The organism is Desulfovibrio inopinatus DSM 10711 (assembly GCF_000429305.1).
In the GTDB taxonomy this organism is placed as follows: Bacteria; Desulfobacterota; Desulfovibrionia; order Desulfovibrionales; family Desulfovibrionaceae; genus Alteridesulfovibrio; species Alteridesulfovibrio inopinatus.
This window is the reverse complement of record NZ_AUBP01000029.1, coordinates 57,672-101,149: the sequence shown is the minus strand read 5'-3', so window position 1 is coordinate 101,149 and position 43,478 is coordinate 57,672. Positions and strand designations below refer to the sequence as shown.

41 protein-coding genes (1 of these 41 only partly in view) are annotated in these 43,478 nt (G+C 49.6%); 29 read left to right on the top strand and 12 right to left on the bottom strand.

Features of this window, described 5'->3' with window-relative positions:
• The 6 genes from G451_RS0117690 to G451_RS30140 all read left to right on the top strand — a co-directional run.
• A partial coding sequence (locus G451_RS0117690) for a transposase (protein ID WP_027185300.1) occupies positions 1-322 on the top strand: 322 nt, incomplete at its 5' end.
• 34 nt (positions 323-356) lie between these two features.
• Positions 357-530, top strand: a complete 174-nt coding sequence (locus tag G451_RS34225; protein ID WP_156921699.1) for a hypothetical protein — start codon at positions 357-359, stop codon at positions 528-530.
• 126 nt (positions 531-656) lie between these two features.
• A complete protein-coding gene (locus G451_RS30155; protein ID WP_051261638.1) occupies positions 657-1,931 on the top strand; it encodes a KamA family radical SAM protein in 1,275 nt (424 codons plus the stop codon).
• Complete coding sequence (locus tag G451_RS30150) at positions 1,928-2,959, top strand: D-alanine--D-alanine ligase family protein (protein ID WP_051261637.1); 1,032 nt, start codon at positions 1,928-1,930, stop codon at positions 2,957-2,959. Before G451_RS30155 ends, G451_RS30150 begins: the two co-directional genes overlap by 4 nt.
• 15 nt (positions 2,960-2,974) lie before the next feature.
• A complete protein-coding gene (locus G451_RS30145) occupies positions 2,975-4,015 on the top strand; it encodes a D-alanine--D-alanine ligase family protein (RefSeq protein WP_051261636.1) in 1,041 nt (346 codons plus the stop codon).
• Between the two features lie 85 nt (positions 4,016-4,100).
• Positions 4,101-4,619 carry a GNAT family N-acetyltransferase gene (locus G451_RS30140; RefSeq protein WP_051261635.1) on the top strand — a complete coding sequence of 173 codons (519 nt, stop codon included), beginning with the start codon at positions 4,101-4,103 and terminating at the stop codon, positions 4,617-4,619.
• A 159-nt stretch (positions 4,620-4,778) separates the two neighbouring features.
• Here G451_RS30140 and G451_RS30135 read toward each other — a convergent pair whose 3' ends face one another.
• The 6 genes from G451_RS30135 to modB form a co-directional block, all read right to left on the bottom strand.
• Positions 4,779-5,588: a cytidylate kinase-like family protein gene (locus tag G451_RS30135; RefSeq protein WP_051261634.1), complete on the bottom strand. Its 810-nt coding sequence runs from the start codon at positions 5,586-5,588 to the stop codon at positions 4,779-4,781.
• Positions 5,589-5,812: 224 nt separating this feature from the next.
• Positions 5,813-7,264: a sigma-54-dependent transcriptional regulator gene (locus G451_RS0117655; protein ID WP_027185299.1), complete on the bottom strand. Its 1,452-nt coding sequence runs from the start codon at positions 7,262-7,264 to the stop codon at positions 5,813-5,815.
• Positions 7,265-7,535: 271 nt separating this feature from the next.
• Positions 7,536-8,555, bottom strand: coding sequence for an HD-GYP domain-containing protein (locus tag G451_RS0117650; protein ID WP_027185298.1), 1,020 nt, complete (start codon positions 8,553-8,555; stop codon positions 7,536-7,538).
• Between the two features lie 397 nt (positions 8,556-8,952).
• The gene (locus tag G451_RS30130) at positions 8,953-9,759 is read right to left on the bottom strand and encodes an ATP-binding cassette domain-containing protein (RefSeq protein WP_084448633.1); all 807 of its coding nucleotides are present in this window, start codon (positions 9,757-9,759) and stop codon (positions 8,953-8,955) included.
• 13 nt (positions 9,760-9,772) lie between these two features.
• Complete coding sequence (modA, locus tag G451_RS0117640; RefSeq protein ID WP_027185297.1) at positions 9,773-10,543, bottom strand: molybdate ABC transporter substrate-binding protein; 771 nt, start codon at positions 10,541-10,543, stop codon at positions 9,773-9,775.
• Between the two features lie 125 nt (positions 10,544-10,668).
• Positions 10,669-11,328 (bottom strand): molybdate ABC transporter permease subunit, encoded by a 660-nt coding sequence (gene modB / locus G451_RS0117630; RefSeq protein ID WP_027185296.1) that lies wholly within the window; start codon positions 11,326-11,328, stop codon positions 10,669-10,671.
• A gap of 303 nt (positions 11,329-11,631) precedes the next feature.
• Between modB and G451_RS30125 the strand changes: the two genes are divergently transcribed.
• The 5 genes from G451_RS30125 to G451_RS0117600 all read left to right on the top strand — a co-directional run bounded on the left by G451_RS30125 (position 11,632) and on the right by G451_RS0117600 (position 18,373).
• Positions 11,632-12,798 (top strand): TOBE domain-containing protein, encoded by a 1,167-nt coding sequence (locus G451_RS30125; protein WP_169727898.1) that lies wholly within the window; start codon positions 11,632-11,634, stop codon positions 12,796-12,798.
• A gap of 132 nt (positions 12,799-12,930) precedes the next feature.
• Positions 12,931-13,998 (top strand): signal peptide peptidase SppA, encoded by a 1,068-nt coding sequence (gene sppA, locus G451_RS0117620; RefSeq protein WP_027185295.1) that lies wholly within the window; start codon positions 12,931-12,933, stop codon positions 13,996-13,998.
• Positions 13,999-14,636: 638 nt separating this feature from the next.
• Entirely contained in the window at positions 14,637-14,960 is a 324-nt protein-coding gene (locus G451_RS30120) for a hypothetical protein (protein WP_051261632.1), read from the top strand.
• A 206-nt stretch (positions 14,961-15,166) separates the two neighbouring features.
• Positions 15,167-16,966, top strand: a complete 1,800-nt coding sequence (lepA, locus tag G451_RS0117605; RefSeq protein ID WP_027185293.1) for a translation elongation factor 4 — start codon at positions 15,167-15,169, stop codon at positions 16,964-16,966.
• A gap of 297 nt (positions 16,967-17,263) precedes the next feature.
• A complete protein-coding gene (locus tag G451_RS0117600; RefSeq protein WP_156921698.1) occupies positions 17,264-18,373 on the top strand; it encodes a tetratricopeptide repeat protein in 1,110 nt (369 codons plus the stop codon).
• Between the two features lie 22 nt (positions 18,374-18,395).
• Here the strand turns inward: G451_RS0117600 and G451_RS30115 are convergent, their stop codons facing one another.
• A complete protein-coding gene (locus tag G451_RS30115) occupies positions 18,396-20,723 on the bottom strand; it encodes an EAL domain-containing response regulator (RefSeq protein ID WP_051261631.1) in 2,328 nt (775 codons plus the stop codon).
• 261 nt (positions 20,724-20,984) lie between these two features.
• Here G451_RS30115 and G451_RS0117585 point away from each other — a divergent pair, with 261 nt between their 5' ends.
• Together G451_RS0117585 and mnmM are read left to right on the top strand one after the other, a co-directional pair.
• The gene (locus G451_RS0117585; RefSeq protein WP_027185291.1) at positions 20,985-21,326 is read left to right on the top strand and encodes a hypothetical protein; all 342 of its coding nucleotides are present in this window, start codon (positions 20,985-20,987) and stop codon (positions 21,324-21,326) included.
• Positions 21,327-21,499: 173 nt separating this feature from the next.
• Complete coding sequence (mnmM, locus tag G451_RS0117580) at positions 21,500-22,093, top strand: tRNA 5-(aminomethyl)-2-thiouridylate-methyltransferase MnmM (protein ID WP_027185290.1); 594 nt, start codon at positions 21,500-21,502, stop codon at positions 22,091-22,093.
• Between the two features lie 98 nt (positions 22,094-22,191).
• On the opposite strand, the gene G451_RS0117575 is transcribed toward mnmM, so the two are convergent.
• On the bottom strand, positions 22,192-22,305 hold the full coding sequence (locus G451_RS0117575; RefSeq protein ID WP_027185289.1) for a desulfoferrodoxin FeS4 iron-binding domain-containing protein: 114 nt from the start codon (positions 22,303-22,305) through the stop codon (positions 22,192-22,194).
• A gap of 492 nt (positions 22,306-22,797) precedes the next feature.
• Here G451_RS0117575 and G451_RS30110 point away from each other — a divergent pair, with 492 nt between their 5' ends.
• From G451_RS30110 to G451_RS34220, 8 genes are all read left to right on the top strand, one after another.
• On the top strand, positions 22,798-23,445 hold the full coding sequence (locus tag G451_RS30110) for a hypothetical protein (protein ID WP_051261630.1): 648 nt from the start codon (positions 22,798-22,800) through the stop codon (positions 23,443-23,445).
• Entirely contained in the window at positions 23,445-24,008 is a 564-nt protein-coding gene (locus G451_RS0117565; RefSeq protein ID WP_027185288.1) for a DUF2764 family protein, read from the top strand. Before G451_RS30110 ends, G451_RS0117565 begins: the two co-directional genes overlap by 1 nt.
• On the top strand, positions 24,005-25,738 hold the full coding sequence (locus G451_RS0117560) for a V-type ATP synthase subunit A (RefSeq protein ID WP_027185287.1): 1,734 nt from the start codon (positions 24,005-24,007) through the stop codon (positions 25,736-25,738). The genes G451_RS0117565 and G451_RS0117560 overlap by 4 nt, the downstream gene beginning before the upstream one ends.
• A complete protein-coding gene (locus G451_RS0117555; RefSeq protein WP_027185286.1) occupies positions 25,731-27,047 on the top strand; it encodes a V-type ATP synthase subunit B in 1,317 nt (438 codons plus the stop codon). Before G451_RS0117560 ends, G451_RS0117555 begins: the two co-directional genes overlap by 8 nt.
• 86 nt (positions 27,048-27,133) lie before the next feature.
• Positions 27,134-27,739 carry a V-type ATP synthase subunit D gene (locus G451_RS0117550; protein ID WP_027185285.1) on the top strand — a complete coding sequence of 202 codons (606 nt, stop codon included), beginning with the start codon at positions 27,134-27,136 and terminating at the stop codon, positions 27,737-27,739.
• On the top strand, positions 27,736-29,532 hold the full coding sequence (locus tag G451_RS0117545) for a V-type ATP synthase subunit I (RefSeq protein ID WP_027185284.1): 1,797 nt from the start codon (positions 27,736-27,738) through the stop codon (positions 29,530-29,532). Before G451_RS0117550 ends, G451_RS0117545 begins: the two co-directional genes overlap by 4 nt.
• 19 nt (positions 29,533-29,551) lie before the next feature.
• On the top strand, positions 29,552-30,028 hold the full coding sequence (locus tag G451_RS0117540) for an ATP synthase subunit K (protein ID WP_027185283.1): 477 nt from the start codon (positions 29,552-29,554) through the stop codon (positions 30,026-30,028).
• Positions 30,029-30,286: 258 nt separating this feature from the next.
• Positions 30,287-30,577, top strand: a complete 291-nt coding sequence (locus G451_RS34220; RefSeq protein WP_156921697.1) for a hypothetical protein — start codon at positions 30,287-30,289, stop codon at positions 30,575-30,577.
• Here G451_RS34220 and G451_RS0117530 read toward each other — a convergent pair.
• The 4 genes from G451_RS0117530 to G451_RS33035 all read right to left on the bottom strand — a co-directional run bounded on the left by G451_RS0117530 (position 30,549) and on the right by G451_RS33035 (position 35,138).
• The gene (locus G451_RS0117530; RefSeq protein ID WP_211236361.1) at positions 30,549-31,583 is read right to left on the bottom strand and encodes a phosphoribosyltransferase; all 1,035 of its coding nucleotides are present in this window, start codon (positions 31,581-31,583) and stop codon (positions 30,549-30,551) included. The two genes, G451_RS34220 and G451_RS0117530, sit on opposite strands and share 29 nt — an antisense overlap.
• A gap of 588 nt (positions 31,584-32,171) precedes the next feature.
• A complete protein-coding gene (locus G451_RS30105; protein WP_051261629.1) occupies positions 32,172-33,131 on the bottom strand; it encodes a vitamin K epoxide reductase family protein in 960 nt (319 codons plus the stop codon).
• 69 nt (positions 33,132-33,200) lie between these two features.
• The gene (locus G451_RS0117515) at positions 33,201-33,986 is read right to left on the bottom strand and encodes an EcsC family protein (protein ID WP_027185280.1); all 786 of its coding nucleotides are present in this window, start codon (positions 33,984-33,986) and stop codon (positions 33,201-33,203) included.
• Positions 33,987-34,223: 237 nt separating this feature from the next.
• A complete protein-coding gene (locus G451_RS33035; protein ID WP_051261627.1) occupies positions 34,224-35,138 on the bottom strand; it encodes a transposase in 915 nt (304 codons plus the stop codon).
• Positions 35,139-35,296: 158 nt separating this feature from the next.
• Here G451_RS33035 and thiM point away from each other — a divergent pair, with 158 nt between their 5' ends.
• The 8 genes from thiM to G451_RS0117470 all read left to right on the top strand — a co-directional run.
• Positions 35,297-36,094: a hydroxyethylthiazole kinase gene (gene thiM, locus G451_RS0117505; RefSeq protein ID WP_027185279.1), complete on the top strand. Its 798-nt coding sequence runs from the start codon at positions 35,297-35,299 to the stop codon at positions 36,092-36,094.
• A gap of 42 nt (positions 36,095-36,136) precedes the next feature.
• The gene (thiE, locus tag G451_RS0117500) at positions 36,137-36,778 is read left to right on the top strand and encodes a thiamine phosphate synthase (RefSeq protein WP_027185278.1); all 642 of its coding nucleotides are present in this window, start codon (positions 36,137-36,139) and stop codon (positions 36,776-36,778) included.
• A 271-nt stretch (positions 36,779-37,049) separates the two neighbouring features.
• Positions 37,050-38,321 (top strand): aminotransferase class I/II-fold pyridoxal phosphate-dependent enzyme, encoded by a 1,272-nt coding sequence (locus G451_RS0117495; protein WP_027185277.1) that lies wholly within the window; start codon positions 37,050-37,052, stop codon positions 38,319-38,321.
• Between the two features lie 316 nt (positions 38,322-38,637).
• Complete coding sequence (locus G451_RS0117490; protein ID WP_245587836.1) at positions 38,638-39,777, top strand: ABC transporter permease; 1,140 nt, start codon at positions 38,638-38,640, stop codon at positions 39,775-39,777.
• Positions 39,770-40,519: an ABC transporter ATP-binding protein gene (locus tag G451_RS0117485; protein ID WP_245587835.1), complete on the top strand. Its 750-nt coding sequence runs from the start codon at positions 39,770-39,772 to the stop codon at positions 40,517-40,519. The genes G451_RS0117490 and G451_RS0117485 overlap by 8 nt, the downstream gene beginning before the upstream one ends.
• A 24-nt stretch (positions 40,520-40,543) precedes the next feature.
• Positions 40,544-42,361, top strand: a complete 1,818-nt coding sequence (locus G451_RS30095; protein WP_051261626.1) for a TolC family protein — start codon at positions 40,544-40,546, stop codon at positions 42,359-42,361.
• A gap of 1 nt (position 42,362) precedes the next feature.
• On the top strand, positions 42,363-43,334 hold the full coding sequence (locus G451_RS0117475) for an efflux RND transporter periplasmic adaptor subunit (protein ID WP_027185274.1): 972 nt from the start codon (positions 42,363-42,365) through the stop codon (positions 43,332-43,334).
• A gap of 4 nt (positions 43,335-43,338) precedes the next feature.
• Positions 43,339-43,478 carry the 5' end (the start) of a hypothetical protein gene (locus G451_RS0117470; RefSeq protein ID WP_034642638.1) on the top strand. The gene runs 991 nt beyond the window's last position, so the window shows 140 of its 1,131 coding nt (coding positions 1-140); its start codon is at positions 43,339-43,341; the stop codon falls past the right edge of the window.

Here is a 43,478-nt window from a genome sequence, read left to right as displayed (position 1 = left end):
CCTAAAACAGGTTGGAGATACACAAATCCTCATCCCGAAGCCGCCGAAGAAGAAAGACTCGCGACATCAGCGCCAGAAGGCCCGGCAACGCTTCCGCCGTCGAGCAGGCATCGAGCCGGTGATCGGCCATCTCAAGCACGACCACCGCATGGCGCGGAGCTACCTCAAGGGCGCGGTCGGGGACACCATCAATCTGTTCATGGCATGTGCGGCGTTCAATCTCAGAAAGCTGATGCGGAAGCTGGGAAGTCTTTTTGCGCTCCTGGCGTTTCTGCTCCTCGGAGGAGGCGCGAACCAGAGACCGGCGGCAAGCATCACATAGGCGCTAAAACGGTTTTTTCAGGCTCGACTATGTATTGTCCGGACCTGATTTTAGTTCGATCTATGAAACACGAATTTCAGTCGTCGGTGATGTCAAAGAGCAGGAAGACGGAACGCTTCTCGTGAAAGTCGAGTCGTATGAAGTGTTGAAAGACGAAGCCGCTCCGGAAAATGAACTTCAGGAAGAAGGAGGCAACGCGTCTTCGTAAGTCTGTTTCCGTAATGGGAAGATAATACGAGGAAGAGGCCCGATTCCCGAGTACGGGTCACGACGTTTAGCCCGGCGGTTCGGCTTTAGCTGAACCGCCATTTGTATGCATAGGAGCATAAGAGACATGGAACATCTTCTCGATTCCGCCCCGGAAGAGGCAGAACCTCCTCTCGAACATGTGGCTGTGTGTGTTCCCTCCCCAGTAATGCGCCGACATGGTCGGGGAATGCGGGGTGTTTTCCCGTTTAGTGCAAACAGTCGAGAATTTCGGGACGTCTGGTATCCAAACGTGACCGATGCGCAATGGAATGATTGGCGCTGGCAGCTTAAATCCCGATTGCACAGCTTGCAGGATTTTCGTCGAATCTTTGATTTGAGCCAGGATGAAATCGTCGCATTGGGGGGATTGGGAACGGCACTGCCGGCAGCCGTTACGCCGTATTATGCATCTTTGCTGTCGACGACGGATTCGAGTGATCCGTTGAGACGAACCATGATTCCGACACCGGCTGAATGCCATGTCATGGAGTATGAAGCGAACGACCCGTTGCATGAAGATGATGACAGCCCCGTTCCGGGATTGGTGCATCGGTATCCCGACAGGGTGCTGTTTTTGGCAACGGGCATGTGCGCGGCATATTGTCGATATTGTACTCGGTCACGCGCTGTGGGCGGTGAAAAAATGAGTGCACGGCCCAGAAAACGGTTTGATGCGGCCCTTGCCTACATTGAGCGTACGCCACAAATTCGCGATGTCGTCGTATCCGGAGGGGACCCGTTCACGTTAAGCGATGCCGCGTTGGAGTATGTGCTTTCCCGGCTTTTCGCCATACCGCATGTCGAAATGGTTCGCCTTGGCACCAAGGCCCCCATGGTCATGCCGCAACGCATTACCATGTCTTTAGTTCGAATTCTCAAGCGGTTTCATCCGTTGTTTGTGAGTATTCATGCAACCCACCCGCGTGAACTCACTCCGGAATCGTCCGAAGCATTGTCTCGGTTGGCCGATGCTGGCGTGGTTATGGGGAGCCAAACCGTGTTGTTATCCGGCGTCAACGACAATACCGCAACGGCAACGGCGTTGTTTCGTGGATTGCTCCGTAATCGCGTGCGACCATATTATCTTTACCAGTGCGATCAGGTCCGCGGGTCCTCGCACTTTAGAACGCCGCTTGAAACCGGCCTTGATATCATTCGTGGGGTGCGTGGTCATACGTCGGGATACGCTGTTCCACATTATGTTGTGGATTTGCCTGGTGGCGGTGGAAAAACAGCCGTATGCCCGGATGCCGTTGTACGGCGTGAAGGACAGGTCATCACATTTCGCAATTACGAAGGGCGTGAGTTCGATATCGTCAACCCCATGATTGCCGACACGGCGAGCAAGGACGCATCATGAAAATCGGTCTGACCTATGATTTGGTGGACGACTATATTGCACGCGGAATGAGCGAAGTGGAAGCGGCCGAATTCGACAGTCCGGAGACGGTGGATGCCATTAGCGAAGCGTTGGAAAACGTCGGTCATCACGTAGTCCGTATTGGGTCTTTAGAGCCGTTGACGAGGCGTTTAGCTCTTGGTGAATCGTTCGACTTGGTTTTCAACATTGCCGAAGGGCTGGAAGGGTATGGTCGCGAAGCGCAAGTCCCGGCTGTGTTGGAAGGGGTCGGGATTGCCTGCACGTTTTCGGACCCGCTGACACTGTGCTTGTGTCTGCATAAAGGGATGACCAAACGTATTGTGCGCGATTGCGGTATCCCGACAGCCGATTTCATCGTGATCGAGCGCATGGAAGACCTTGATGGGGTCAATCTGCCGTTTCCGGTTTTTGCTAAACCCGTTGCTGAAGGGACAAGCAAGGGGGTGACTTCAATGTCGCGGATAACGGATATGCACCAGCTCAAAACAGTGTGCATGGATCTTCTGGAAACATTTTCTCAACCTGTTCTTGTCGAAACGTACTTGCCAGGTCGAGAATATACGGTCGGCATTGTCGGAACCGGAGAGGCCGCACGTGTCATCGGCGTCCTTGATGTTGCCATTAAAGCCGAAGCCGATGGGATCGATTATACATTTGAGACGAAGAAATATTGCGAAGAGCTTGTCACCTATCGTCTTGGCACGGACGAGCCTGCACGCCAGGCCGCGGATACTGCTCTGGCCGCATGGAAAGTATTGGGAGGTCGTGACGCCGGACGTATTGATATTCGGTTCGATGCTGCCGGTATTCCGAATTTTATTGAAGCCAACCCATTACCCGGATTGCATCCGATACATTCGGATTTGCCTATTATGGCAACCTTGGCTGGTGTTGGATATACGGACCTCATTGAGCAGATTGTCAACTCGGCAATCTTCCGTATTGGCTCGAGTCGTATCGCAATGTTGGTTTCTATTGCTGACAGACGCTATAGTAGCGCCTTTTGACACGGAGAGATTCCCATGCGCGTTTGTATTTTGCACGATAAGCCCGAATCGTCTCTTTCGGTTGATGACGCTGATACGATCGTTCAGGCCCAGGCTGTTGCCAATGCTTTACGTGAAGCTGGGCATACGGTGTTTTTCTGTCATTTTGAGCTTGATTTGACGGCCGTTGCCAAGACGATCCGAGCATTATCAGCAGATCTCGTGTTCAATTTTGTTGAAGGCGCGGGAGGCAAAGCGCATTTGTCACATCTTGCTCCTCTCGTCCTTGAGGAAGAAGGCGTGGCATTTACAGGGGCAGGCTCCAGAGCCATGTACTTATCCACTGACAAGCTGACGGCGAAAGAATTGCTCGCTCATTCCGATTTGCCCACCCCGGCATGGGTGACGGTGGAGTCACTTCGTCGTGCCAATAGTGCCAGTATGATCGATCGATTCGATGCGGAAAGACGATTTATCCTCAAGTCCGTCTTCGAGCATGCATCCAAAGGGTTGGATGATGGATGCGTCCTCCAAGCGGCATCGTCGATGCTGCTTGAAACCGCGCTTGAAGAGAAACGGGCCAGCCAAGGTGGGCGAAATTTTGCAGAGGAATACATTCATGGTCGTGAATTCAACGTCTCGGTCATCGATACACCTGACGGCCCTCGTGCGCTTCCCGTGGCGGAAATTGTTTTTCGGGGATTTTCCGGTCCGGTGGCGATTGTCGGATATGAGGCCAAGTGGGATGAAGCATCGTTTGCCTATCACAACACGCCACGACGATATGATTTCAATGAAGACGATGCGGTTTTGATTGAGAACTTGAAACGCCTCAGCTTGGCCTGCGGCCGTCTGTTCGGCTTGCGGGGGTACTACCGTATTGACTATCGAGTCGACGCAGGACGGCATCCGTTTATCATCGACGTCAACGCGAATCCTTGTTTATCTCCAGATGCTGGATTGGCCGCGGCGGCAGCTCGTTCGCACATCGACTATACCGAACTGGTGCGTATCATTGCATTGTCTGGATGTTGCTCTGTCGGGAATGCGTGGGCATTGAATCGCCGGGCGGCGTAATATGAGTACAATGACATTTTGTCGAGGCATACAAGACCAGACGTATGTTCGTCATTGTGATTGCAACCATGCAGGAGACCAGAACATGCGTCGTGTTGACCTCTATGCAACGGGTCTGACTTTTCGGCGGAAACCGTTATCGGGTGACGCGGACACGATTTTCCATATTGTCTCGTCTTCAGGGTATTTCAGTTCGGAAGAGGCTGTGATGGCCGTTGAATTATTAGAAGAGTATGAAGCAAAAGGTGAGAAAAGCGGATACTCGTTTGTGTTTGCCGATGACATGGACGGAAAGACTGTGGGATATGGGTGTTATGGACCTATTTCCTGTACACAGAATCGGTTTAACCTGTACTGGATTGCCGTTTCAGAGACGTATCGTGGCCAAGGGGTGGGGAAATCATTGTTGCAAGCCATAGAGCAGGCCGCTTGGGCGGAGGGATGCCAACGACTATATGTAGAGACGTCCATGCGTCTGCAATATACACCGACTCGCCGGTTTTATGAGAAAAATGGCTATCTGCGCGATGCCGTGCAGTGGGATTATTATAGACCAGGCGAGGATAAAATTATTTATTTCAAGGATGTCTCCAAACCAGGATGAGGCAATGGCTTCTGTCGAAAATCATGCATTTTTTCAATGTAATACGAATATATATGTGTGGCGATGAGACCTTGGCCCTTGCGAGACGATACGCACCAAATTAAACGCCCCGGAGTCGACGACACCGGGGCGTTTGATTCTTAAAGAAATGCCGTGATGTTAGAACGGAACCGAACCGGGGGTTGTCAGGCCAAGATGCATACGTCTTAGCCCTTGGATATCGGCAACGGCTGTTTCAGCTTTGCTATAGGCCGTGCTTTCCTGAATAAGCGAGGCACCAACTTTGACAAAGGCTTCTCCATCACGAACGGTGGCTTCAACATCGGAAAAGACTTCATACAATTTTGCTTCAACACGTGCTGCCAAGGCCATGTCGGCCAGCATCTTTCGCATGATCTCGCGGTGTCCGTTGGTTGAAATGCGGACAGCGTCGACAATGATTTCAACAGCCTTATCTACGGAGATGTTGTGGAGGTTGAGATAGATATCATAGAGGCTGGGGTCACGGTTATCGTGTCCGAAAAGCATTTTTGTCCATTTGGACCGCTCTTGGTCCTGGCGGAGTAAGAGCGCTTTGGCTTCATCGTAGCCAATATTTTTGCGCCGCATTTGTTCACGAATGCGTTCTTCAAGGTCGGCAACGATGCGTACTTTCATGACGTTGGGGACATCATGCAAAAAAAGGTGACCCGCCATGCCGTGATACACAATATTATCGGAATGCATGCATTCAAAAAAAGCGGCTCGAAACAGCGCGAGGTGACGTTCTTTGGATGAGCCAAATGAATCAAGAAACCTGGGGGCGCGGCCAACAGCCAATTGCAGACGCTTTTGATCGACATCGAAGCTTTGAGCGGCTTGCTGGACGATTTCCGGCCCAATACAGCTATAGCCCAGAGTGTTGGCAACACGTTCAGCGATACGTTTTCCGTGGCTGGATGAATCGCGAGAAATAGTAATAATCGGCATATCAGGCTCCTTGCAACATTGTCTTCAGTTGGAACCATTTAAGCAGATTGCGTGCCAAATGGGTTATGTTTGTTTTTTCTTGTTATTTCGGTCTGTTAAATGCCGAGAAAAAGGCTCGCGAAATCATAGGAATGTTTTGTTTTGAAACATTTTTATGAAGTTCTGTGTTTTTGGTAAGTTGGATATGTTTCAAAATAGAACGAGCGTTTTATTTTGAAACATCGCTAGCCGTTTTCTTCAAGGCGTTTGAGCTTACGCCATAATGAACTGCGGCTGATACCAAGAATCTCAGCCGCTTCGTTGCGGTTGCCGCTGGTCGCTTGCATTACTTTACGGATATATTCATCTTCAAGTTCAGCAAGCGTAATCAATTTATCCGGCAGCGCTGGGGATGCAACAGGTTGTGGGGCAATTTGAAAGCGTTTCGGGAGATGGTTCGGGACAATAATTTTGTCTTCACAGAGGATAACGGCACGCTCAACGGCGTTCTCCAGTTCGCGTACATTCCCGGGGAACGGGTGCTGCATGAATATTTCGAGAACATCTCCAGAAAATCGTTCGATATTTTTTTTGAACTCTCGGCGATATTTCTCAAGAAAATAGCTACATAATAACGGAATATCTTCCCGGCGTTCTCGAAGGGGAGGAATGCGCAAAACAAAGGCATTGAGGCGGTAATAAAGGTCTTCACGAAATTCACCACGCTCTGCTTTATGTTGTAGGCTTTGATGAGTGGCGGCGAGGACACGGACGTCCACAGGGATTTCCTCTGTTCCACCTATTCGGATGACCGTTTTTTCTTGCAGGACCCGCAAGAGCTGCACCTGCATGGCGAGGGGGGTATCTCCGATCTCATCAAGCATGATGGAGCCGCCGTCGGCAGCTTCGAACAACCCTTTTTTGATACGGGAAGCACCTGTAAACGCATCTTTTTCATGGCCGAAAAGTTCGTTGCTGAGTAATTCTTGGCTGAAGGACGCGCAATTGACGGCAAGAAATTTTTTATTGGCACGAGGACTCAAGCGATGGATGGCTTTGGCCACAAGCTCTTTGCCCGTTCCCGTTTCTCCGCGAATCAGTACGGTGCAGTCCAGCGTCGCGACTTTGGCGATATTGCGCTTAAGGTCCTGCATGACCGGAGTTTCGCCTATAAGCCGAGGGTCGGTCACACTGCTGTGACGTTCGGGTTCCGTCGAAAAGGCCGACGAAGTAAATAATTTGCCGGCGGCAGCCATTTCAATTTGTTCGGATTCCATGAGATCATCAAATCCCGGCATGCTTGTGGTCGGAGGTTGGGCGAGAATCACCAGCCCCGATTGTTGTTGAAAATGCCGCAGGAAGGACCAAAAATCCGTCATGTCATTTTTTTCATAGAATCCAGAAGCCAAAGCTTCACTGGCTTGGCGTTCTTTGTCATTCCCTTGTCCGGTTAACAGAACGGTTTTGAGGTCGGGTTTAATCTCACGAAGTTTGGCGATGGTCACCAAGCCGTCCATTTCCGGCATTTTGAGATCGATAACCGCGAGGTCAATATGATGAGAGCGAGCGAGCAGAAGCGCATCAGGGCCACTTGATGCGACAAGTGGTTCCATTCCGCGTAGTCGAATTCGCTCGGAAAGAGAGTCAAGAAAATCGGCCTCGTCATCAACAACAAGGACCACGGGTTGTTTTTGCATGGGATGAAATAGGTTATGAAGCTGTTGGTTGTTTATGTTTGAAACATTACTCAAGGATGCGTTTTAAAATTAAACGTTTTACCTGCGAAAATCAATCCGCTGGCAGTGGGAAATGAAGCATTTTGCAATCAATAAGGTAAAATGTGGCAAAAAGAAACGGCACCAGACCATAAGTGCCGTTGCAAAGGAAAAAACGCTGGAGTGATGTTGAGCGCAATCCACACATCACATATCGGGCGCGGCAGCACGGGTGTTGCCACGCCCGGAAGAACTATCTGTTTTCTTTCATCTTGACAAGAATAGGCAGGATCCGCTTGGTCCATTCTCCCTCGTATCGGCGATCATCGGCTAATCGTTGGGCTGCTGCAGCAGGATCAAGGGCTTGGGCATAGGGGCGTTGCGTGCGCATGGCACAGTAACTATCGACAACGGCAGCCAGGTTACCCCAGGTTGTGATGTCACCGTTCTTTCTTTTTCCTGGATATCCCGAACCATCAAGGCGTTCATGGTGCTGCAGGACACATTGTTCGATCTCTGGATATTTGATGTCGAGTTTCGACAGCATATCATGCCCGATGTTCGGGTGATTTTGAATTTTTTGTCGGTCGTCTGGAGTCAATGGTTGGGTCTTGTCACGAATGAAGGGCGGTATTTTGCTCATTCCGATATCGTGAAGAAAAAGTCCGAGAGCAATGCGGTTGAGGAGCTGGCGGTTCTTGGGCTCCAAACAAAAATCCTTGGGCCTGCTATAGAGAAAAAGCAGCAGTCCGAAAAAACCGCAGTTGACGGAATGATTCGCCAACGTGTGCTCTTTATGAAATCGTCGAACCAAGGCCCGGCCACGGTTGATGTCTTCCCAAAGGTATTCGGTCAGAACGAATATATCTGCTTGCAGCTTGTCGTAGACCATTTTCACGGGCTGTTCGAAAAAAGCTTCCATCCGGCGCGTAATGGCCATCTGAAAGATGTCGGCGGTTTCTCGTTCAGTGAGATGTTTGTCCAGCAAGACAAGGTCAAGCTGGTAGCTGATATGCTTGACGTAAATGGAATGGTCAACTCGCGAAACAAAAATAACACCTTCATCGACAAGCTCTGGTAATTCTTCTGTCTGGTGCTTGGACAGTCGATTCCCCACTTCGTAGTACGTTACGATACGCTGCACATCTTCACGAAACCGATAAATATTGAGCGGAGGACGATATTTACTGAAGCTCTGCAGGATGTCGTTGTTTATCTGGTAGAACTCTTCATCCAGGTTTTCGGGGATATCAAGGGATTTCTTTTCGCTCATGAGGTTCTTCGCAACAGGTTTGCCCGGATTTCCGGATGCGACGGATGATGGCCTTGGGTAAGACGATACAACAGGCTATACTTTTGTTCATGAGACAACGGATCCATTGTGCCATTTTGACAGTGGGGAGGTGTTGACCACGAACAGACGACATATTTTCTGCAACAACGATAACGGGATTATAATGTCTCTGGCAAGCCCTTCAGTATCACTTGAAGAGGACGATCGTGTGAAAACGACCAAAAATACGGAAAAAATGCTTCGTTAGCACGGAGAGAAATGAAAGATAGGAGGCTGAATCAGTAAAAAAAGGCGGATAAAAAGTGAGGAACGTGCTCTGCTTTTTATCCGCCGAGATGCTTTTCTTGAATTCTTTGTGAGGAATCGGTGTTGTCGTTTAGACAGCAGCGCGATGCATTTCGGAGTGTGATTTTGTTGTGAGGGAAAGATTGTGTGGTCGTTCATTCTCGGCGCGTTCGGAATGTGCTGTCGCGCCGAAAAGTCCTGACCAATCTTCTCCTGCCACGTCTCCAACAGACCCATGGCGCACAATACGGCCATGGCGATAAACAGCGACGCTTTTCCCCAACGCTTCCACATCGACAAGGTCGTGTGTCACCATGATAATGGGGATATCGAAGAGTCTTGCTGCTTTGGCCAATTCCGTACGCATTTTTTGGCGCAGAGGTTGATCCAAAGCCGAAAACGGTTCATCGAGAAGCAAGGCTGATGGTTGGCTGGCCAATGCGCGGGCTACTGCCACACGCTGCTTCTGTCCTCCGGAAATCACTCGGGGAGAACGTTGCGCCAATTCAGACAGGCCAAAGAGGTTCATCAGATCATCGACCCGATTGGCATCTTGTGAGGTCAGTCCACGGAATGGACGCGCAAGGGCAAAGCCAATATTGTCGCGAATGCTCAGATGCGGAAACAAGGCGTAATCTTGAAAGACATAGCCTAATCCACGATGTCGGGTAGGCACATCGATGCCTTTATTCGAATCAAACAACACACGGCCGTTGATTTCGATGTATCCGGTGTCGGGACGCATGAGGCCGGCTAAAGCCGTCAGCGTCAGGGTCTTGCCCGATCCGGACGGTCCGAAGAGCACGAGACTATCATCTTCCGTCTCGAGTGAGCAGTTCAGAGCGAAGTTATTGCTCTGCGAGTGCAGCCGTTTTTCGATATGGAAGCGTATTCGCATGGGATATCCCTATTTATTTTTTGACAGCAGAGAAGCCGCGGGCTTCCAGCAGCTTTTGTCCGTCCGGAGAGAGCACGAACTCGATAAAAGTTTTTGCCAAATCAGGGCTAGCGGCATCCTTAAGAATACCAATAGGGTAAGTAATCGGTTTTTCAAGAGGCATGGTCGCCACGATTTCAAGGCCATCGCCACCTTTTTTCGCATCGGTAGCGTAGACAAAACCAGCTTGGATTTCGCCACGGATCAAGTAGTCGAGCACCTGGCGTACGGATTCTCCAAAAATGTATTTCGACATAAGTTCGTCATACATACCAAGGGATTTCAAGCTACCTTCTGCATACCGTCCAGCGGGAACGGTTTTCGGCTGACCGATGCCGATACGGGTGACGGACGCTTCTTTGAGGGAATCGGGGCCGCTTATTTTGGCCGGATTTCCTTTCGGAACGGCCAGAACCAATGTATTCGAGGCAAAATTTTTCACGGAATCTTTCGTGACCAAACCACCTTCAACAGCTTTTTTCATCCACTGCTGGTTGGCCGAAGCGAAGACGTCAACAGGAGCGCCTTGTTCGATTTGGCGGTAGAGAGCACCCGACGAGGCAAAGTTGAAGGTTACAGTAACGTCGGGATTGGCTTTTTCAAACGCCGGTTTGAGGTCGGTGAATGCATCGGTCAGGCTGGCGGCGGCCGAAACGGTCAGGGCTGCGGCAAAGGCTGGGGCAGCCAGACAAACCAGGGCAACGGTTACGATGAGAATGCGAAGGAGGCGTGAGGTCAATTTCATGATAACTCCAATTCCATGATGGCGGCATTGGGGGCTATGCTGCCAGGGTTGTTCGTGGACGCTTTCGGTGGATAAACGCCCTGCGCACCATGCGCGTATTCCATGCAAGATATCCCTGTCGTCTTTTATTTCGGTTTGACGAGTCGCGCCGTGATAATAAGCAGAGTGATGCAGGTGACGGAAATAACGGCCACGAGAATATTGGCCGTCGTATCATCGCCTGCCTGAACTGCTGAGTAGACGGCGAGCGGCAGGGTTTGTGTTTTGCCGGGTAAATTACCGGCCACCATGAGGGTGGCGCCGAATTCACCCATGGCACGAGCCATGGCAAGCATACTGCCAGCGAGAACACCGCGAAGGGCAAGCGGGAGGCTGACGCGTATAAAAATAACCAATTCACTGGAGCCAAGTGTTCGAGCAGCGTCTTCAAGATCGTGTGGTACACTGTCGAAGGCTGCTCGGGCCGATTTGAACACGAGCGGGAAGGCAACGACGGCAGCAGCCACGGCTGCTCCCTGCCACGTGAACATGAGTGTAATCCCGAAATAGTCCCATAAATACTGCCCAAAGAGGCCTTTTCGACCAACAAGAACAATCAGGTAATAGCCGAGTACGGTCGGCGGCATAACAAGAGGCAGGGTTAATATCGCTTCGAGTCCATCTTTACCGGGAAACGGTCGGCGTCCAAGCAACCGGGCTGAAATGACACCGCAGACAACGGCAATGGCCGTAGCCACCAGAGAGACTTTGAGCGTGATGGCCAAAGGCGTGAATACAGCCGTCATCTTCCTTCCTTTGTGCTTCCTGTGTTGTCCTTTGATTTGGAGCCACGTCGTCCTCCTTTGTTCGGGAGTCGTTATCGGGAGTATGCATTGTCGTCTTGAAGCCGAATCAAAACTCGTGCACCATAGGGGCTGATTCGGGAAACAATTGGCTCAACGAGGCAGCGTCCATTGCAAAAGAATGCGGAGAATTGCCATAATCGTTATATTTCCTAAAGCGTAAATTAGAACGGCTTTATTGCTCGGGCAATGCGAACACGAAAAAAAAATGATTCGAGACCTGAAGACGAAACTGGATACACAGATATGTATGACTTCGATTCGATGGACGATGAGGCGTTGGCTTCGTTATTGGCGCATGCTGAAACTGAGGCTCGGCGCCGCTTGGCAGTGGCGAAGGGGCCGACGCCGTTGGCAGGACGAATTCCACGGTTTCCCAGGAACTTATGTCCAGCTATGAACTTTCAGGTCTCCGATGATGTCAAACACCTCGACACGGTTCAACTTGATCGCTTGACGCAAGTTATGCGTGACTGGACGGCTGCAGCCGATAGACCCGAAACGGTCCGTTCCCGTGGTCGGGTGCTCTTTATTTATTTGCTGTTACGCTACACAGGTGCCAAACTTGGTGAAGTTTTATCGTTGAGTTGGCCGCAATGTTACGATCCTGATGAACCTGCGATTGTTTTTTCAACGGAGGGGGTCTCCAGGCGCGTCCCGATAACTCGCGACCTGGCTGTAGAACTTGCGTCGAGTTTGCATTCTCCTGCTTTTCTTGGCTTATTGCCAGAACCGTTTCGACTTGATCCAGCTTTTGTCCGCCGCAAACTCCAGGAGGCTGCGGTACCGTCCGGATTTTGTAAAGATATGGTCTCACCCCGTATTATTCGTCACTCCCGTGCTGTCGAACTGTTTCGAGCTGGGCTGCCGTTGGCCGCAGTGCAGGCGGTTATCGGGCTGGGGAGTGCTGAAATGACGGCGAGTTATATGGGGGTTTCAGCACAAAATGCAGAAAAGCTGTTGGCGTATAGCCTTCAAGGAAACCACACTATGATAACGAGTGCGAGAAATGCTTTTCGTGGCAAAATTTGCGTCATTGAATCCGGCCCCATTGTCAGTCGGATTGATGTTATAACAGCCGAAGAGCTCTCGGTAAGCACCATGATCACGAATACTAGTCTCAGCGTGCTTGGTCTGGTTATCGGGACGGAAATTACTGTTTTGATCAAGGCTCCGCAGGTTGTTGTTCGACCGGCCGCCCCTGATGAAGGACATGAATCCAATGCATTTTTCGGAACAATCACCTCACGTGAAGAGTGCGAGATGTTCGTTGAAATCCAGGGGAAACTGGATAGAGGACCGGGGATTTGTGCACTGGTTGGTCGTGATGAAGATCTGCAATACGGTTTTGCTCAGGGGGACCGGGTGGTGTTTTCGTTTAGTTCATTTGCTTCCATACTCAGTTCGCCATAGCCTCAATGATCTATGCACAGCATGCATGAAATAAGGCCGGCGGCTATGATTCTCCTTGCACCGTTGTAGATTTCGTGTATTATCAACGGTTATTCGTGCGTTTTGCGCGTCACTCCAACACCAAGTAATTCCATGGAAGAACATACACAGCACCTTAAGGTTACGATTAAAAAAGGCATTTTTGACTATATCAAGTCGATTGCCTGGTTTGGAATTGGTCTTCTCGTACTCGTCGTGATGCTTGTTGCCGCTGGCGAGCAGTCCGAGACAAGCGATGTAACATATTATGATGCACATTTTACAGAGACCGCGTGGGAAGATGTTCCGGAAAATGCAACACTTGTTGGGCTTATTTCTTTGCGCGGAGAAATCAGCTCGAAGCGGTCGCAAGATGCATTTAGCAGCGAGCCCAACGGTATTGATCCTGAAAGTGTGCGAAAAGTGCTCAGTCGCATTGATGAAATGGGAGACATCCATGCCATAACGGTACTTGTTTCAAGTCCTGGAGGACAAATCGCCCCCTCGGATTCGATATGGCGCCAATTCCAATCTTTTCGTCAGCAAAAGAATATTCCACTGATCTTTCATACAAGTGATCTCATGGCATCCGGTGCCTATTATTTTGCTACAGCGGGTGATCAAGTCTATGCATCGCGATATGCCGATGTCGGTAGCATAGGAGTCCTGGCTATTCGCTTTAATGCACAAGCTCTTATGCGCGATAAGCTTGGTGTCGATGTTACAGTATATAAAACGGGCATCTACAAGGGGATGGGCAATCCTTTTGAACCAGCGACGCAGGCAGAAGAAGATTTAATCAAAAGTCAGATGAATGATTTCAACGCAAATTTTATTGATGTGGTTGCTAAAGGTCGGGGCTTGAATGCCGACGCGGTGCGTCAGCTGGCGACTGGGCGGGTGTGGTCGGGAAAAGACGCGTTGAACCTCGGCTTGGTGGATGCCGTTTTGTACCGCGACGAACTCGGAGATCAATTGGAGAAATTGCTTGAAACGACGTCCCCTGTTTATTTTGTGGAGTACAAAACGAGCAAGCCGATTCTTCTGAGCTTTCTTGAAGACTCGGGGATTCAATCATTAGCTCGGCAAATGGGAACTCTCATGAGCTTGGGCGGTGCCTCGTCTGCCGCAACCGGTTTGAAAGCGGGCTCGGGAACGTTGCGATATTTATATCAATACTAACCAACAGCCTGCACGTCCGTTGTCAGTACAGACAACGCGAAGTTGAAAGATCATGTGAAAGGAGCCTTCTCTTCAGAGGGCTCTTTTTTTGTCATATGATTTACGGGGGGAGGTACAGGGAAAAAATTGCTTATGGTATTATGGAATATTATGCCGAGACCGTGATGCTTGAATTGAAAAATAGATTCATTGTGTTCTCTGTGGCGTCTTTATTCCATGAATTATTTATTGATTGTAAATATCTTTCTCGAACGAGAAAACTGAGCGCGAGGTGTTCTTTGGGGGGGAAATTTGACCTTACGAGTTATGCATTGCGTAGACTGCCGTCGCGTTCCATCGCGCAGTGCACATGGAGTCAAGGGATCGTGTGAATGTATGCCATCAACGAGTGCAGTTTTGTTAAATGTATTTCTTTTTTGTAGCATGATGGTGTTATGTCGATTTTGATTTTTTAAGATGTTGTGGTGTCCTTGGTGAGGAAAATTGACGCGGGGAATGGGAAAATACGTCATGGATGAGTCTTCTCCTGCTTATGATGAGATGTTGTGGTGTTCATATTTCATGGAAAAACGTGACTTGGCAGGAATATTGCTAAAATTATTCCAGAAGTATTGAACCCCCAAAAGTGGGAGGACGTCATGAACATGCACGAACTTGAATCGCGGACCCGGACGATTGGGAATGAAACATACCACGAGATTGACAGAGAAGATGTTGCTCTGTCGCCAGAAGCATTAGGAATTATTCGTCAGGCTGCGCAAAAAGTACTTTCTCGATATGTGCCTCATGACCAACTCCATGAATTATCGATGGCCGATGCTATTCAATTTTTTACAAACAGATTATTTTGGAGCGAGACAACAGGGGGATTGCTGTTGTGCGCCAATTTAAAAGATGAGATTTGCTGTTTACCTATTTCTGAAGAACATTGGGAGACACGGGTTACCGCGTCTTTTCATTAAGAATTGTCTCGGTCATGGGGAAGTCGGTCCGTCTTGATTTCCCCATGGAAACATCTTCGAAAAAGCCTGTGAGGTGCCTCGTTGCGTTGAGAACATTTCGCACACGTTGACGAAGGCCCATATAGTGCTTTATCTCGCCTCCAGACAACAATGATTCTTACGCGGCATCGTGCCGTGCCTCTGAAGAAAACGCCGTCCGGAGACGTATGACTGCTCAATCCCAAATTCGAAATTTCAGTATTATTGCCCATATCGACCATGGAAAATCCACCTTGGCCGATAGGATCCTCGAAATAACCGGCCTTTTGACCGAACGAGATCGCCGCGAGCAGTATCTTGATCGTATGGATTTGGAGCGCGAACGTGGCATTACGATCAAGGCGCAGACTGTTCGCATTCCCTATACCGCACCCGACGGCAAAAAATACATTATCAATCTTATCGATACGCCGGGCCATGTGGACTTTTCCTATGAAGTCTCGCGGAGTTTGGCTGCTTGTGAAGGGGCCTTGCTTGTTGTCGATGCGACACAAGGTGTTGAAGCGCAGACCTTGGCCAATGTCTATCTCGCATTGGACCATGATCTTGAAATTATCCCGGTACTCAATAAGACGGATTTGCCCAGTGCCGACCCGGATCGGGTTGCTACGGAAATTGAAGAGGCTATCGGTCTTGACTGCACCGATTACATGGCCGTGTCTGCCAAGACCGGGCATAACGTCGATCAAGTCATCAATGCTCTTATCGAAAAAATTCCTTCACCCAAAGGCCAGCGTGACGCCCCGCTCAAGGCACTTATTTTTGACTCCTGGTATGATTCGTATCAAGGGGTTGTTGTCTTGTTTCGAGTTGTCGACGGTTCAATTCGTCCTGGTGATGAAATTCTCATGACGTCGACGGGGGCAAAATTCGAAGTGACGCGTCTCGGGGCGTTTTCTCCCGGTCCCGTGGATCTGAAAGAGCTTGCCACTGGAGAGGTCGGATTCTTGACGGCAAGCATCAAAACATTATCTGACGCCAAGGTGGGGGATACCATTACATTGGTCGATAATCCGGCCGATACGCCTCTACCCGGATTTCAGGAAGTCAAACCGATGGTATTCTGTGGACTGTATCCCGTTGAGGCAGCAGAATACGAGTTACTCAAGTCGGCCTTGGAACGATTGCAGCTCAATGACGCGGCCTTTACCTATGAGCCTGAGACTTCACAAGCACTGGGGTTCGGTTTTCGGGCAGGTTTTTTGGGCTTGCTTCATATGGAAATTATTCAGGAACGTCTGGAGCGCGAATTCAAAACGTCGCTTATCGCGACGGCTCCATCGGTTGTCTATGAAATTGAGACAAACGATGGAAAAGTTGTGCATATCGACAACCCGAGTAAACTCCCAAAATCGCAGGATATTCATGAGTTTCGGGAGCCATATTCACGTTTAGAGATTCATGTTCCCAATGAATATGTCGGGAATGTTGTCGCTTTGTGTGAAGAAAAACGCGGAATTCAGAAAGACATTCGTTACCTGACGTCCACCCGTGTCATCATTACATATGAGCTGCCTTTTGCAGAAATCGTGTACGATTTCTTCGATAAGCTCAAATCCATGACAAAAGGGTACGCGTCACTGGATTACGAGTTGATCGATTATCGCGCTTCTGACCTTGTGAAGCTCGACATTCTCATTAACGGTGACCCTGTCGATGCACTGGCTGTCATTGTTCACCGCGACAATGCGTATTATCTTGGCCGCAATCTTGCCTTGAAATTAAAACGCGTTATTCCTCGTCAGCTTTTTGAAGTCATCATTCAGGCGGCCATTGGTGCCAAAATTATCGCACGGGAACGCAATGCGCCATTACGCAAGAACGTAACGGCCAAATGTTACGGTGGCGATATCACCCGTAAGCGTAAACTCCTTGAAAAGCAGAAAGAAGGCAAGAAGCGCATGAAGCGCATGGGAAATGTCGAACTCCCTCAAGAAGCCTTTCTTGCCGCGTTGAAAGCGGAATAAGACGTGCTTCGTTAAAGATAATAAACGCGAGACGTTTTCCTCTGGAAGGCGGCTCGCGTTTTTTTGTATCCCCTTGCTTCTTTTCATCAGGTTCTGTGTCACGACAGGCTGTCACGTTTCTCTTGATAACGTCGCATCGACGAAATGCTTTTCCATTTGATACATCCGCTCTAAAGATGCGTGTTGGCTTTGCGCTGCCTTGTCACATATGACGGGTATCGATGGACTGGATTTATCAGAGGCGCTGTGCTCTCGGATGCTGTTGTGCATGGAGGGGAACTTTGGGAGGGTGAAATTTTGGCCGGAAATCTATCTCCTGCAGACCGATTTGGTATCTATGCGGTGATGGTGTGGGAAAAACAAGGTGATATGGGAACTGCTGAGCGGTTGTTTAAAAGGGCGTTGATGTTGGACCCGAACCACATTGATACGCTGAATAACTACGCCTGGTTCCTCGAAGTTGCTCGGCATGATATAGCCGGGGCGGATGCGTTGTATCGGCATGCTCTTCAAGTTGCTCCCCAACGGGTCGACACGTTGGGGAATTACGGATTGTTTTTGTGGCAGGCAAAAGCTGATGACGATGGCGCTGAAATAATGTTTCGTCGAGCGCTTGATATCGAATCGAGCCATGTCGGGAATGTCGGACTCTTCGCAAATTTCATGTGGAAGCGTCGAGGACAGCTCAATGAAGCGCAGACCCTGTTTGAACGGGGACTTGAGCTTGATCCGGACAACGCCAGTTTGCTTGGTGATGCCGCGTCGTTTTGGTTCAACGCGCTGTGTCAAATCGTCGAGGCAAAGAATTTGTATGACCGGGCCGTCTCCGCAGACCCCAATCACGGTAATAATCTTGCAGGACTGGCAACGCTCAGTTGGCAAGCCATGGCGAATATCGAAACAGCGGAACGCCTGTTTGAGCGCGCTGTCCGTCTTGAACCGAACAATGTCGACCTGTTGGGCAATTATGCGGTGTTTTTATGGTGCGGTAAGGCTGATCCCGAAATGGCTGATATTTATTTTTCTCGCGCCTTAGAGCTCGACCCCAACCATGTCGGTAATCTTGGCAGTGCGGCATGGTTCGCATTGGGACGAGGAGAAGATGTCATGGGAAAACAATATCTGGCGAGCGCATTGGAGAAAAAGACCGATGATCATGTGCTGGAACTGGAACTCGAATTCTATCGCTTTGTGTTTCTGCCCGAGGAAGAAAAGGCAGCGTGTGCCCGGCTCAACGATTTGCTTTCACAAGGTTGGAGGTCGCCATGGTGGAATTTGACGGCACATATCGAGCAAGCCAAGCGCATAGGACATCAGCGATTTTCTCTTGTGTTGGAGTATGCCCTGATCATCATGGATGAGATTCCGATGACATGTGCAGATGCGGAGGCTGTCAGGAATGAATAAAAATGAGAAGGGGAAAAGGTGGCTATGAAAATAGCTTAATCCACGGAAGAGGCTTTTTTCCGATGGCCAAAGCAGTTGCTTCTTCAATTTCGATTGGCTTTGAAAACAGAAAACCCTGGCCGTATTCACAGCCAAGATCACGAAGGATGGCAAGATGTTTCGGCGCTTCGATGCCTTCCGCAACGACATCAAGTCCAAGGTTATGCGCAAGAGCGATAATTGCTCGGACAATCTCACGGTTTTCTCGGTCGCTATCGATACGCCGAACGAAACTGAGATCAATTTTCAGTTGATCGAGCGGAAATCGCTTGAGGTAGCTCATGGATGAATAGCCGGTGCCGAAATCGTCGATGGATAGCTTCAGACCCAGTTTTTTGAGCTTCCCAAGTTGACTGGCTGCTTTGTCCGGGCGATCCATGATCGTGGTTTCCGTAATTTCCAGTTTGACCCCTTTCGGGGCGCAGTTCGTGCGCTCCATTGTTTTTTGGATTTTATTCCAAAGCAAGGACTGAGAAAATTGACGAGCTGAAATATTGACGGAGATCATAAGGTCGTCAGGACAATATTCCGACTTTGTCCATTCAGCACGGAGGCGGCAGGCTTTTTCGAGAAGATATTCCCCAAGTTCTATGATGAGGCCAGTTTCTTCCGCAATGGGAATAAATTCTCCAGGGGAGATCATTCCTCTGGTGGGGCTATTCCATCGTGCCAATGCTTCAAAGCCGATGAGTTGGCCAGACTGCATGGTGATGATGGGCTGCAGGACAATATAGAATTCTCCATTGGCCAATGCGGATCGCATGTCATTCTCAATGGACAAAACTCGCAGAAATTTTTTCTTCAGGCGGGTATTGAAGACTTTGACCGTGTCGCGCCCGACTTCTTTAGCCTTGTACATGGCAAGGTTGGCACTCTGGAGAATATCTTCCGGATTGTCGACGGAGTCAGGACCGAACATGACACCGAAACTTGCCGTTATACGGATTTCCTTGTCGTCCAGGAAGAACGGTTCAGCCATAGCCGCCTGCAGTCGCTTGATGATACGGATGGCTTGTCCTTGAGACACGAGTTCTTCGAGCACAAGAATAAATTCATCGCCGCCAAAACGAGAAATGGTGTCCACTCGGCGCACATAGTGGTGCATGCGTTTGGATATTTCAACGAGCAGTCTGTCACCAAACATATGCCCGAAAGAGTCATTGACGAGTTTGAATCGATCGATGTCAATAAAAACAACCGCATAGGAGAAGTCTTTACGGCGCCGTGCGCGTTCGGCTGCATGCTTGATGCGGTCGAGGCAAAGAGCACGATTCGGGAGTCCTGTCAGACTGTCGTGGAGACTTTCGTATGTGAGCCGTTCTTCCGCATGCTTGCGTTTGGTGACGTCACGTAAGCTGACACGCAGTCCCATAGGAGAACCGTCTTCATCCGGGGGGGCTTGTCGGACGGCAGCCAGAACCCAGTGCGTTGTTCCTACTTTGTCTTGGATGCGTACATCAATGGTATGTCCGGTCTCCCCGCTCGAAACCACTTTGAGGTCGTCCCATAACGAGAGGTCTTCCGGGTGAATCAATGACCGTAAAAAACCGGGATCGGATTGAAATTTTTCGGGAGTATAACCGGTAAGACGTTCACATGAAGGGCTGACATAGAGGAAGTCGCCGTTCGGACCGATCCAGGCTTCAAAGTCAAAGTTATAGTCAGCGACAATGCGATAGCGCTTTTGCGAAAGACGCAAGGCTTCTTCACTCCGGCGCAATTGCTCCACAGTGCGTTCGAGTTCGTCACGCATTGCGGAAAGGGCAAGCTTGTGCCGGTGCATATCAAGAAAAACACTGACTTTGCCGATAAGAATTTCAGGCTCGATGGGCTTGACTAAATAATCGACACCACCGGCTTCGTAGCCTTTGAAGATGTATTCTCGGTCGCGGCCCAACGCCGTAATGAACATGATGGGAACCGCTTGGCCGCCGGGGAGACCACGCAATGTTTCGGCGGTCTGGAAGCCATCCATGCCGGGCATCATGACATCAAGGAGGATGAGAGCGAATTGGTAGTTGCCAGAAGCTACTATTTCTACGGCTTCCGAGCCACTTGAAGCTTCAACCATATTGACCGACAGAGTCCGTAAATACTCACGCAAAAGCATGAGATTCACTTTTTCATCGTCCACGATGAGAAGATCTACAGGAGCTTCTGATTCAACGTAGGCACGTCCCGAAGAATCCGAGAGATTATCCGGGAGAACATACGGTTTCTCTGGCCGTTCAGGTGGTGGTGCGAGAATATGTTCTTTCATTCGAGAGCAATGTACGCGTGAAAACGTGATTTCGTCAACATCGATGCTCAAACTCTCGTGATGCCTTGGAGCGCGTCAGAGGAGAATGCTTTGTTCGCAATCGCTGTAGGGAATAACCATGCCGCTAGCCTCGATTCCTTCATATTCTGGGCGAAGCTCCGTAATAATTCTTCAATAATGAATATTTCATCCATTATAATCAGCCATATTGGGGTTGCCAATAATTTTATCTTGTGCAAAAAAAAGAGAATGACTCCAACCTGCGTAGTTTGTCAAACTGACTTTCATAATGAATTATTATAAGGGGTACCAATGAACAGGCTGGCAAAATTTTTCCTCGTGCTCATGCTCACACTGAGCTTTGTAGGTCAGGCTCTTGCCTCGACATGTGAATATAACACCAAGTGGGGTTTTATGCGCATGACCTATAATTACAACAATAATACAATGTGGGGAAACTACGCCTACCGGAATGGACGAGTCAGCGGGCAAATTCGCGGTGGAAGTGCTTTTGGAACGTGGTCTCAGTCCGATGGCGCATCGGGTGTTTTTCATTTCAATTATCATGACGGCGGATTTAGCGGATACTGGAAGTATAACGGTGATGCCAATTGGCGTGACCAATGGAACGGAAGTCTTATTCGTTGTTATTAGTTTTCCTATCGTTTGTCACAGGGCCGAAAGTGTAATGCTTTCGGCTTTTTTATTTGTTTACTGCTCGTATTCCGTCTTAAAAGCGTGCGCACGCAGTGTGTAGCTGTGTGAGATTCTTTATGTTTGTACGTATATGAGAGCGGCACTATTTTATACATAGGGATGAACTCTTCATGGCGACATATGCTATTTCAACGTTGGGCTTCTCGAAACGTTTACTTGCTGAGACCATAACACGGGGGGGGATTGCGATTGATGCCACCGTGGGGAATGGCAACGATACGGCACAACTTGCTCGTCTCGTCGGAGAGCAAGGACTGGTATACGGTTTCGATATTCAAAAAGCTGCCTTGGACAAAGCGAGAGAACGCTTGCAGCAAGAAGGGACTGAGCACCACGTACGTCTTCTACAAAAGGGGCACGAACATCTGGCCGAGACCATTGATCCTGGGCATGTGGGATGCGTTCAATGTGTGGTGTTTAATCTCGGTTTTTTGCCAGGCAGTGACGAATCCGTCATCACCACACCCAAAACAACGTTGGCTGCATTGAATGCGAGTTTATCTGTTCTGGCTATTGGTGGATTGATTTCCATTATTTGTTATACCGGGCATCCCGGGGGGGCATACGAAGAGCAGTGCGTGGAAACGTGGTCAGCGAAACTTGATTTTAACCAATTTCGCGTTCTGCGCTATGACGTTGTAAATAAACCGGGAGCGGCGATCAGGTTGTATGCAGTGGAGCACTGTCGGGTCTCCTCCCCATAAGAGAAAACGTGATTCGTCAGGAGGAGAAAGGTGAGACCAAAGTATAAAGAACCCGACCTGTTTTAATACAGGCCGGGTTCTTTCATAGGGTAAGTCCCTTATTGTTTTTCCATATCTTGGCCGCAGCAAACAAGCGTTCCGCCGCCACCGGTTTTCACTTCGACAACTTGGCCACAGAGCTCGCATTTGTAGACATCGCCGGAATTCGCCATACTATTTTCTCCTTTTTTGTTTTTTTAAAGCCCCATAAAACGGGGAGCCCAATTCTCATACTCTTCCTTATTTTTGCCATGATGGCAACCCTTCGAAAATCAAGACCGAGAAAAGCGGGATTATGAACTGGTGATTGGTTCGTCGCTCTCTTGCGTGTTCAATCAATGTATTGAAAGAGAAGAATTGGGATAGATTGGATCGTACGTTGTTGTTTCTTGTTTTTTTGTATTGTGTATATGTATTCGGTTTATTGTACTGAATGTTTCAATTTGATTCATGTCTTTTGACAATGCGTTTGACGTCTTTGCAGTAGCATTTTGTAAAAAAGTATTGTGGGCGTGGAGGGAAATATGTTCTTATAGACCTAATATTCTTTTTGCTGGTTCAGCCCTTCGAAGTCTTCAAGTCCGATCCGATGCTGTCGGGAGCGAGGAAACGGAGGAGCGGGGGGCGTAAGCCGCCTGTAGACTAAATAAGGGAGCGAGACAACTATGGCCGAAGAGTTACGGCATTTGATTGAGCGGATACAAAATGAAGCGGTGGGCGAGGCTGAGGCGAAAGCGGTGGAAATCGTGGCCAAAGCTAAAGCTCAGGCTGCGGCCTTGGTGGATGACGCTCGGTACGAGGCCAAAGCCATTGTGGAGACAGCAAAAAAAGATTCCGAAGTGTATGTGGAACGCTCGCGAAAAACCCTGGAGCAGGCTGCCAGGGATTTGCTGATCACGGTCGGACAAGGTGTGGAGAATATTCTTGACGACATTGTCGCGGCTGCTGTGGATCAGGCGCTGGATGTGACCACCGTGCAAAATATGCTCGTCAGCATGGCTGGACAATGTGCGCTGATGGAGGGTGAAACTCGACTTGAAATCCTTGTTTCACCGGAGCAGCAAGAAGAGATCATTAAGTATTTTGCTGATCAATATCGCAAACAATTGATTCGAGGCGTTGAGCTGCATGTCGATAATGAGATTCTCAAAGGCTTCAGAGTGTCTTTTCGGCATGACGAAGTCTATCTCGACTTTACAAACGACGCTATTGCAGAGGCCATGAGCGAATTTTTACGGCCGAAACTGTCGCGTATCGTGCGTCGAGCCGCCGATATGGAGCAGAATGGCGGCAATGACGTCGGAGCCGAGTGATGGGATCGCAGTATTATCTTGTGGCCTCGTTGCCCAGATTGGTTCTTGGACAGCGTCCGCCATTCGATGAGGATCGTTTCCTCTCGTTGTGCGAAGGCGTGTTGTCACCATCGGAACAAGAGGATGTCGGATTGGCCCTGGCGGGTTTAGGCGAAGATTCGACAACCCTGGGACATCATCCTTTTTTACATGGTTGGCGACGGTCCATGATCCAAATGCGAAACGCTTTGGCCTGTTCGCGGGCTCACGGCAAACACGTTGATGCGGCAACATGTACATTGGAGCACACAGGTTATTCCGGTTATATCCAGAATGTGGCCGCCCACGCTGTTGATGCAGAAAACCCGCGTGATGCTGAAATGGAACTGGATCTGGCTCGCTGGAAAATGGTCGAAGAGCTGCTCCCACAAGATCCATTCGATTTCGCCGTCGTGCTTGCGTTTGCCGTACGACTTCGTCTGGCTTGGCGCTGGGCACGAATGGATGAAACCGTGGGGAGAAAAAACGTCGAGGACATGGTGGCCGCCCGGTCGGCCGTGTCATGGAGCGCACCATCGTCATGAATACGAACATTGGGAAAGTCGTCGGCGTCAACGCCAACCTGTTGACCGTGGAATTCGAAAAACCCGTCATGCAAAATGAAGTCGCCTATGCTGTCATTGATGATATTCGTCTCAAAACCGAAATCATTCGTGTGCGCGGCCGGTATGCCGAAATGCAGGTCTTTGAAGACACCGCCGGTTTGAAAGTCGGCGACCAGGTCGAGTTCACGGGAGAAATGTTGTCTGTTGAGCTGGGACCAGGGTTACTGTCTCAGGTTTTTGACGGATTGCAAAATCCGTTACCGCGGTTAGCCGAGGAGAGTGGTTTTTTTCTTCAGCGAGGCAAATACCTTCGTCCACTCGATGGGGATAGAAAATGGCATTTTTGGCCATTGTTGGAATCAGGAGTGATTGTTCGGGCCGGCGATACAGTTGGTGCTGTACGCGAAGGGATTTTTGACCACAACATCATGGTCCCGTTTCGTTTGACTGGGAAGTATACGGTTCTTCAGGTCGCGGAAGAAGGGGATTACACGATTGACGACGTGATGGCCCGGTTGCGGGATGAAGATGGTCGTGAGGTCGAAATGACTATGACCCAAAAATGGCCAATTAAAATTCCAATTAAAGCCTATGCTGAACGACTGCGCCCAACCGAAACGCTTATTACGAAAGTGCGTCTTATTGATACATTTAGCCCGGTTGCAAAGGGCGGGGTGTATTGTGTGCCTGGGCCGTTTGGCGCTGGCAAGACCGTATTGCAACAGATCACGTCACGACATGCCGAAGTTGATGTCGTGATTATTGCGGCATGTGGTGAACGCGCTGGTGAAGTCGTTGAAACTATCCGTGAGTTTCCAAAACTTATCGACCCGCGTACCGAGCGCAGTTTGTTTGAGCGCACACTCATCATTTGCAACACGAGTTCCATGCCGGTGGCTGCTCGTGAAGCCTCGGTATACACGGCCATAACCATTGCCGAATACTACAGACAAATCGGACTTGATGTCCTTATGCTTGCCGACTCGACATCTCGTTGGGCACAGGCGCTTCGCGAAATGTCCGGTCGTCTCGAAGAAATTCCTGGAGATGAAGCGTTTCCCGCATATCTCGAGTCAGTCATTGCTGCGTTTTACGAGCGTGGTGGACTGGTTCGTTTGAATGACGGCCGCAAAGCGTCGGTGACCATCGGTGGAACCGTCAGTCCGGCTGGGGGGAACTTTGAAGAACCTGTGACGCAAGCCACCTTGAAGGTTGTCGGCGCGTTTCATGGTCTTTCGCGAGCGCGCTCCGACGCGCGCCGATATCCGGCGGTCGATATCCTGGAAAGCTGGAGCAAATATTCCAGTGTGGTTGATGACAAGGAAATGGCCAAGGCACGTGCGGTGTTGCGGCAGGGGGCCGATGTCGGCCAGATGATGAAAGTTCTCGGTGAAGATGGCGTCACGTTGGATGACTTTATCTTGCATTTGAAAGCCGAGTTCCTTGATGACGCATATCTCCAACAAGACGCGTATCATGAAGTGGATGGTGCCACTTCGGCGGAACGTCAAGGCCATGTTTTCGATGTTTTCATGCAGCTTGTGGAAACGAAGATGGAGTTTTCTGACAAAAACGAAGCGCGGCGATTTTTTCAGGAGCTGACGCAAATGGCACGCGATTGGAACCGTGAAACCATGGACAGTCGCGCGTTTGCCGACGCCGAACAGCGCATTAAGGACAAGATCGCCGAGGTGACCGATTATGCGTAAAATTTACCATCGAATCGAGCAAATTGCCGGAAATGTCATCATCGTCAACGCCTCGGACGTGGCCTATCGAGAGCTCGCGCTTGTTACGTCGTCACGTGGGACGTCGTTGGCGCAGGTCATTCGGCTCAGTGCTGATAGGGTGTATCTGCAAGTGTTTGCTGGAAGTCGCGGCGTCAGCACGAATTCCAAGGTACAATTTCTTGGGCGAGGGATGAAGACCCCCTATAGCCCCAACCTGCTCGGTCGTACTTTTACGGGGACCGGGGCTCCGCGCGATAAAGGGCCCGAGGTGCGTGACGAAGACATTGATATCGGTGGGCCGTCGGTCAACCCGGTTCGTCGCGTCATTCCACGTAATATGGTGCGAACCGGCATTCCCATGGTTGATATCTTCAACACGCTGGTCGAGTCCCAGAAATTGCCGATTTTTGCTGCGGCGGGGGAACCCTATAATCAGCTTCTCGCCAAAATAGCGCTGCAGGCGGAGGTCGATATTATCGTGCTGGGTGGCATGGGACTCAAGCACGACGATTATTTGTTTTTTCGGGATTATCTCGAGGAAAATGGCGCATTGTCCCGAGCGATCCTCTATATTCACACGGCCGCCGATCCCACGGTCGAATGCCTCATGGTCCCAGATATTTGTCTTGCCGTTGCTGAACGCTTTGCTTTGGAAGACCGCCGAGTACTCGTCCTGTTGACGGACATGTCGAACTTTGCCGACTCAATGAAAGAGATTGCCGTGACCATGGAGCAAGTTCCTTCCAACCGTGGCTATCCCGGCGACCTCTATTCTCAATTGGCGGCTCGATATGAAAAGGCCGTTGATTTCGACGGTGCCGGTTCGGTGACGATCCTCGCTGTCACCACAATGCCTGGCGATGATGTTACCCACCCGATTCCGGATAATACCGGCTACATTACCGAAGGACAGTTTTATCTTCGCGGTGGACGTATCGAGCCGTTTGGTTCGCTGTCCCGACTGAAACAACAAGTCAACGGAAAAACTCGCGCTGATCACCGTACGATCATGAATACCATGATTCAGCTCTATGCCGACTTCCGTGAAGCCCAAGAAAAACAGTCTATGGGGTTTCGCATGAGTCCATGGGATTTCAAGTTGCTCAAGTACGGCAAATTGTTTGAAGACAAAATGATGGATCTGAGCGTCAATATTCCCTTGGAAAAGGCACTTGATCAGGGTTGGAGAATTCTGGCCGATTGCTTTGAACCCCAGGAGACTGGCATTCCTTCGGGGCTACTGCAAGAATTCTGGCCCGAGCAAATGAAGATGACGGAGGAAGTCTAGGTCTCGGTGAAGTGGGGAGGCAATGGAGAATGCTTTCGTTGCCGTCGGGACGCTCTATGATGATCTTTTCAAAGGATCCATGAGACATGGCAAAGATCAAACTCACGAAGAATGAGCTGAAGGTGCAGCGGGAAAATCTGATTCGGTATTCCCGTTATTTACCCACGCTAAAATTAAAAAAGCAGCAACTTCAGGCTGAAGTTCGAATTTTGAGTCAAAGCCTGATGGAGAAAGAAGAACAACTTGTTGCGTTAGAGAAAGAGATTGAACCATGGGTCGGGCTTTTTTCCGAGCCATTTGAGTTCGCTCCCTATATCGCAGTGAAGAATGTCCGCTTGTCCGAAGGCAACATTGTCGGGGTCGCAATCCCTGTCTTTGAGGAGCTTGAATTTGATGCTGTATACCCGGACTTGTTCACCTCGCCATACTGGGTGGATGAAGGAATCCGAGTATTGCGAGAACGCATACGCCTGAACATACAAATCAAGGTGTTGCGTATGGCGCAAGAGCGGATTCTGTCGGAACTGGAAACAACGACGCAACGTGTGAACCTGTTCGAGAAGGTGAAGATTCCAGAATCCAAGGAGCATATTCGGGTGATTCGAATCTTTCTTGGGGATCAACAAACCGCAGCCGTGGTTCGGGCAAAGATTGCCAAGTCGAAATTTTCTGAACAGGCGGGAGCAAAATGATCATTCACATGAAGAAGCTGACGCTACTTTGCCGCCGGGAAGATCGCGACGAAGCTGTCGATATTCTTGGCAGAATTGGAGTGGTTCATGTTGTTCCTGTGACTCCGGGACAGAGCGAGCGTGTTGAAGCGTTGACAGCTAAACTTGATCGCGCACGCCGGGCGCTCGAAGTCCTGCCTGAGGAAACTGAAGAAGTCGCGTCGAAGGAAAATGCAGAACATGTCATTGATGAAATTTGGGAATTGTTGCCGGAGCGTGAGCGACTCCAGGATCGGAAGTCGTATTTGGAGAGCGAATACCGACGGATGACGCCATATGGTGATTTTGACCCCGCTATCGTCCGACGACTGTGGGAAAAGGGGGTCTTCGTCAAATTGTACAAAGCCGGCCCTAAAGTGACCATTCGCGATCTCGACATTGCCGATGAAGCGTATGTCCATGTGATTTCCCGCGATAAGGAAAGCACGAGAATCGTAGTGGCACATACTGAGGATATACGTCTTGACCTCATTGAAGAAGTTCTCCCTGAAATGGGGCTGGATGAGCTGGGACGTGCTATCATCAAAGTCAAACAGCAGCTTGAAAGGAATCGATATAACCTTGATGAACACGCCGGAGATCGGGACAAAGTTGCGGAAGCTGTTCGTCAGTTTTCGGAAGAATTGACGTTTGTTTTAGCGAAAGACGGTATGGGAGAAGATGGTCCGGTGGCCTATTTGCAGGGATATTTTCCGGAACGCGACGAGAAACGAATAGAGCGGATATGCGCCGACCATGGATACGGATATATCGTAAGTGATCCCAATATGATGGTGGATGAACCTCCGACACTTATCGAAAATCCACCCTGGGTTCGTCCCATTCAAGCTGTACTTGATATGATCGGAGTGACGCCGAGTTATGATAGTCCTGATGTCAGCCCGGTGTTTTTGCTGTTTCTCACACTGTTTTTCGCCATGCTTGTTGGCGATGCGGGCTATGGGATTATTTTTCTCGCGTTGAGCGTCATTATGCGATTCATGAAAAAGCTGCCTGCACGCGTGACGAATCTTCTGACGGTGATGAGTCTGGCCACCATTGTGTGGGGTATCTTGACGGGAACATATTTCGGAATCGCTGAGATCCCCGGTCCTCTGGCAGAGTTACGTCTGGAATGGTTGACCAACGTTAAAGCCGACGAAAATTTGATGCAATTGTGTTTTCTTATCGGTGCTGTTCATCTCACGTTGGCGCATATCTGGAGGCTGGTGCGGCTCCTCCCGAGCCTTGAGGCGTTAGCTCAGGTCGGTTGGATCATGACAACATGGGTTATGTATTTTGCGGCAAAAAGTATGGTTTTGTTGCAGCCCTTTCCCAATGTCATGTTTACGATACTCGGGGTGGGAGCGGTTCTCATTATTGTCTTCATGACCCCGGTGCGCCGTTTGAAATCGCAATGGTTTGAACACGTGATGTTGCCCTTGAATCTTATCGGCAATTTTGTGGATGTGGTGTCATATGTCCGACTCTTTGCTGTGGGCGCGGCCACATTTGCCGTGGCATCGTCGTTTAATGCCATGGCTCTTGGAGAAGGTATGTCCGGTCCTCTTGCCGGGCTCTTGGCCGGATTAATCCTATTTTTGGGGCATGGCCTCAATATTTTATTGGCTTGCATGGGCGTTCTTGTTCACGGGGTGCGACTCAACACCCTGGAGTTCGCCAACCACATCGGGGTCAATTGGTCGGGGGTCAAATTCAATCCTCTCAAACGCCGGGGTGAACCTTCCCGGGGCATCGACGCAGAAAACGTATAAGCAAAAAAAGGAGAACCGTATGGATATTCATCTTATGGCGGCTTTGGGCAAGGCAGGAGCGGCGGCGGCCCTCGGATTGGCCGCCATTGGATCGTCGGTGGGTACGGGGGTGGCTGGTATGGCCGCTATAGGTGCATGGAAGAAGTGCTATATGCAAAGCAAAAGTGCACCGTTCATCCTGATTACCTTTATCGGTGCACCGCTGTCACAGACTATTTACGGTATGATCCTCATGAATGTCATTGTGGGCAAATGCAATGAAGCGCTGGCAGGAGGTGAGCATGCCTTCGTCAACTGGCCTGGAATGTTGGCGGCAGGTATTTTCGGAGGTATCGCCATGGCTGCCTCGGCGATTTATCAAGGGAAGGCCGGTGCAGCTGGCGCGGATTCCCTCGCTGAAACCGGTCAGGGCTTCGGGAACTACCTCATGACCATCGGCGTTGTTGAAACCGTGGCGCTCTTTGTCATGGTCTTTGTGCAAGCGACGTTAAGCTGAAGTCAGCTTTCCATAATTTCACAAAAAAGCGGGAGAAGGCAACGTCTCCCGCTTTTTTAGAGGGGAGAGGAAAAAAGAATGCCACGGGGAAAATGTCAACGCGCTAATCAAGAGGGGGGATCGAACTCGTCATGCACAGCGGCAAGAACTTCTTTTGGGGCTTATTCCAATTCTATTTCAGAAAAGCCCTTTTATATTTGATATGTACTGTCTTTGCCGTGTGTTATTGTGCGTGTATCAGGTTCGTACGATTAAGAAATGGAATTACGTCGTGTTGACGGAGATATTACGACGACCGGATTGGCGGGAAAAGGTGATGTCTCGACTGGGGAAGAACGAACCGACGAGTTGTTAGTGACGATCGTCGATAGCGGGGAAGTGAAGTGCTTACTGTTTGGTCTGGCGTTGCAGGAGATCAATGTCACCGAGATTCACTTGATAAACTGGAGCCAGCTTGTATTCCCTAAGGAAATCATCCATCGCGTCGATTTTTTCTATTGGAGCATCCATTTCCTTGCCTTCACAATATCGGCCCCAGAATGCCAGTAGTTCTTTCGTTGAATACCCTTTGTATGTCTCGGGCAATGGCTTGTCTGTCATCCTTGTTGCTCTCCGCTTTATTGAGTTGATTCAAGATAACATTGACTTCTCCGCGAGACAAGACGGACGCGGTTTCTTTCGCGTTGAGGTTGATATCGTTTCGCGTGAACGCTTTTCTGAGTTTGCTGACAAGTTGCGGTTCTGCATTTAGGCGGGGATCGCCCATCAATCCGGCCACTGTATCAACCTGAATACCTGATCTGCCAAGAGCGCGGACGAATAATTTCGCGGACGCTCCTGTTGTTAAAACGTCTTCAACAACGGCAACGTTCTTTCCGTCCAAGACAGATGATATGTTTGCTCCGTCCATCATAATGTAATCCCTTACCTTAAAAGGACGTTCTTCAGGGGCGATATTCTTAACAGGAGCGGGGTGGCGTGATTTATAGAATTTTCCCCCATCTATAAATAATCCTCCTGTTCGTTGCGCCAACATCTCCCCAAGGGCGACAGGGAGTGTGTTTGCTCTTGTCGTGCTCGGAACGGATATAAATACTGTTACTTTTTTGGGATTGAGCTTGGCTTTGATTACTTCGGTATGGACTGATTTCCATGCAGAAGAGACAATACGTCGGGCTGCGTCGAGATCACCTGTTTTGGCGGCTTTCCAATCCGTCGACCGCTGTAATCTTCTGTCAGCACGAGGGGTGACCGTAATCCCTTTTTCATGCGCTGTACTTGTGGCTTCATAGCCGACAAGTGCAGCGCTTTGCATCTGCGCGATATTACCTTGAGCGGCGCCGTTTTGTGACAGACCGTACTTCTCCTTTACCTTGGCAAGCGCCGGTTCGATCAATTCAGATTTTTTGACAACGCGCTTTACCCCGCACAGGTTCTTCAGAGCTGAGGGCGTCAGCTCTCGTAGCGCTTTACGAATGGCCACGTCGTCAGCGCTGTTTTCGACAAGTTGAACGACCTTGCCCATGGCTGGACTATGCTCAGGCGCAGGGGGCATCACCACACAACCTTTGAGATTCAGCATTTCCAACAGTCAGGAATATACTGTATTTTATTTTTTTGACAGCCAACTGCCCTGAGACCAGACTATTTTCCATAGAGCAGGCATTAAGCATATGCAGAGGGGGTTGGCTTTCATCCCCGCTGTCCCTGCGTTGGACATCAATGGCGATCAACCCCCGATATCTTTTCCCTCAGACGCTCAGACAGTTCTGTGAGGCATTTTGTAAAACAGATCAGAGAGATCGCCTGAAAATTTCTGTTAAATGTGTCAGGGCTGGGAATGCTTATCATGCCAATAATCTCATGTAACTCCGGTTCGAGAGCTTGCGCATACTCCTCATGCCAGCATCCCCTCTTCTCCTGACATCCAGCATCAAACTGGCCAACAGGATCAAGCTTCCCCGCCCGTTTTGTGATAACCGGCATGCTTTACAAAATTATTTTCCTCAATTCAGAAAAATTGTTTATGGGCTCCTCTCAAATGGCTGTGAGTCCTTAGAATTTCATAGACTTCTAATTTAGCAAAAAAGACGGGTAGCAAACGTTTGAGTAAAGTCCCTTGTTCCCTGTCCAGCATTGTGTCTTACGGTGTCACACTTTCACAATCCTCTCCACCAAAGAAGCCACATGTGGTGGAGGGCTTTGAGAACAGGGGGTCCAATGGAGACGATGAGGTTGAAGAGTGCGGTGCTGTTGGCGCGTATTGTGTTGGACAATCAATAATTTTTTGACTGTTGGTGATAACGAGCGGCACGGAATGATATCCCGCATGGAGGAGAGCGAGTTTATTGCGCATGGAGATGGTATGTAGTTGTAAACGATCGGTGAAGCCGAGATGTTCGAGTTTTGAGGAGTCGGTGGTCCAGGCGAGGGCAAGCGCTTCTGAAAGGGATTTCCCTTGGATTAAACTTTGACGAAAAAGTGCAATTCCAATGAGATCTTTGTTATTTTTGGCGACAGGATAGAACGCGACGTCTGGATTGAGGTCGTCACGGGTAAGGAATTTTTCCACGAGAGCTTTGCAACTTGGACATGTCGGCGAGAAGAAAATTTTGATGTTGGCTTCTTCTGGGCCATAAAGCGCCTGCGGAGTTATGGATTCCCGTGCAGCGCCAGCCAATGCGGCGGTAAAGCAGAACGTCCACAACGCAAGAAGAAGTCCTCGTCGTGAATGAAGGGGAAAAGTGCACAGTGCGGTCAATCCGAGGAAAAAGGCAACAATCAAGCAATTGACACAGGATGCGGTGCCTGCCTGGATGAGCAATAAAACGGCATCGAAAACCAGGGCTCCAACGAGCAACGTCGTCAGGAAAGGGCGTGCTTTGGAAGAACGGACTGCAGCGAGGCTACTTAATGCGATGAAGCCGAAGCCAACTGCACCGAGATGGTAGAGGTCGATGCCAAAAAGAGTCGTTCCTTTATAAAATGCGCAGCCTTGCGTCACACACAGTGCCTCCGTCGCGCCCATGGCCGCGAGAAGACAAAACATAGCCCCGAAGAGTGCGCAAAGTGCAGCAATGCGATAGCGAAGAGATTCGTTCATGGTTTTGGTGTGTAAAGCTGGTCGCGCATTTTGTAAACAGGGGTCGGAGGCAAGACGTCCTTGTCGATGTTAGGCAGTTGGGTTTTGTGCCGTGTATGCCGTCTTGACGACTTCGGTTCCATAGATACGTTCGAGGCGACGGATCGTAAAATGGGCACGTGCCAAGTTCTGAAAGTGATCCATAAACAGGGTATTTACGGTAGCGCCGCCTATTGCTCCAAGTATGGGGACCATTTGTGCCGCAGCTTTCTCACCGACAACTATGCCGAATCGGGCCGCAATTTTGGAGATGAAGGCGAGAACGGCCGGTGCTGTTTGGTCAATGACACTCGAATTGGCCATAATACCAAGAGCGTTCTGCATGCTTTTGGCAAGCGATGCACGAACAGCCCAATAACTGAGATCGCGGGTCGGATCATCAGTATTCCCGCTACCGAGGGCAAACACTTCAAGACAGGCGAGTCGGGTTTCGGCTTGCGATAAATCTTCGCCCTGACTCCGCGCAATATCAGCAATAGAACGAAGAATGACGCCAGTGGTGAACGGAAGTTCTGCAGCCAATGCGGAGAACCCTGCAAATCCGGCAACAGCACCAGAGGCAGCTGCAGCAAATTTGTGCGTAAAATTACTCGTTTTTGTCGTAGCCTTCCCTGACATCGTGGAAACAGCGACATTAACGGCTTTAATTAACGACGTTTTGGCTAATGCCATTGCCTGAGTTTTGATTTTGTCGGGGACAAAACCGGAACCAAACGCGACCGGTGTTCCGGCATACTCAATCAGCTTAGCGGCAAAGCCCGGCTGTTCAAGGGTGGCGCGAGCCTGGGCAAGAGCGCGCATATCGGTATCGTTCATGCCCGCAATATAAGTCGTGGCAACAGAATGGCAAATAGAAATAAGGGACAGGCAAATTATGTAAAAACAGAACAGACAAGACTGGTACGGTCAACAACAGGGGGACAAAAGTGGTCGCAGTATGTGGGCGTGCTAATATTGAAACAGAGAGAAACGACTGAATGACGTTCGAATATTCTTGTGCGTGGGCACCGTGAGGAAAGGGGAATATCTTATTAAAAATAATACTGTGTGTGATTACAACTCTTCAGCGAGTTGCTTCATGGAGTAGAAATCAAGTTCGGCAATATGTCGTGGAGAACGTTTGGCCTCCCTTGGAGAAGGGTGTTTGGCTATGAGGGCAAGGATGAATTCCTTGCTTCCGATGATGCCACTGTCGGTGAACCATCGGGTGCGATAAAGGAATCTATCGGTTCGAGTGTATTCGTACCCATCACGTTTTGCTTGTTGATGGATGCTTTCGGGGATGGAAGCCCCTTTGATCGATCCCATTGCTCCTGTTTCATAGAGGAAGCGACGATACTGGTGGAGGCGTTCATTAACGGAGTCGATATCCCAGTCGTCCATGCCGAAGTTGAGACTGAGAAACTTTTCGGCACGGTGAGTTTGAAGGTGATATCCGATGGAACTCCATCGATAATCCTCTGGTCTTTTGACGATTCCGGCTCGTATGGGGTTGAGATCAATGTAGGCGAGACAATGCACTAAGGCTGCGCCGTTTTGAACGATAACGCTTTTGAAGCGATCTCCCCAAAAATAACCCCGTCGTTTGTGGCGAGCGTTGTACCAACGGGAAAAGGATTGTTTTACCTCGCGCATCAATTCCGAGAGGCTTCCCCACTTGTGTCGACAACGCTCAATGGTGGCTGGAGAAATAACGGCATCTTGACCATAGAGAGACATGTAGCGACGACAAATTTCTGTATCACTGATGGTGCTGCCAGGATGAACGCGTGTGAGGAGATGAAAATGATTTCCCATGATGCAAAAACCAAGGATTTCGACAAAATAAAGCTGAGAGAAGTGCTGAAGAATGTGGAGGAGATGGTCTTTTTCTGCAGCCTTTAAAGGAAAGCCATCAAGAGCCGTGCGAGACATGACATGATAAACGCACGGTTCATTATCGACAAGAAGACGAGCAATTCTAGGCATGTGAATTCTCTTCGCAAAAGTGAGCGGGGCAACAAGCGGAGTGTGCACCACATTGGCATGTGCGTCAAGAAAAGTTGCCTGTCCCTTTTTACTTTACCCGAATGACGCTTGGCAGTATGTTCTTTTTTTCTTTCCACTTGAGAACAAGCGAGTCCCTCATGAGCCATTATGAATTGATTTGGAAGGATGTGGTCAGCATCCGTGAGCGGTGCCCCCTCGTTTTGAGTGTCACCAACAACGTTGTGACGAATTTAACGGCCAATGCCCTGTTGGCTATCGGGGCGTCCCCTGCCATGAGTCATGCTGCTGAAGATGCCGCCGAGTTGGCCGGTTTGGCACAAGCCGTGGTGCTCAATATGGGAACGCCTGAATCATCATATGTCGAAAGCATGAACGCCGCGGGGATGGCCGCCAATACCGCTCATGTTCCCATCGTTTTTGATCCTGTTGCTGTTGGAGCGACGAATTATCGTTCTGCAACAGCTCGTCACCTCATGGAGAAGGTGACGATGACGGTTATTCGTGGGAATGCATCGGAAATTATGAGTCTGGCCGGACAAACGGCAGCCTCACGCGGAGTGGATAGTCTCTATGATGGAGGTGAGGCTGCAGAAGCGGGACGGAGTTTATCCAGCGTGTTGGATTGTGTGGTTTGCGTGAGTGGTGCCGAAGATATCGTTGTTGGCAAGAATGTTCTGCGCCGCATTTTCGGGGGGCATGAGCTTATGCCGCGGGTGACAGGCATGGGGTGCACGGCTACTGCCATTGTGGGAGCATTTTTGGCTGTCAATCCTGATCCCTTTGCAGCAACATTTCATGCCATGGCTGTGATGAGTGTGGCAGGCATGATGGCAGGACAGAATGTCGCCGGCCCGGCTTCGTTTCAGGTGCGGTTCTTGGATAGCCTGTATGTATTAACAAAAAAGGATATTGAAACATATCTGCATATTGCCTAAAGCGATGTTGTATAGTGTTTTTATATCGTAAAGAGAACGACGATGAAGCCGACGCCCGATTATAGTGTATATCTTGTCACGGATCGACCGTGTTGTTTGGGACGAGATGTTTTGGATGTTGTGCGACAAGCTGTTGCTGGCGGAGCTGGTGTCGTTCAATTGCGGGAGAAGTCCTGCGACACTCGCACGTTTGTCGAGCTGGCCCGAGCAATCAAAAGTGTCTGTAGCAAAGCCGGTGCACTTTTTGTCATCAACGATCGTCTTGATGTGGCCTTGGCCGTCGATGCCGACGGTGTTCATGTCGGCCAAGATGATATGCCTGTCTCTGTTGTGCGTGAATGGATCGGGCCCTCAAAAATTGTCGGGTTGTCCGTGAACACCATTGAACAGGCAATAGAAGCTACTGGTTTAGGAGTGGACTACCTTGGAGTAGGACCTGTGTTCCCCACCGTGACCAAAGCCGATGCGAAAACACCGCTTGGCCCCGAAGGGCTCGCTGACATGCGTACACGTGTCGATCTCCCGTTGGTCGGCATTGGAGGCATAACGGTCGCGAATGCTGCGGAAGTTATTCGGGCCGGAGCGGTAGGCGTTGCTGTTGTATCGGCGATATGTTCGGCAAGCTCTCCAGCTCAAGCGTCCGCTCAGTTGCGAGACGCTGTCGATTTGGGCCCCCCCAACTGATACGTGGGACGAACAACGAGAACGACATGTATTGGTGATAACAGAGAACAATGATCACGTTGTGCGGTACGACTCCTGGTTGCCAGAGGGGGTATGTTCTGCTGTTGCATTGCCGGGGAAAGTGGGGTAGTGGGATCAATTCCTTTTTGCTTTCCCTCCAGACACATTCAGTCTGGTTTGATTGAAAGTGAGGAGATACCGTCTACGCTGGGGCTACTTAGCGAGTGTGCTCCGCGTTGATTCACACGAGAGATAAGGAATAGCATCGAACATGAAGCTTAGGGATCGTTGTCGCGCAATCGCCACCATTGCTGATGGAATTAAGGCGCAAGGAATGTTTCCGTATTTCCGGCCTGTTGGAAAGTCTTGGGGAACGGAAGTGGAAGTGGCCGGAAAACGTTTGGTCATGATTGGTTCCAATGATTATCTTGGACTCTCTCACGACCCTCGCGTCAAGGATGCTTCCGCCCAGGCTGTATACCGATGGGGAACAGGACCGGGCGGATCACGTTTTCTGAGCGGAAATATGGAATTGCACCAAGCGCTTGAAGAACGTTTGGCAGCATTCGTCGGCAAGAAAAAAGCCGTGGTCCATGTGACCGGTTTCAGTGCCAATCTTGGCGCGCTCAAATGCCTTATCGGTGGTGATGATCTCGTTGTCTACGACAAAGAGTCTCACGCCAGCATTATCGAAGGCGTTCTTGCCTCCAAAGCCAAAATGGTGTCGTTCTCGCATAATGATGCGACACATGCGTCGAAGCGCGTAGAGAATCACGGCAAAAAGACCGATGGCGATATTTTTCTCATCACCGAAGGCGTGTTCAGCATGTCCGGTGACATTTGCAATCTCGCGGAACTCGTCAAGATCAAAGAACAACAACCTGATCTTATTTTTTATCTTGATGATGCTCATGGTTTAGGAGTGCTTGGCGACCGCGGCCAAGGGACGGCTGTCCACTTTGGCGTCGTCGACAAAGTGGACTTTATCATGGGAACCTTCAGTAAAGCGATGGCATCCATTGGAGGTTTTATTGCCTCGGATGATATAGAAGTTCTTGAATATATTCGACATCAATCCAGGACGCAGATTTTTTCGGCAGCACTGCCCGCGGGCAATACAGCGGCTGTGTTGGCGTGTCTTGACGTTCTCGAAGTTGAGCCTGATCGAGTTGCTCGTCTTCACGCTGTTACGGACAAAATGCGTCGTGGATATAAAGATATTGGGTTGCGGATTACGGAATCCAATTCTCCCATTATTCCCATTACCATCGGACCTGACGATGTGGCTTTTGCTTTCTCACAGGCACTTTTTGATGAAGGAATTTTCGCCTTGCCAGCCATCTATCCAGCTGTTCCCCGTGGTGAGGCACTCATTCGTACAGCGTACATGAGTACGCATACTGATCGTCAGCTTGACTATGTCCTGGATGTTCTTGATAAATTATCACGCAAATTCCGTGTACGCATCGGTGATGGAGTCTATGAAGCCGAGGCCGCCAAGTCGGATTCCGAGAATGGAAAAGGACGTCAATCCTACCTGTGACGTTTCCGTTTTGCGCTTTGGAGCCGTTGTGTAACCAGAATGCGCTGGTTGACGACTCATGAAACCAGGTGCCTTCGGGCACCGTGGTGTTTGTGACAGCCTGGTGCTCTCCAGGCTTGTCATTGACTCGTCAATTTACTATCACAACATCCGACTGCGTCCCGCCGGTGCTTTTTTCGGCAACATGTAAAACAAGACGGATTCCATGTCTCGAAATCAGCGGCGCCCGAGCGGCGCTTCGTATCGCTCCCGATATAGCGACGGATCAAAGTTGTTGCGGCTAACTGACCTCCTTCTGGTCAGTTTTAGAGCCGTTATGCGAAAAAGACGCCGTTATGTCGGTGTTATGGCGGCCATTGCCCTTGGTACCGCCGGTATGATCATCATTATCACCATGGGGCGCGACCTCAAATCGAATTTTAACAACGATCTCGATTTGCTCGGTGGCGCAACCATCATGAACGCCCGTTTTGAACGAATTAACCACCAACCACAGGAATGGTTCCAGCAATATACGATGGAGGCCATTTCTCGTATCCCTGGGGTTATGGATACCACTCGGGTCGTCTTTAAGCCTCAAGCGGTGACAACGTGGCATGACCAGGTTTTTGGCTTCAATATTCTTGGTGTTGAAGCCGATTATTGGCATGTCTTTAGTTTTACGGCAGAAGTGGGACGGTTGTTCACGGCCGAAGAAGTTCGCGAGGGGCGTCGCGTTGTCGTTCTCGGGCAGGATATTGCTCGGCGAATATTTGGTGGAAATGAGCAAGCCATAGGGCAACTGATTAATATTGATAATAATTTGTATGAAGTTATTGGTGTGTTAGGTGGGGTTCGCGCTCTGGATAAGAGTCTCTTTGCATTTTTGCCACTTCCAACGGCACAGGCTCGTATCCAGCAAATATCCACCCCGTATAGTGCGTATATTCGGTGTGAAACGTGGGATGATGTCGAGCCCATTGCCAAAGCTCTTCCCAATGTCATTAAAACTTACCAAGCCGATCGAGGATTGCAGGTTATCGTTGCCTGGGAGCCTTTGAAACAGGTTCAGCGTGTTTTTTGGTGGGTGTCGTTGTTTATTTACGCATCCATTGGGGCAACGCTGGTTCTGTCTGGTTTTGGTATTTGGAACATTATGATGGCTGCGGTCACAAGCCGGACGCGCGAGATCGGCTTGAAAAAAGCCATGGGTGCAGAAGATAACGATATCTTGCTTCAATTTTTATTTGAAGCTCTCTTTGTGACTGTCGGTGCTTCCGTTTTTGGTATTATTCTGGGACGGGCCGGTGTGGAATATATGAGTCGACTCTTGGGGGCTCATCCTCCAGAGGGTTTGTTCTGGCTGTGTCTTGCCTTCGGGCTCGGATTTGCCGCTTTGCTCGGCATCGGTTCAGGACTGTATCCGTCCATCCGCGCCAGCCGTATGCAGGTCGTGGAGGCTATGCGTTATGAGTAGTGAGTTTCATCCGTATAATGCCAATATGGTCCTTGGTTCGACTGCGGCGACACAAGGAGCACCTGTTATTCAGGTCAGCCATGTCACCAAAGAATATCAAACTGGTGATGATCGCATCAGCGTGCTTCGTGATATCAACCTCGATGTCTGTGCCGGTGAGATTGTCGCAATCATGGGGCCATCAGGTTCGGGAAAATCGACCTTGTTGTTTATTCTTGGCATTTTTCAAGAGCCGACGAGTGGAGGCTACACGGTTGCCGGACACGATGTTTTATCCTTGACTCGATCCGAACAGGCTATCTTTCGCCGTGAAACTATTGGATATGTTTTTCAAAGCTGTGACTTGCTCGACAATTCGACGGTGTATGAAAATTTGGAGTTGCCGTTGATATATGCTGGAGTTCGTCGGCGTGAGCGTTCTTCACGGATTAAAGAAGCGCTGCATATGGTCAATCTCGAACACCGCATTCGGCAGCCTTCCAACCGTCTGTCCGGTGGGGAGAAGCAACGCGTGGCCATTGCCCGAGCGCTGGTCAATCGTCCTGCTTTTATTTTGGCGGACGAACCGACTGGGCAGCTTGACCGGGAAAATAGCAAACGGATAATGGACTTTTTCAACAAAATCACAGAGGATTCCCAAACCGCAATGATTGTGGTGACCCACGATGCTACTACTGCCGAACGTTGTACTCGGCAGTGTGTTCTTGCGGACGGGGTTCTTAATGAATACAGGCATGCCTAACGCCAACGACGCGGAGACATCTGCATGAAGAAACATGGTCAGCAGCCTTCTGTTTTCCCGAATGGAGCACGAAGAGTCGAAAAACGACACGGTCGTTTTGCGCTTTCGATATGGTGCATAATGGCCGCTCTTATCACTGTCGGCGCGGTGTGTATGCTGTCTCCGGCAGTCGCGTCTGATCTTTCCGTGGATCCGGCCAATCGCTATTCTGCCAAAAATATTTTGAAGCACTTGGGAGATATCGACCCGAACTCTCCTCAAGCTGCATCTCGTGTCGATCCCTCGACCATGAATGAATCCGATACTTCGAAGAGTGAGCCCGAAACACCGAAGCAACTTGCCGATGACGTATTGGACTCGGATGCCGAAGTCCTGGCTGATGCCAAGGCCGATATGGAAGCTGAGGTCAAGGCCGATATGGAAAAGCAGAGCAAAGTGAAATCGACCTCCTCGTCGGAAAAGAAAAAAAATCGATTCATGGCAAATAAGTCCGATCCGGATGAGGAAACAAGTAAAGTAGAACTCGTCACTGACGGGAAAATTCGTGATAGAGATCCCGAGGCAGATAAAACCGTACGGTATTCCACTATCAAGCAACCGGCGGACTTTAATGAGTGTGTCCGTGTCGCCCTGACACAGTCACCACTTCTCGTCAAAAGTGCTTTGGAAATTGAAACGAAACGTCTCGACGAACAGGATGCTTTTTTTCAGTTTATTCCGACGTTTCAAGTTGTCACCACCTACTACTTCTCTCAGCCGGCGCTCGTTGACAAAAACGAGGAGGAAAATCGAAAGCCGTATAGCCTGACGTTTTCCACGCTTTCGTACAATCCGATACTGAATTACTTTGAGGTTGAGACCCGTCGAGCCTATACCAAGCTTGCCATGGTCGAACACATGAAAGTTATTGAAGAAGCCTTGAAGGCGCTTGGAAATGACTTTCTTCAATTGGCCATGCTTAAAGAGCAGCTTGATCTGACAAAAGCAAAGCAGAACGATGCGTTGCGCAACCTCGAATATTACAAAACTCGGCAGGGCCTCGGCCATGTGAGTCAGCTTGATGTACAAATCGCCGAAACCAAGCTCGATTTGGCGCGAAACGAAGAACAAAAGCTGAAGACAGCAAATCGAGTTATCCTTGATCATTTGAAATATATCATCGGCGTTCCCTTTGTTCAGAAACTGAAACTCAATCTCGACAACGCCGCGGATCAAGTCCTCGAAAACTTTGATCCCCTTGAAGTCACCGATGAATTGATCATGCGCAATTCCTACGATTTGCGTGAAGTCAAAGTGAAGCGCGATTTACAAGAAAAGAATATCGCTTTGTCGTATGTGAAGTTCGTTCCTACTTTTGACTTCGGGATTCGGTCACTCGATACGCTCTCTGATAGTAGCGCGTACGAGGATGGAGCCGAAAACCAAGTGTATCCTTTTGTGACGTTTACGCTCCCTATGGATTGGCTGACCAAAGGACGCGACGTTGCTAGGCAATACAAGAAACTGGAACAACTCGATGCTTCGGCCAAATCAACGGAGTATGAGTTGATTAGCACGTTGCAGAATTCTTTTACGCAACTTGGTACGGCGAATTCCAATTTGGGATACTATGAAACGCAACTTAAACTGGCCCAGCTGAACTTGGAACGATCCAGGTATATGTATGACGCTGGGGAATACAGTTTCGATCAAGTATACGGTCAGCAAGACGCGCTGAATGGTGCGAAAGCGAATCTCTTGAGCGCAAAGCTCGAGCGGGAGAAAGCCTTGCTGAATTTGCGTTTCCTCTCGGGAGAACTGCGAACCCGTTATGTCAACGAGTCCATCAGGGAGAAACTCTAAAATGAAAACGCTTAAAATTCTCGTTTTCGTCAGCTTATGCCTTGCCGCTACCGCCCGTGCTGGTTACGGCCAAGACGCTCCTGCAGCACAAGCGCCTGCTGCACAAGCTCCTGTAGCGCAAGCAGTGCCCGAAACTGCCCGGCCTCGTGAAATTATTTTTTCAGGTAAGCTGTATAGCCCCCATAAACAAACGGTAAATCTCAATTACACCGCATATGTGAAAAGCATAAAGGGAAACATCGGAACCAAAGTGAAGAAGGACGACACCCTTGTCACGTTTGAAATTCCGCTTGATACCCGCATGGCTGAATTGCAAAATGTTTCTTTGGTCAATACCAAGAATCTTGAATATCAGATTGAAGAAGCGGAAAATCAAATTGAGAATTACCTTATCAAACAGCGTGAACTTGAAGTGCTGTTGAGAAAACAGCTCACCTCACCGCAGAGCCTTGAACAGAATAAGCGAGTGATTGATTCTCTTCGCAAAAAAATAGCCATGTTGAAAGAATCCTATGCGCTTGAACGAAGCTTGTCCAAAGACAGACTCGAAATTGCGCAGGGAAAATACGGCAGCAACGTTTCTCACACGCACGTACCTGAGAATGGATTCGTCAAGTCTCCTATGGATGGCTACATCTTATGGATGAACGCAGACCTCAAAGACGACATGGTTTTGGCGAGTGGGACCAAGCTCTATGAAATCGGTGCGATGGACCCACTTGTTCTGCGTGCAGAAGTTCATGAAATCGAAGCACAGAAATTGACAGTCGGGGATAAAGCTACCGTGACGTTTGATTCTGTTCCCGGCAGAACGTTTGGTGCTACGGTTACCACGATCCCATGGGCGCCGTTGCCGTCGGCTTTGCAACAACCGTCATATTATCAGATTGAACTCACCTTGCCCAATACGGACCTCCGTTTGAAAGAAGGCCTTAAAGGACAAGTGACCATCATCCCAGGACAACAAGGATAAGAGCATGGCGCTGACTGTTACGCCCGTTGAAACCAAGGAGGAGCTTGAGGCGTTTATTCGCTTTCCCTGGATGATCTATAAAAATGATTCCAACTGGGTTCCGCCGCTTATTCCACAGCAGCGGGAGTTTTTATCCAAGGAAAA

Bases quoted from the DNA above. Each gene is read 5' to 3' on its own strand.
- G451_RS30130 (WP_084448633.1), bottom strand. From the start codon at position 9,759: ATGCGAATACGCTTCCATATCGAAAAACGGCTGCACTCGCAGAGCAAT.
- lepA (WP_027185293.1), top strand. From the start codon at position 15,167: ATGACTGCTCAATCCCAAATTCGAAATTTCAGTATTATTGCCCATATC.
- G451_RS0117545 (WP_027185284.1), top strand. From the start codon at position 27,736: ATGATCATTCACATGAAGAAGCTGACGCTACTTTGCCGCCGGGAAGAT.
- G451_RS30140 (WP_051261635.1), top strand. From the start codon at position 4,101: ATGCGTCGTGTTGACCTCTATGCAACGGGTCTGACTTTTCGGCGGAAA.
- G451_RS0117540 (WP_027185283.1), top strand. From the start codon at position 29,552: ATGGATATTCATCTTATGGCGGCTTTGGGCAAGGCAGGAGCGGCGGCG.
- G451_RS0117575 (WP_027185289.1), bottom strand. From the start codon at position 22,305: ATGGCGAATTCCGGCGATGTCTACAAATGCGAGCTCTGTGGCCAAGTT.
- G451_RS0117655 (WP_027185299.1), bottom strand. From the start codon at position 7,264: ATGCAAAAACAACCCGTGGTCCTTGTTGTTGATGACGAGGCCGATTTT.
- G451_RS0117475 (WP_027185274.1), top strand. From the start codon at position 42,363: ATGAAAACGCTTAAAATTCTCGTTTTCGTCAGCTTATGCCTTGCCGCT.
- G451_RS30125 (WP_169727898.1), top strand. From the start codon at position 11,632: ATGTATGACTTCGATTCGATGGACGATGAGGCGTTGGCTTCGTTATTG.
- G451_RS30120 (WP_051261632.1), top strand. From the start codon at position 14,637: ATGAACATGCACGAACTTGAATCGCGGACCCGGACGATTGGGAATGAA.
- G451_RS0117560 (WP_027185287.1), top strand. From the start codon at position 24,005: ATGAATACGAACATTGGGAAAGTCGTCGGCGTCAACGCCAACCTGTTG.
- G451_RS0117565 (WP_027185288.1), top strand. From the start codon at position 23,445: ATGGGATCGCAGTATTATCTTGTGGCCTCGTTGCCCAGATTGGTTCTT.
- G451_RS30135 (WP_051261634.1), bottom strand. From the start codon at position 5,588: ATGCCGATTATTACTATTTCTCGCGATTCATCCAGCCACGGAAAACGT.
- G451_RS33035 (WP_051261627.1), bottom strand. From the start codon at position 35,138: ATGCCTAGAATTGCTCGTCTTCTTGTCGATAATGAACCGTGCGTTTAT.
- G451_RS0117555 (WP_027185286.1), top strand. From the start codon at position 25,731: ATGCGTAAAATTTACCATCGAATCGAGCAAATTGCCGGAAATGTCATC.
- G451_RS0117495 (WP_027185277.1), top strand. From the start codon at position 37,050: ATGAAGCTTAGGGATCGTTGTCGCGCAATCGCCACCATTGCTGATGGA.
- thiE (WP_027185278.1), top strand. From the start codon at position 36,137: ATGAAGCCGACGCCCGATTATAGTGTATATCTTGTCACGGATCGACCG.
- G451_RS30110 (WP_051261630.1), top strand. From the start codon at position 22,798: ATGGCCGAAGAGTTACGGCATTTGATTGAGCGGATACAAAATGAAGCG.
- G451_RS0117530 (WP_211236361.1), bottom strand. From the start codon at position 31,583: ATGCCCCCTGCGCCTGAGCATAGTCCAGCCATGGGCAAGGTCGTTCAA.
- G451_RS0117585 (WP_027185291.1), top strand. From the start codon at position 20,985: ATGAACAGGCTGGCAAAATTTTTCCTCGTGCTCATGCTCACACTGAGC.
- G451_RS0117515 (WP_027185280.1), bottom strand. From the start codon at position 33,986: ATGAACGATACCGATATGCGCGCTCTTGCCCAGGCTCGCGCCACCCTT.
- sppA (WP_027185295.1), top strand. From the start codon at position 12,931: ATGGAAGAACATACACAGCACCTTAAGGTTACGATTAAAAAAGGCATT.
- G451_RS0117650 (WP_027185298.1), bottom strand. From the start codon at position 8,555: ATGAGCGAAAAGAAATCCCTTGATATCCCCGAAAACCTGGATGAAGAG.
- G451_RS34220 (WP_156921697.1), top strand. From the start codon at position 30,287: ATGGAATTACGTCGTGTTGACGGAGATATTACGACGACCGGATTGGCG.
- G451_RS30105 (WP_051261629.1), bottom strand. From the start codon at position 33,131: ATGAACGAATCTCTTCGCTATCGCATTGCTGCACTTTGCGCACTCTTC.
- modA (WP_027185297.1), bottom strand. From the start codon at position 10,543: ATGAAATTGACCTCACGCCTCCTTCGCATTCTCATCGTAACCGTTGCC.
- thiM (WP_027185279.1), top strand. From the start codon at position 35,297: ATGAGCCATTATGAATTGATTTGGAAGGATGTGGTCAGCATCCGTGAG.
- G451_RS30095 (WP_051261626.1), top strand. From the start codon at position 40,544: ATGAAGAAACATGGTCAGCAGCCTTCTGTTTTCCCGAATGGAGCACGA.
- mnmM (WP_027185290.1), top strand. From the start codon at position 21,500: ATGGCGACATATGCTATTTCAACGTTGGGCTTCTCGAAACGTTTACTT.
- G451_RS30145 (WP_051261636.1), top strand. From the start codon at position 2,975: ATGCGCGTTTGTATTTTGCACGATAAGCCCGAATCGTCTCTTTCGGTT.
- G451_RS0117490 (WP_245587836.1), top strand. From the start codon at position 38,638: ATGCGAAAAAGACGCCGTTATGTCGGTGTTATGGCGGCCATTGCCCTT.
- G451_RS0117550 (WP_027185285.1), top strand. From the start codon at position 27,134: ATGGCAAAGATCAAACTCACGAAGAATGAGCTGAAGGTGCAGCGGGAA.
- G451_RS0117485 (WP_245587835.1), top strand. From the start codon at position 39,770: ATGAGTAGTGAGTTTCATCCGTATAATGCCAATATGGTCCTTGGTTCG.
- G451_RS30150 (WP_051261637.1), top strand. From the start codon at position 1,928: ATGAAAATCGGTCTGACCTATGATTTGGTGGACGACTATATTGCACGC.
- modB (WP_027185296.1), bottom strand. From the start codon at position 11,328: ATGACGGCTGTATTCACGCCTTTGGCCATCACGCTCAAAGTCTCTCTG.
- G451_RS30155 (WP_051261638.1), top strand. From the start codon at position 657: ATGGAACATCTTCTCGATTCCGCCCCGGAAGAGGCAGAACCTCCTCTC.